59 protein-coding genes and 1 pseudogene (2 of these 60 running past the window's edge) are annotated in these 55,005 nt (G+C 63.5%); 29 read left to right on the top strand and 31 right to left on the bottom strand.

All coding sequences use genetic code 11. The features are described 5' to 3' along the window. The 3 genes from copD to cueR all read left to right on the top strand — a co-directional run. Window positions 1-441 carry the 3' end of a copper homeostasis membrane protein CopD gene (gene copD / locus B2V90_RS18595; protein WP_007683373.1) on the top strand. The gene continues 504 nt to the left of window position 1, outside the view, so only the last 441 of its 945 coding nucleotides appear in the window; its start codon lies off the left edge, out of view; its stop codon occupies window positions 439-441. Window positions 442-835: 394 nt separating this feature from the next. Beyond that, window positions 836-3,193 carry a heavy metal translocating P-type ATPase gene (locus B2V90_RS18590; RefSeq protein WP_007683374.1) on the top strand — a complete coding sequence of 786 codons (2,358 nt, stop codon included), beginning with the start codon at window positions 836-838 and terminating at the stop codon, window positions 3,191-3,193. Beyond that, window positions 3,190-3,588, top strand: a complete 399-nt coding sequence (gene cueR / locus B2V90_RS18585) for a Cu(I)-responsive transcriptional regulator (protein WP_004212744.1) — start codon at window positions 3,190-3,192, stop codon at window positions 3,586-3,588. Before B2V90_RS18590 ends, cueR begins: the two co-directional genes overlap by 4 nt. Window positions 3,589-3,614: 26 nt before the next feature. Here the strand turns inward: cueR and B2V90_RS18580 are convergent, their stop codons facing one another. The 4 genes from B2V90_RS18580 to B2V90_RS18560 all read right to left on the bottom strand — a co-directional run bounded on the left by B2V90_RS18580 (window position 3,615) and on the right by B2V90_RS18560 (window position 8,701). Then, window positions 3,615-4,250 carry a response regulator transcription factor gene (locus B2V90_RS18580; RefSeq protein ID WP_007683376.1) on the bottom strand — a complete coding sequence of 212 codons (636 nt, stop codon included), beginning with the start codon at window positions 4,248-4,250 and terminating at the stop codon, window positions 3,615-3,617. 562 nt (window positions 4,251-4,812) lie between these two features. Beyond that, the gene (locus B2V90_RS18570; protein WP_009823969.1) at window positions 4,813-5,721 is read right to left on the bottom strand and encodes a ribose-phosphate pyrophosphokinase; all 909 of its coding nucleotides are present in this window, start codon (window positions 5,719-5,721) and stop codon (window positions 4,813-4,815) included. Beyond that, window positions 5,718-7,256 carry a thymidine phosphorylase family protein gene (locus tag B2V90_RS18565; protein ID WP_007683378.1) on the bottom strand — a complete coding sequence of 513 codons (1,539 nt, stop codon included), beginning with the start codon at window positions 7,254-7,256 and terminating at the stop codon, window positions 5,718-5,720. The genes B2V90_RS18570 and B2V90_RS18565 overlap by 4 nt, the downstream gene beginning before the upstream one ends. Continuing rightward, window positions 7,253-8,701 (bottom strand): MBL fold/beta-CASP domain-containing RNA metallo-hydrolase, encoded by a 1,449-nt coding sequence (locus B2V90_RS18560; protein ID WP_013849921.1) that lies wholly within the window; start codon window positions 8,699-8,701, stop codon window positions 7,253-7,255. Before B2V90_RS18560 ends, B2V90_RS18565 begins: the two co-directional genes overlap by 4 nt. 252 nt (window positions 8,702-8,953) lie before the next feature. On the opposite strand from B2V90_RS18560, the gene B2V90_RS18555 reads away from it, so the two are divergent. Together B2V90_RS18555 and B2V90_RS18550 are read left to right on the top strand one after the other, a co-directional pair. Further along, on the top strand, window positions 8,954-9,217 hold the full coding sequence (locus tag B2V90_RS18555; RefSeq protein WP_007683380.1) for a DUF2933 domain-containing protein: 264 nt from the start codon (window positions 8,954-8,956) through the stop codon (window positions 9,215-9,217). Continuing rightward, window positions 9,214-9,885 (top strand): annotated as a pseudogene (locus B2V90_RS18550) (methyltransferase family protein); the annotation flags it as partial. The gene B2V90_RS18555 and the pseudogene B2V90_RS18550, both read left to right, overlap by 4 nt. Window positions 9,886-10,002: 117 nt before the next feature. Here B2V90_RS18550 and B2V90_RS18545 read toward each other — a convergent pair. Continuing rightward, entirely contained in the window at window positions 10,003-10,572 is a 570-nt protein-coding gene (locus B2V90_RS18545) for a hypothetical protein (protein WP_013039076.1), read from the bottom strand. A gap of 221 nt (window positions 10,573-10,793) precedes the next feature. On the opposite strand from B2V90_RS18545, the gene B2V90_RS18540 reads away from it, so the two are divergent. The 18 genes from B2V90_RS18540 to B2V90_RS18455 all read left to right on the top strand — a co-directional run bounded on the left by B2V90_RS18540 (window position 10,794) and on the right by B2V90_RS18455 (window position 26,937). Further along, a complete protein-coding gene (locus B2V90_RS18540; protein WP_007683383.1) occupies window positions 10,794-11,555 on the top strand; it encodes a helix-turn-helix transcriptional regulator in 762 nt (253 codons plus the stop codon). Between the two features lie 82 nt (window positions 11,556-11,637). Next, a complete protein-coding gene (locus tag B2V90_RS18535; RefSeq protein ID WP_229742691.1) occupies window positions 11,638-12,315 on the top strand; it encodes a LuxR family transcriptional regulator in 678 nt (225 codons plus the stop codon). 74 nt (window positions 12,316-12,389) lie between these two features. After that, a complete protein-coding gene (locus B2V90_RS18530) occupies window positions 12,390-13,001 on the top strand; it encodes an acyl-homoserine-lactone synthase (RefSeq protein WP_086491656.1) in 612 nt (203 codons plus the stop codon). Window positions 13,002-13,012: 11 nt separating this feature from the next. Continuing rightward, the gene (locus B2V90_RS18525; protein ID WP_007683389.1) at window positions 13,013-13,945 is read left to right on the top strand and encodes a phytanoyl-CoA dioxygenase family protein; all 933 of its coding nucleotides are present in this window, start codon (window positions 13,013-13,015) and stop codon (window positions 13,943-13,945) included. A 63-nt stretch (window positions 13,946-14,008) separates the two neighbouring features. Beyond that, window positions 14,009-14,347 carry a hypothetical protein gene (locus B2V90_RS18520; RefSeq protein ID WP_009823965.1) on the top strand — a complete coding sequence of 113 codons (339 nt, stop codon included), beginning with the start codon at window positions 14,009-14,011 and terminating at the stop codon, window positions 14,345-14,347. Then, window positions 14,344-15,009 carry a lytic transglycosylase domain-containing protein gene (locus B2V90_RS18515; RefSeq protein ID WP_007683393.1) on the top strand — a complete coding sequence of 222 codons (666 nt, stop codon included), beginning with the start codon at window positions 14,344-14,346 and terminating at the stop codon, window positions 15,007-15,009. Before B2V90_RS18520 ends, B2V90_RS18515 begins: the two co-directional genes overlap by 4 nt. Continuing rightward, the gene (locus tag B2V90_RS18510) at window positions 15,006-15,344 is read left to right on the top strand and encodes a TrbC/VirB2 family protein (protein ID WP_007683396.1); all 339 of its coding nucleotides are present in this window, start codon (window positions 15,006-15,008) and stop codon (window positions 15,342-15,344) included. The genes B2V90_RS18515 and B2V90_RS18510 overlap by 4 nt, the downstream gene beginning before the upstream one ends. Beyond that, window positions 15,341-15,691, top strand: a complete 351-nt coding sequence (locus B2V90_RS18505) for a type IV secretion system protein VirB3 (protein WP_007683398.1) — start codon at window positions 15,341-15,343, stop codon at window positions 15,689-15,691. Before B2V90_RS18510 ends, B2V90_RS18505 begins: the two co-directional genes overlap by 4 nt. Then, entirely contained in the window at window positions 15,684-18,095 is a 2,412-nt protein-coding gene (locus B2V90_RS18500) for a VirB4 family type IV secretion/conjugal transfer ATPase (RefSeq protein ID WP_414711622.1), read from the top strand. The genes B2V90_RS18505 and B2V90_RS18500 overlap by 8 nt, the downstream gene beginning before the upstream one ends. Before the next feature lie 3 nt (window positions 18,096-18,098). Beyond that, window positions 18,099-18,818 carry a type IV secretion system protein gene (locus B2V90_RS18495; protein ID WP_086491654.1) on the top strand — a complete coding sequence of 240 codons (720 nt, stop codon included), beginning with the start codon at window positions 18,099-18,101 and terminating at the stop codon, window positions 18,816-18,818. Continuing rightward, window positions 18,815-19,030 carry an EexN family lipoprotein gene (locus B2V90_RS18490; RefSeq protein ID WP_086491653.1) on the top strand — a complete coding sequence of 72 codons (216 nt, stop codon included), beginning with the start codon at window positions 18,815-18,817 and terminating at the stop codon, window positions 19,028-19,030. Before B2V90_RS18495 ends, B2V90_RS18490 begins: the two co-directional genes overlap by 4 nt. 18 nt (window positions 19,031-19,048) lie before the next feature. Then, complete coding sequence (locus B2V90_RS18485; protein WP_086491652.1) at window positions 19,049-19,993, top strand: type IV secretion system protein; 945 nt, start codon at window positions 19,049-19,051, stop codon at window positions 19,991-19,993. A 340-nt stretch (window positions 19,994-20,333) separates the two neighbouring features. Beyond that, entirely contained in the window at window positions 20,334-21,032 is a 699-nt protein-coding gene (locus B2V90_RS18480; RefSeq protein WP_086491650.1) for a virB8 family protein, read from the top strand. Beyond that, complete coding sequence (virB9, locus tag B2V90_RS18475) at window positions 21,029-21,886, top strand: P-type conjugative transfer protein VirB9 (protein ID WP_086491649.1); 858 nt, start codon at window positions 21,029-21,031, stop codon at window positions 21,884-21,886. Before B2V90_RS18480 ends, virB9 begins: the two co-directional genes overlap by 4 nt. A 3-nt stretch (window positions 21,887-21,889) precedes the next feature. Continuing rightward, window positions 21,890-23,119 carry a type IV secretion system protein VirB10 gene (virB10, locus tag B2V90_RS18470; RefSeq protein ID WP_086491648.1) on the top strand — a complete coding sequence of 410 codons (1,230 nt, stop codon included), beginning with the start codon at window positions 21,890-21,892 and terminating at the stop codon, window positions 23,117-23,119. A 3-nt stretch (window positions 23,120-23,122) separates the two neighbouring features. Then, window positions 23,123-24,127 (top strand): P-type DNA transfer ATPase VirB11, encoded by a 1,005-nt coding sequence (virB11, locus tag B2V90_RS18465; RefSeq protein ID WP_086491647.1) that lies wholly within the window; start codon window positions 23,123-23,125, stop codon window positions 24,125-24,127. Continuing rightward, complete coding sequence (locus tag B2V90_RS18460) at window positions 24,111-26,063, top strand: type IV secretory system conjugative DNA transfer family protein (protein ID WP_086491646.1); 1,953 nt, start codon at window positions 24,111-24,113, stop codon at window positions 26,061-26,063. The genes virB11 and B2V90_RS18460 overlap by 17 nt, the downstream gene beginning before the upstream one ends. Next, window positions 26,053-26,937, top strand: coding sequence for an LPD7 domain-containing protein (locus B2V90_RS18455; protein ID WP_086491645.1), 885 nt, complete (start codon window positions 26,053-26,055; stop codon window positions 26,935-26,937). The genes B2V90_RS18460 and B2V90_RS18455 overlap by 11 nt, the downstream gene beginning before the upstream one ends. 269 nt (window positions 26,938-27,206) lie before the next feature. Here B2V90_RS18455 and B2V90_RS18450 read toward each other — a convergent pair whose 3' ends face one another. The 3 genes from B2V90_RS18450 to B2V90_RS18440 form a co-directional block, all read right to left on the bottom strand. After that, complete coding sequence (locus tag B2V90_RS18450) at window positions 27,207-27,713, bottom strand: hypothetical protein (protein ID WP_086491644.1); 507 nt, start codon at window positions 27,711-27,713, stop codon at window positions 27,207-27,209. A gap of 10 nt (window positions 27,714-27,723) precedes the next feature. After that, entirely contained in the window at window positions 27,724-28,113 is a 390-nt protein-coding gene (locus B2V90_RS18445) for a helix-turn-helix domain-containing protein (protein WP_293922709.1), read from the bottom strand. Window positions 28,114-28,220: 107 nt separating this feature from the next. Next, the gene (locus B2V90_RS18440) at window positions 28,221-28,559 is read right to left on the bottom strand and encodes a hypothetical protein (protein ID WP_293922708.1); all 339 of its coding nucleotides are present in this window, start codon (window positions 28,557-28,559) and stop codon (window positions 28,221-28,223) included. A 241-nt stretch (window positions 28,560-28,800) separates the two neighbouring features. Between B2V90_RS18440 and B2V90_RS18435 the strand changes: the two genes are divergently transcribed. The 4 genes from B2V90_RS18435 to B2V90_RS18420 all read left to right on the top strand — a co-directional run bounded on the left by B2V90_RS18435 (window position 28,801) and on the right by B2V90_RS18420 (window position 34,075). After that, a complete protein-coding gene (locus tag B2V90_RS18435) occupies window positions 28,801-29,949 on the top strand; it encodes a metallohydrolase (protein WP_086491641.1) in 1,149 nt (382 codons plus the stop codon). After that, a complete protein-coding gene (locus B2V90_RS18430; protein WP_167381849.1) occupies window positions 29,946-32,270 on the top strand; it encodes a Mov34/MPN/PAD-1 family protein in 2,325 nt (774 codons plus the stop codon). The genes B2V90_RS18435 and B2V90_RS18430 overlap by 4 nt, the downstream gene beginning before the upstream one ends. Further along, window positions 32,260-33,024, top strand: coding sequence for a hypothetical protein (locus tag B2V90_RS18425; RefSeq protein ID WP_222886772.1), 765 nt, complete (start codon window positions 32,260-32,262; stop codon window positions 33,022-33,024). Before B2V90_RS18430 ends, B2V90_RS18425 begins: the two co-directional genes overlap by 11 nt. A gap of 133 nt (window positions 33,025-33,157) precedes the next feature. Then, window positions 33,158-34,075 (top strand): ComEC/Rec2 family competence protein, encoded by a 918-nt coding sequence (locus B2V90_RS18420; protein ID WP_143840425.1) that lies wholly within the window; start codon window positions 33,158-33,160, stop codon window positions 34,073-34,075. A gap of 154 nt (window positions 34,076-34,229) precedes the next feature. On the opposite strand, the gene B2V90_RS18415 is transcribed toward B2V90_RS18420, so the two are convergent. The 12 genes from B2V90_RS18415 to B2V90_RS18360 all read right to left on the bottom strand — a co-directional run bounded on the left by B2V90_RS18415 (window position 34,230) and on the right by B2V90_RS18360 (window position 46,060). Next, a complete protein-coding gene (locus B2V90_RS18415) occupies window positions 34,230-36,419 on the bottom strand; it encodes an N-6 DNA methylase (RefSeq protein WP_206046217.1) in 2,190 nt (729 codons plus the stop codon). Next, a complete protein-coding gene (gene hsdR, locus B2V90_RS18410; protein ID WP_030540901.1) occupies window positions 36,406-38,775 on the bottom strand; it encodes an EcoAI/FtnUII family type I restriction enzme subunit R in 2,370 nt (789 codons plus the stop codon). Before hsdR ends, B2V90_RS18415 begins: the two co-directional genes overlap by 14 nt. After that, window positions 38,765-38,971 (bottom strand): hypothetical protein, encoded by a 207-nt coding sequence (locus tag B2V90_RS18405; RefSeq protein ID WP_062734569.1) that lies wholly within the window; start codon window positions 38,969-38,971, stop codon window positions 38,765-38,767. Before B2V90_RS18405 ends, hsdR begins: the two co-directional genes overlap by 11 nt. 219 nt (window positions 38,972-39,190) lie before the next feature. Next, window positions 39,191-39,394, bottom strand: coding sequence for a hypothetical protein (locus tag B2V90_RS18400; RefSeq protein ID WP_030540902.1), 204 nt, complete (start codon window positions 39,392-39,394; stop codon window positions 39,191-39,193). Between the two features lie 281 nt (window positions 39,395-39,675). Next, entirely contained in the window at window positions 39,676-40,851 is a 1,176-nt protein-coding gene (locus B2V90_RS18395) for an AAA family ATPase (protein WP_030540903.1), read from the bottom strand. Between the two features lie 82 nt (window positions 40,852-40,933). Next, a complete protein-coding gene (locus tag B2V90_RS18390; protein ID WP_030540904.1) occupies window positions 40,934-41,542 on the bottom strand; it encodes a DUF6088 family protein in 609 nt (202 codons plus the stop codon). A 155-nt stretch (window positions 41,543-41,697) separates the two neighbouring features. Continuing rightward, on the bottom strand, window positions 41,698-42,819 hold the full coding sequence (locus tag B2V90_RS18385) for a relaxase/mobilization nuclease domain-containing protein (protein WP_030540905.1): 1,122 nt from the start codon (window positions 42,817-42,819) through the stop codon (window positions 41,698-41,700). Further along, entirely contained in the window at window positions 42,812-43,372 is a 561-nt protein-coding gene (locus B2V90_RS18380) for a plasmid mobilization protein (protein ID WP_037471456.1), read from the bottom strand. The genes B2V90_RS18385 and B2V90_RS18380 overlap by 8 nt, the downstream gene beginning before the upstream one ends. A gap of 206 nt (window positions 43,373-43,578) precedes the next feature. Beyond that, window positions 43,579-44,523: a ParB/RepB/Spo0J family partition protein gene (locus tag B2V90_RS18375; protein WP_030540907.1), complete on the bottom strand. Its 945-nt coding sequence runs from the start codon at window positions 44,521-44,523 to the stop codon at window positions 43,579-43,581. Next, window positions 44,523-45,287: a ParA family protein gene (locus B2V90_RS18370; RefSeq protein ID WP_030540908.1), complete on the bottom strand. Its 765-nt coding sequence runs from the start codon at window positions 45,285-45,287 to the stop codon at window positions 44,523-44,525. The genes B2V90_RS18375 and B2V90_RS18370 overlap by 1 nt, the downstream gene beginning before the upstream one ends. 12 nt (window positions 45,288-45,299) lie before the next feature. Beyond that, on the bottom strand, window positions 45,300-45,476 hold the full coding sequence (locus B2V90_RS18365) for a hypothetical protein (RefSeq protein ID WP_013039042.1): 177 nt from the start codon (window positions 45,474-45,476) through the stop codon (window positions 45,300-45,302). 191 nt (window positions 45,477-45,667) lie between these two features. Then, window positions 45,668-46,060 carry a DUF3768 domain-containing protein gene (locus tag B2V90_RS18360; protein WP_206046215.1) on the bottom strand — a complete coding sequence of 131 codons (393 nt, stop codon included), beginning with the start codon at window positions 46,058-46,060 and terminating at the stop codon, window positions 45,668-45,670. A gap of 259 nt (window positions 46,061-46,319) precedes the next feature. Between B2V90_RS18360 and B2V90_RS18355 the strand changes: the two genes are divergently transcribed. Next, window positions 46,320-46,670 (top strand): hypothetical protein, encoded by a 351-nt coding sequence (locus B2V90_RS18355; RefSeq protein WP_030540260.1) that lies wholly within the window; start codon window positions 46,320-46,322, stop codon window positions 46,668-46,670. Window positions 46,671-47,205: 535 nt separating this feature from the next. On the opposite strand, the gene B2V90_RS18350 is transcribed toward B2V90_RS18355, so the two are convergent. Then, on the bottom strand, window positions 47,206-47,370 hold the full coding sequence (locus tag B2V90_RS18350) for a hypothetical protein (protein ID WP_007688065.1): 165 nt from the start codon (window positions 47,368-47,370) through the stop codon (window positions 47,206-47,208). Window positions 47,371-47,676: 306 nt separating this feature from the next. Here B2V90_RS18350 and B2V90_RS18345 point away from each other — a divergent pair, with 306 nt between their 5' ends. Then, entirely contained in the window at window positions 47,677-48,111 is a 435-nt protein-coding gene (locus tag B2V90_RS18345) for a thermonuclease family protein (RefSeq protein WP_030540259.1), read from the top strand. Window positions 48,112-48,186: 75 nt separating this feature from the next. Here B2V90_RS18345 and B2V90_RS18340 read toward each other — a convergent pair whose 3' ends face one another. From B2V90_RS18340 to B2V90_RS18295, 10 genes are all read right to left on the bottom strand, one after another. Then, complete coding sequence (locus B2V90_RS18340; protein WP_007688067.1) at window positions 48,187-48,594, bottom strand: single-stranded DNA-binding protein; 408 nt, start codon at window positions 48,592-48,594, stop codon at window positions 48,187-48,189. A 407-nt stretch (window positions 48,595-49,001) separates the two neighbouring features. Further along, the gene (locus tag B2V90_RS18335) at window positions 49,002-49,670 is read right to left on the bottom strand and encodes a hypothetical protein (protein WP_030540258.1); all 669 of its coding nucleotides are present in this window, start codon (window positions 49,668-49,670) and stop codon (window positions 49,002-49,004) included. Window positions 49,671-49,782: 112 nt separating this feature from the next. Next, window positions 49,783-50,724 (bottom strand): DUF2493 domain-containing protein, encoded by a 942-nt coding sequence (locus tag B2V90_RS18330; protein WP_030540257.1) that lies wholly within the window; start codon window positions 50,722-50,724, stop codon window positions 49,783-49,785. 347 nt (window positions 50,725-51,071) lie between these two features. Next, entirely contained in the window at window positions 51,072-51,812 is a 741-nt protein-coding gene (gene arsH, locus B2V90_RS18325) for an arsenical resistance protein ArsH (protein WP_030540256.1), read from the bottom strand. Then, on the bottom strand, window positions 51,812-52,243 hold the full coding sequence (gene arsN2 / locus B2V90_RS18320) for an arsenic resistance N-acetyltransferase ArsN2 (protein ID WP_030540255.1): 432 nt from the start codon (window positions 52,241-52,243) through the stop codon (window positions 51,812-51,814). The genes arsH and arsN2 overlap by 1 nt, the downstream gene beginning before the upstream one ends. Beyond that, on the bottom strand, window positions 52,240-53,307 hold the full coding sequence (arsB, locus tag B2V90_RS18315; protein WP_030540254.1) for an ACR3 family arsenite efflux transporter: 1,068 nt from the start codon (window positions 53,305-53,307) through the stop codon (window positions 52,240-52,242). Before arsB ends, arsN2 begins: the two co-directional genes overlap by 4 nt. Then, window positions 53,304-53,744: an arsenate reductase (glutaredoxin) gene (gene arsC, locus B2V90_RS18310; protein ID WP_007688073.1), complete on the bottom strand. Its 441-nt coding sequence runs from the start codon at window positions 53,742-53,744 to the stop codon at window positions 53,304-53,306. Before arsC ends, arsB begins: the two co-directional genes overlap by 4 nt. Beyond that, window positions 53,741-54,277, bottom strand: coding sequence for an arsenate reductase ArsC (locus B2V90_RS18305; protein WP_062069247.1), 537 nt, complete (start codon window positions 54,275-54,277; stop codon window positions 53,741-53,743). The genes arsC and B2V90_RS18305 overlap by 4 nt, the downstream gene beginning before the upstream one ends. Window positions 54,278-54,289: 12 nt before the next feature. After that, window positions 54,290-54,628, bottom strand: a complete 339-nt coding sequence (locus B2V90_RS18300; RefSeq protein WP_013849891.1) for an ArsR/SmtB family transcription factor — start codon at window positions 54,626-54,628, stop codon at window positions 54,290-54,292. A gap of 52 nt (window positions 54,629-54,680) precedes the next feature. Next, a protein-coding gene (locus B2V90_RS18295) for an ArdC family protein (RefSeq protein ID WP_086491633.1) crosses the window boundary here: on the bottom strand, window positions 54,681-55,005 show its 3' portion. It continues 599 nt past the right edge of the window; 325 of the gene's 924 nt are visible here — the last part of the coding sequence; its start codon lies off the right edge, out of view — the gene reads right to left on this strand; it ends in the stop codon at window positions 54,681-54,683.

Genomic DNA, 55,005 nt, shown 5'->3' with positions numbered 1-55,005 from the left:
CTTGCCGCATTCCTTGCGCTGGTTCTTACCAGGCTCGCAACCGATGATCTCGCCACTGAAGACATGGACCGGGTCATGCTCGCCGAGGAAGCGCTGCGGGGCTTCTCCTTCGTCGGCACGATCATCGTCGCCCTGCTGATCCTGACCGGGACGGTGAACGGCTGGTTCCTGGTCGGCCCGGGCAACATCGCGTCTCTCGGGCAGTCGACCTACGGCCTGCTGCTCATCGCCAAGCTGCTGCTCTTCGCCGGCATGCTGGGCCTGGCCGCGCTCAACCGTTATCGCCTGACCCCGGCACTTGCGCAGGCGATCGAGGAAGAGGACGCGCCACGGGCGCAGGCGCTGCTGCGCGCGAGCCTCGTCGTCGAAGGCGGTCTTGCGATCGTCATTCTCGGGCTGGTCGCCTGGCTGGGGACACTGTCGCCACCCATGTCGATGTAGTTTATCGTTTCGAACGCCTCGCGTTGGGAGAAGCCAATGCAATCGTACACCCCGCCGCGCGGGACTGGATCGACGAAAGACTATGATCGCGCGATCCGCCTGTGGGCGCGGGAGAAGCGGTGGCGTGCCGCCATGCTTGCCATGCTGCGCCCGGATTGGCGCCTGGTAATCGCCGATTATGGCCGCCAGCACGGGTCTCATGCGGCTCGCCTTCCGCCTGACCGTGCAGCGGCTCGATGGCATCGACGATACCCAGCCCAATGCCGACGGCGTGCTCCCCGGCCTGATGGCGGCCAAGCGAACGGGCCCGCCGATTTGGCCACTTAGGCGATTACGTATTGACCCTGACACGGTGTCAGACCCTAGATCGTCAGGCGTCGAAAGGAGCGAGGCGATGAACGAGACACATGGAGCGGCGCATGGCGGCGGTTGCTGCGGCGGCCACGGCACCGCTAAAGCGGCGACCGGCGTCAAGGACCCGGTCTGCGGCATGACCGTCGACCCGGCGACCACGGCGCATCACGCCGAGCATAGCGGTGAAAGCTATCATTTCTGCAGCGCGGGCTGCCGGACCAAATTCATCGCCGATCCCGAGCGCTATCTCGGCCCGCCGACGCCGCCGGTCGCGGCGCCCGAAGGCACGATCTGGACCTGCCCGATGCATCCCGAGATCCGCCAGGACCATCCCGGGTCCTGTCCGATCTGCGGCATGGCGCTCGAACCCGCGACCGTGACCGCCGACAGCGGCCCCAGCCACGAGCTAGTCGATTTCACGCGGCGCTTCTGGGTCGGCCTCGTGCTGGCTCTCCCGGTGCTGATCCTCGAGATGGGCGCGCATGTCTTTCCCGCGATCCATCGCCTCGTGCCGATGTCTATCTCGGTATGGATCCAGTTCGTGCTGGCGACACCCGTCGTGCTGTGGGCGGGCTGGCCGTTCTTCGAGCGTGGCTGGGCCTCGCTCAAGACCCGCAACTTCAACATGTTCACCCTGATCGCGATGGGGACCGGGGTCGCCTGGATCTACAGCGTCATCGCGACGCTCGCGCCTCAGCTGTTCCCGCCGGCCTTCCGCGGCGAGGACGGCATGGTTGCCGTCTATTTCGAGGCGGCCGCGGTGATCACCGTCCTCGTGCTGCTCGGCCAGATGCTCGAACTGCGCGCGCGGGAACGCACCTCGGGCGCGATCAAGGCGCTGCTCAACCTTGCACCAAAGACCGCGCGCCGGATCGGTTCTGATGGGAACGAAGAGGAAATCAGCCTTGATCTGGTTGCGGTGGGCGACCGCCTGCGGGTGCGGCCGGGCGAGAAGGTGCCGGTCGACGGCGTAGTCGAGGACGGCCGCTCCTCGCTCGACGAGTCGATGGTCACCGGCGAATCCATGCCCGTCACCAAGGCAAAGGCCGACACAGTGATCGGCGGCACGCTCAACCAGACCGGTGCGCTGGTGATCGTCGCCGACAAGGTCGGCCGCGATACCATGCTCGCACGCATCGTCCAGATGGTCGCTGAGGCGCAGCGCTCGCGCGCGCCGATCCAGCGCATGGCCGATCAGGTGTCGGGCTGGTTTGTGCCCGTGGTCATCGCGGTCGCGGCCGTCGCGTTCATCGCCTGGGGCATCTGGGGTCCCGAGCCGCGCTTCGCCTATGGGCTGGTGGCGGCGGTCGCCGTGCTGATCATCGCCTGTCCCTGCGCACTGGGGCTGGCAACGCCGATGTCGATCATGGTCGGGGTCGGCCGCGGCGCCGGGCTCGGTGTCCTCATCAAAAATGCCGAAGCACTCGAGCATATGGAGAAGGTCGACACTCTCGTCGTCGACAAGACAGGCACGCTGACCGAAGGCCGGCCTGCCGTCACCCAGGTCGTGCCGGCGCCCGGCTTCGACGAAGCCGAGCTGCTGCGTCTTGCCGCCTCGGTCGAGCGGGCGTCCGAGCATCCGCTCGCGTTGGCAATCGTCGAGGCCGCGAAGGATCGCGGCATCGTCACGAGCGACGTCATCGACTTCGACTCGCCGACCGGGCGCGGCGCGCTCGGCACGGTCGAAGGGCGGCGCATCGTCCTCGGCAATGCGCAGTTCCTTGCCGACGAAGGGGTTGCGACCGATGCGCTCGCCAGCCAGGCCGACGCGCTGCGCCGGGATGGCGCCACCGCGATCTTCATCGGGGTCGACGGCACAGTCGGCGGCGCCTTCGCGATCGCCGATCCGGTGAAGGCCACGACACCAGAAGCGCTCGCCGCGCTCAAGGCGGAGGGCATTCGCGTGGTCATGCTGACCGGCGACAACCGCACGACCGCGGAAGCGGTCGCCCGACGCCTGGGCATCGACGAGGTCGAAGCCGAGGTGCTGCCCGATCAGAAGAGCGCCGTGGTCGCCAGGTTCAAGCGCGAGGGGCGGGTCGTCGCCATGGCCGGCGACGGTGTCAACGACGCCCCCGCGTTGGCCGCCGCCGACGTCGGCATCGCCATGGGTTCCGGCACCGACGTCGCGATCGAGAGCGCTGGCGTCACGCTGCTCAAGGGCGACCTGACTGGCATCGTCCGGGCGCGGCGGCTCAGCCAAGCGACCATGTCGAACATCCGCCAGAATCTCGTCTTCGCCTTCATCTACAATGTCGCGGGCGTGCCCGTAGCGGCGGGTGCGCTCTATCCGCTGTTCGGTATTCTGCTCTCGCCCATTATCGCGGCGGCGGCGATGGCGCTCTCTTCGGTGAGCGTGGTCACCAACGCGCTGCGCCTCAACCGGAAAGCACTGTGAACATCGGCGAGACGTCACGGCAGAGCGGCGTCTCTGAGCGGATGATCCGCCATTATGAAAAGATCGGCCTCATCCCGGCGCCGGCGCGTCGGGGTGCTGGCTATCGTGACTATGGCGAGCGCGACCTCCATCGCCTCCGGTTTATCGCCAATGCCCGCGATCTCGGCTTCCCGATCGAGGAGATCCGCACGTTGCTCAGCCTTTGGGCCAATACCGGCCGTGCCAGCGCGGAGGTGAAGCGGCTTGCCCTTGCCCGCGCCGATGAGTTTCAGCGCAAAGCCGAGGCGTTGACGGCGCTGCGCGACACGCTAATCGACCTGGCTGAGCGCTGCCAAGGCGACGAGCGGCCGGATTGTCCGATCATCGCCGAACTGGCCGCGGCCCGATCCGCATAGCATCCGGCATCGCACGGCCGAGAATTTTAGGGGTGCCCGTTTTCGGTCGATTCGTGCAGGTCGACGGCGAAAGCGATCCGCAACAGGTCGGGCAGGCTTTGCGCGTTGAGTTTGATCATCAGACTGGCCCGATGCAGCTCGACCGTGCGCGACGTGACGCCGAGTTCATCTGCGATAAGGCTATTTGGATAGCCTCGCGAAATTCCTCTCAGAACGGCCCGTTCGCGCTGCGTCAGTCTCGCGGCTTTCGAAAGAGCGTCGGCCTGTTCGGAGGCACGACGGGCTATACTCTCAAGCCAGCTGAAGCCGCGGTCGATCGCGCCGAGCAATGCGGCCTTCTCGACCGGTTTGGCGAGAAAGTCGGCAGCGCCCGCCTTCATCGCCTGTACGGCGAGCGTAGGATCGCCATTGCCCGTCAGCACCACGACGGGCATGTCGATACCGCGTCGCGTCAGCTCCGCCTGAACCTGCAGGCCGTCCATGTCGGGCATGTGCATGTCGAGAACCACGCAGCCTTTCTCGGCGTCCTCTGCGCTCAACAGAAACTCCGGCCCCGAAGCGTAGGCTTCTACGGCAAACCCTGCGGTCCGCAACGTGAAACTTAGTGCTTTTCGTATTGTCTCTTCGTCATCGACGATATGCACGACGCGCTTGTTCCCCATAGCCCCCGAGATCGATCAATACGCAGTGCCGCGAGGGCAGCGCTTCAAGGGATACTTCTCTGCACGTTGGACTATGGTCCCAGGTCAAGAGTAAAAATTTGGCGAGGCAAAACGGCGAAGGACAGCGAAACTGTGAGGGTTCGGCTACTCCGCTCACACCAATGCCGCGGTCGCTGCGGCTCATTGCCGGGTCTCTGCTCCGGACGATGCATGCGAGTTGCCCGCGCCGCCCTCGGCGCGATCGAGCCATCGCTACGCTTCCATCACATCGTCGACCGGCAGCGGGTTACTGGCGCCCGGCGGGCGAGGGGGGCGGGTTGGCCCTTGACGGCTGCGCGATCGGACGCCCAGGATAGCAGGGTGGCGCGCTTTACTTCGGGCTCAAGCTTCAGGTGCCCAGCAACGTCGAGGGGATCGATGAACGAGCGTGTGTGCGACACGACATATCCTCCTTCCCTGCCGCGATTTTCTCCGAAAGGGAGATCTCAGGAGATTGGTTCGGACTCGTTTAGGGTCAATGGATGAGGACGCGCACAGCGTTTGCCGGGCGTTCATTTCCGTCTTAGAACTGACGCGCAGCACGCCATTCAATCCGGTGGCGAACGGCCTCCGCGATCGCTGGCATGACGTCTATATCATTCGACGCATGTGCAACCGCGTTCGTGCTGACGATCCTTTCGACAAGCCCACCCAGAACCTGCGCTGCATCGCCGGCAAAAAGCGGATGCACGACCACGCAATCCGGTCGCGCGAACCCCATGCCGACCAGTTGGCGCGCCGCCTCGGTGAGGGTCCGACCGGATGAGGCGATATCGTCGACCAGCACCGGCTGGCGATCGAGAAACGCTGGGGCATTCGGAATCGAGATGGTGACGTGACGGTCGCCGGATCGGATTTTCTCGCACACGAGAAACGGAGCATCGGCATCGGCCGCCACCTGCGAGACCCACTGTTCGCTTTCCAGGTCCGGACCGATGATCAGCGGGCGAGCGACATTGCGCTTGATCCACGAGGCCAAAAACGGCGCGGCATGAACAACCTGGGTTGGGATGCGGTAGATTTCCGACAATTCATGGTAGCGATGGAGATGCGGATCGACCGTCACCAGCCAGTCGAGATGGCGAGACAGGATCGCAGCAAAGGTTCGCGACGTCACCGCCTCGCCGGCATGGAAGCGTATGTCCTGGCGCATGTAAGCGAGGTAAGGGGCGACGAGCCCGATCCTGCGAGCGCCAAGATCGCGCGCGGTGTCGGCTGCGAACAGCAGCGGCAACAGCTTGGCGTCCGGATGATCGAGACTGGACAGCAGGATGACCTCGCGGTCGCTGACGTCGTTTCCGACCCTGAGATAGGTTTCCCCGTCAGGAAACTGACGATGCTCGATCGTGCCGACCTCTGCATCGAGCGCGGCGGATAGCGGCTGTGCCAGGGCCTCGCTGCCAGACAGCGCGAACAGCACGGGACGGTTCATAGCGCTTCAATCCCGAAGATCGGCCCGTCGCTCACCGCATAGGCCGCCGCATAGTCGAGCTCGCCCGGGCTCTCGGCATGAATGCTACACAAGGGAGCCCCGGCATCCACCATCTGGTTCAGCCGACACTGCAGCGCGACGCCGGCGGCCTTGGCCATCGGCGCGCCGGCAAGCTTCGCGACCGTCGCGAGCTTGCGATTGTCGATACTCACCAGGCGGCCGCTATAGGGAGCGATCATATCCTGTTGGAACCGGGCGACCGGTGGAGCCCGCATGCCGCCCTGCGCTTCGCAGATACGTTGGAACTTGGCCCAGGCCCGGCCGCTTTCGAGGCACGCCCGCGCACGCGCATAACCTTCGCGGGCCGGGGCTGCGTCCGCGAGCTCAAGCAGTCCTCCCGCCAGCTCGCAGGCCCGGTGGGCGAGATCCTCGGCGCCCGGCTGCCCCTGGAGCACGGCAAGGATATCCTGCGCCTCGAGCGCCGGACCGATGCCCCGTCCGATCGGCTCGGCGCCGGGGCCGCGCATCACGCGCGTGCGAAGCCCGAAGGCTTGGGCGACAGAGCTCAGCGCCCGCTCGAGCGTGTCGGCGGCATCGGCGCCGCGTACCTTGGCGGTCGGCCCGACCGGGATGTCGATGACCAGATGGGTCGCACCGGCCGCGATTTTCTTGGACAGCACCGAGGCGACCATCTGCCCGACGGCATCGATATCGAGCACCCGTTCCACGCCGATGATCACATCGTCGGCAGGGCTGAGGTTGACGGCGCCGCCCCAGGCGATGCAGCCGCCTTCGCGCTCGACCACCTTGCGGATTGCGGAAACGTCGAGGTCGACAGGTGCCAGCACCTCCATCGTGTCCGCCGTGCCGGCCGGTGAGGTGATCGCCCGCGACGATGTCTTGGGCATGATCAGGCCCTCCGCGGCCATGATCGAGACGATGATCGGCGTGGTGCGATTGCCCGGCAAGCCACCGACGCTATGCTTGTCGACGATGACCGTTCCGGGCCACTGCAATCGCTCGCCGACATCGACCATCGCCCTGGTCAGGCTGATCGTTTCGTCCGTATCGAGCGGGACCGCTGAGCAGGCCGTGACGAACGCCGAGAGATGGACATCGCTATAGCGTCGCTCGGCGATGTCGGTGATGATCGCTGAAAAAGCCCCGTCACTGAGACGATTGCCATAGATGCGCCGACGCACTTCGGCGAGCGAGGCGAGAGGCTGGGCGTGCGCGATCTCGACCGGATCGCCATCGCTGACGCCGAGCCGCTGCCATGCGGATTCGGAGAGGCCGATCTCGCCGGGCGCTGGAGTCTCCGCGGAGCTGTGCAGCAGCGAGACGACGATTTCCCGCCCGCCGGCGCGCAGCGCGACCTGCGCGCGGGACGCAAGACCTTCCGAGCGGCAGACGGGACAGTCGTGGCGCATGACCGCGATCAGATCGCTTCCGGCAGCCGACAGGCCGATGCGGCGTGCCCGCAGCGTCGTCGCGACAGGCTCTGCTTCGGCGTCCTCGATGATCCCGGGCTTCACGCGAGCATGCCCCAGCTACCCAGCGCCGGTACGCTGCATGCCCAACCCAGTTCCTCCGAGACACGCTTCGCCAGGACCTGGGCGCCGGTCGGCTCGCCATGGGTGACATAGACGTGGCGCGGGGCCTCGTGCAGCGACCCGAGCCAGCGCATGAGTTCGTCGCTGTCGGCATGCGCCGAGAGCATCGTCAGGTTGGCGACCTCGGCTTCGACCGGGATATACTCGCCGTGGATCTTGATCGTCCGGGCGCCGCCGATCATGGCGGCGCCGCGGGTGCCCGCCGCCTGGAAGCCCGAGAAGAGGATGAGGTTCTTCCCATCCGGCGCGAAGCGCTTGAGATGGTGGAGCACGCGGCCGCCCGTTGCCATTCCACTGGCCGAGATGATGACCTTGGGGGTGGGGTTGGCGGTGAGTTCCTTGGATTCCTCCACTTCGCGCACATAGTGCGCGACGCTGCACGCCGCTTCGCACTCGGCGCGAGCCAGGCGATGCTCGTCCATGAAATCGCACATCAGCCCGCTCGCGTTGATCGCCATCGGGCTGTCGAGGAAGATCGGGATGTCGCGGAGGCGTCCCTGCGCGCGCAGACGCGAGAAATGATAGAGAAGCGACTGAACCCGTCCCACGGCGAAGGCCGGGATCACCACCGTCCCGCCTCTCTCGACGCATCGCTCGACATGATCTCCAAGCGTCTTTGTCGGATCGACCTGCTCGTGGCGCCGATCGCCATAGGTCGATTCCACCAGGACATAGTCGGCGCGCGCGGGCGGCTCGGGATCCTTCATCACCGCATCGCCGTAACGGCCGATATCGCCTGAGAAGAGGATTGTCCGCCCCTTCCAGTCGATCTCGATCGACGCCGCGCCGAGGATGTGGCCGGCGCGATGGTAGCGCACCCTGATGCCGTCCGTGACTGCATGCCACGCTCCGAACTCGATCGGGCGGAAGAGCTGCAATGCCAGACGCGCGTCGGCCTGGGTGTAGAGGGGCAGCGCCGGCTGGTGCCTGGAGAAGCCGTGCTGGTTGGCGAACTCCGCATCCTTTTCCTGCAGATGGCCGCTGTCGGGAAGAAGGAGCTCGCACAGGGCCGCGGTCGCCCGCGTGGCAAGGACGGTCCCGTCCCAGCCCAGGCGCGCCATGCGCGGTAGTGCGCCCGAGTGATCGAGATGGGCGTGGGTCAGCAGCACCTGGCCGACATCCGCGACTTCGGGTGGGATCGATGCCCAATTAAGGCGGCGCAGATCCCTGGGTCCCTGAAACAGGCCGGAATCGACCACGATCTGAGTTTCACCATCGTCCACCAGATAACGCGACCCTGTGACCGTTCCCGATGCGCCGAGAAAGGCAACGCCGAGACCATCGGCCGGGCGCTTGGCCAGATCGATCCTTGCTTCACGCTCGAAGATGGTCACGCGGGAATGGTGCCGTTTCTTTCTCTTTTGCATGGACGCGGGCCTGCCTCTCACGATTATGTTCGTGAGCGCAGCATTGGTTCGCGGACGCCGCACGCCTATACGCAAAATCCGCAGCACGACTGCTGCTCCCCGACAGCTGCGTCGCCCGAACGCCGATGGCCGATCCCATCGATCGCCTTACCCATGCCTGCGCGATGCCCGGGGGACTTCGGTCTCTACTTATACCTTGCTCCTTGGACTCGAGCCTATGCTGCCCGGACGTTGACCAGAAGAGGACGGCATATGGGCGAACATGACCATCGCATGCGCAAGCGCGGCAAGATCGTTCTGATCGGCTTCCTGCTCGTCGCTAGCTTCTTCCTCCTCACCGAGCATACCGCGCACTTCCTGGGTGTGCTGCCCTATCTCATCCTGCTCGCCTGCCCGCTCATGCACCTGTTCATGCACCGCGGCCATGGTGGGCATCAGCATGGCCATGAGCCCGGTCAGGCACCCGCCGGCTTACCGGCCAATCCCAACGGCCGCATCGAAGGAGAGTCGCGATGACGCACGCCGACTATGGCTATGGTCTGTGGGGGCTCGCGCTGGTTAACGCCGCCGTTTTCATCCTCTTTGCGTTCAGCTTCTTCAAGCCGGCAACTAAACGAGACTGGCGCAGTTTGGGGGCGTTCAGCGCTTTCATCATAGCGCTCTTCGCGGAAATGTATGGCTTCCCGCTCACGATCTTCGTGCTTTCGGGGTGGCTCCAGTCGTATTTCCCCGCTGTCGACTGGTGGAGCCACGATGCTGGACATCTCCTGGAGATGATGTTCGGCTGGCGAGTTAATCCCCATTACGGTCCATTCCACATCGCCAGCTTTGTGCTGATCGGCGTGGGTTACTGGCTGATCTCGGTTGCATGGACGGCCCTTCACTTGAGTCAGCGCAAACACCAATTGGCCCTTACTGGGATTTATGCCCGGATCCGGCACCCGCAATATGTCGGCTTCATTCTCGTCATGCTCGGCTTTTTGCTACAATGGCCGACCCTTTTGACCCTTGCTATGTTTCCGGTGCTCGTCGTGATGTATATTCGGCTGGCTCGGCATGAGGAAAAGGAGGCGCTAGCCAACTTCGGCGAGGTTTACCGCGATTATATGGCTCGCGTGCCCGGCTTCATTCCGAATCTGACAATCCATTCGCGTCGAAGAAGGCCATGGCGATCCTTGACGGGAATGGCTGATGTAATTGCCGGCAAGGTCAATGCTGACGTTCTGACTGGCCTTATTATTCGGACATCGTTACCCGACCTCACAGCACACTACTGCAGCAATCCCGGTTCGACTGCGCAATCATCTTGGGAGGGCAAGTTCGCCTTGCACGGGCAGATTCGGTGTGGAGCTGATGCCCGGCACTAGACGCAGAGCATCGCCGATCAAGGTATAGACGGCGTGGCGCTGGCCGCCACGGTTCCGATGGTCGACGCGATAGCCCTGATAATGTCGGCGGAGCAGGCCTGCATTCACCAGTTCGGAAACGGCGCGACTGAGATTACTCTTGCCGGCTGTGCGAATGCGTGCCCGCATTTCCTCCGCGATCACGCCGCGCCTTTTCTCCGGATCGCCGGGGAGCAGTCCGTTTCTAGCGAGGTCGCTCTCGACCCGCTCGGCCAGCGTAATGCTGCGCGGACCACGCTGGGCCATCGGGGTCAATGCGTCGCATAGCCAATCGCGCAGGGAAACGAGCCCATCGTTCCGCCTGACCCAGGGACCGGCGCTTCCATCTGGCCCCGCCACCTGGGCGATCAGGTTGAGCAGCATGAAGGCATAACGGGGCCGGCTCGATACGGTCGCCAGCGTCTCGAGCACGGCCGCGACATCACAGCCAATGGAGGGTTCAAGAGGCTTGCCTGCATGAAACATAACATGATGGAATCAAGCACAAAGCAGGATCAATGTGAATCCCAAATCGGCGGCCACAGACGGGTTGTCAGCTATGACACTTTGCCGGCGGATAAAGTGTCATAGGCGATCCATTCTAATCGTAGATTGTTGCGAATCGTTCTCAACTCATCCTGATAATCATGGCGCTCGCCGCTTAGGTGTGGACGAGCCGTCTCCTCGCGAACGAGCTTCCGTCGCCTATGGCGAACAGGATAAAAGACTGCGGCCGCCTTGATGATCTCACGCGCTTTGCGACGGACTGTCAGCGTGCTGAAACCCTTGGCGATCTGCATGGCACGATCGATGCCGCCGTGCGCGATCTTGGCTTCCGCTGGTTCACGCTGCTTCACAATATCGACCTTCGGCGCGGCGACGAGCAAAGCCTGTTCCTCACAACCTATCCGTCGGCCTGGCTCGAGGAAGTGCTCGAAGAGCGCCATTATCTCGAAGATCCCATCCATGCGGCCTGCGCACGTACGCCCTCTGGACTGGCCTGGGACCGTGTCGGCGACGTGCTGGAGCTCACGCCGCGCCAGCGAGGCATCCTTGACCGCGCCCGGGATCATGACCTTGCATCGGGCTACAGTTTGCCGATCCGGACCCCGGGCGAGCCCGAGGCGATCTTCACTGCGGCCCGATCACGCGACGAGCCGCTGAGTGCAGAAGAGGTTCTGACCGCCCGTCTGCTCGGCTCGGTCGCTTATGATCGGGCGCGCGAGCTGCTTGGCGAAAGGGCAGGGCCATTGGCCTGCGTCCCTCTCAGTCCTCGCCAGGTCGAATGCATCGCGCTCGTCGCGCAAGGCAAAAGCGACTGGGAGATCGGCCAGATCCTCGGCCTCAGCCGCGATACCGTGCACGAATATGTTGAATCGGCCCGCAGGCGTTATGGCGTGCGACGACGCACGCAGCTGGTGCTGCGCGCGGTTCGCGATGGTCATCTCAACATGGAAGCGCTGCTCTGATCTCGCCGGCCATATGATGATCGGGCTTGGGCAAGTTCAGGATTTCTGCGCTGTCGCTGGCGCGATCAAGGACGCTACGGCCTTGTCTGACCTGATGGCCGAAATCACGAAGGCCATGGGCTTTCGGCACTATGCCCTGGTCCATCATGTCGACCTGAAGCCTGCGGTTCGCTCGGTCCACATCGTCGACTATCCGCAAGACTGGGTGGAGCGCTTCCAGGCGAGACGCCTCTATGCGAGCGACCCGATCCACCGCGCCAGCCATCGCACCAATGTGGGCTTTGCCTGGTCGGCGGTTCAGTCGATCATCTCTCTGACGGCCGCCGATCGCTCGATCCTGGCAGAAGCCTACGAGGCCGGGCTGGGCGACGGCTTCACCGTTCCGGCCCATATTCCTGGCGAGCTCAATGGATCCTGTTCCTTCGCGATGGCGGCGGGCGAGATGCTCGACCATCGGCAGCTGCCGTTCGTGCAGCTCGTCGGCAGCTTCGCGTTCGAAGCGGCACGCAAGATTTCCCGGATCCACGCGCCGCAATCCGAATGCCCGAGCCTGACCGAAAGGCAGGCCGAATGCGTGGCGCTGGTCGCGCGGGGCAAGACCGATTGGGAGATCAGCCAGATCCTCGGCATCGGCCAGGAAACGGTGATCCAGCATGTGAAGGATGCGCGCGACCGCTATGGCGTCACCAAGCGCACCCTCCTCGCCATTCGCGCCTTGTTCGAAGGGCAAATCAGCTTTGCCGATGTGTTCGGCCGATGATCTCCCCAGAACTGGGGATAACGCAAAAAAGCCGCCTCTGATCGACTGACAGGCCTCACCAAAAGGAGGCTGTCATGCACATCGGGACCGGCTTTTCGCAAGCCATGGAACACCGCCTGTTTCGCTCCATGTTCGAGGAGCGCAAGCGGGTCTTCGTCGATCTTCTTCGCTGGGACGTTCCGGTCATCGCCGGTCGCTACGAGATCGATCAGTTCGACAATGATCGCGCCGTCTACATCGTTGTTACCGGGGACGACGGGGAACACCGGGCCTCCGCACGGCTTCTGCCGACCACGCACGAGCATATTCTCGGCACGATCTTCCCGGATCTTTGCGAGGAAGCGCCGCCGCGCGGCAGTGCTATCCTGGAAATCACCCGCTTTTGCCTTGCGCGAAAATTGCGCGCCCGGGAGCGTCTCGAGCTGCGCAATCAGCTGGTCACCGCGCTCGTCGAATATGCCCTCGCCAACCAGATCCACAGCTTCACCGGGGTCGCCGAGTGGCCGTGGTTCCAGCAGATCCTGGGTTTCGGCTGGACTTGCCGACCATTGGGTCTTCCCACGTCCGAGCAAGGGCGAAGTCTCGTCGCCTTGCAAATCGATGTGGACGACCGAACGCGCGAGCAGCTGCGCGCGAGCGGCATTTTCCGCCCCATCGGCCTTGCCGATCTTCCCGCCGCAGCATGAGGAGGGCGATCATGGCCACGATCGCACGGCGCGGCGTCTCCGCCGCGACCAAAGCCGACGAAAATCTGCGGCAGCACGGCTTCTGCATCCTGCGGGATGTCGAGTCTCGGTCACGCATCGAGGAGATCAATCGATCCCTCCATCCGCGTTTTGCCGCCACGCCTTTCTGCCAGGGCGGATTCTACGGCCCTCGGACAAAACGCTTCGGTGGCCTGCTGAAGCGCGCGCCGACGGTTGAAAGTCTTGTCCAAAACCCTGCCGTCATGCGCCTCGTCCACGCTATCCTCGAGCCCTGGTGCGACACGGTCCAGCTCAACCTCACGCAAGCGCTCGAGCTGCACCCGGGGGCGCCAGCGCAATTTCCGCACCGGGATCAGGACATGTGGCGCGGTCCGACCGGCGAGCTCGAATATCTCGTCAACGTCATGTGGCCGATTTCGCCGTTCAAGGCCGAAAATGGGGCGACGCTGGTCTGGCCGGGGAGCCACAATGGCGGGCAGGGCGACGACGGCGCGGAGCCGGTCGCCATCGAAGCGGATCCGGGATCGGCGATCATATTCCTGGGATCGACCCTCCATGGCGCCGGCGCGAATCGTTCAAACGCGGTGCGCCGAGGCATCATCGTCAGCTACTGCCTCGGCTGGCTGAAGCCCTATGAGAACCAGTGGCTGACCTATCCGCCCGAGGTGGCCAGCGCATTCTATCCCGAGCTTGCCGCGCTGGTCGGCTACCAGCAGCACCGCCCCAATCTCGGCAATTATGACGGGCAGTGCCCGTCCATCCTGCTCGGCGGCGATCCGCCAGACCATCTCGCCGCAATCGATGCTCTCCGGCCCGACCAGGAAGGCGCTCTGTCCGAATTCCTGCGGCAGCAAACCGATCAACTCCCCCCCCGGCTAGGGGGATTGCCGAAATCGAGCGCGGTCGGAACAAAAGAGAGGTGAAATCCAACGGATAGCTGACGGCATTTCCCGACGCGGGAGCTGTCTCTCGCGGGGGAAGACCCGATGCAACGTGCAATATTCGGCATGGCGATGCTCGCCCTCGCCACAGCCCTTCCAAGCGCACCGGCAGCGGCGAATGACCTGGGCTGCCAGGTTCTCCTGTGTCTTTCCAATCCCGGTGGCGCGACCCAATACGCGCAATGCGTGTCGCCGATGACCAAGCTATGGCAACGCTTGGCCACCGGCGGCGCCTTTCCCGGCTGTAGCGGCGGCGTCGCCCGCACGAAGGTCTATGATCGCGATTCCACAACTCGCCGCCGGGTGGTCATCACGTTCAACGACGGCCGCAGCCAGACCTTCTCGCTGGCCGGCATCGAGCGTTTGGACGGCGGCCGCCGATGATCCTCGATGTCGCCACCCTTCTTTCGCTTGCAGGAGCTTGCGCACCGACGGTGGCGCCTGAGACGCTCATTTCGATCGTCCACACGGAGAGCCGGTTCAACAGTCTCGCAATCGGGGTCAATAGTCCCGGCGTGCGCGCGCCAAAGCCCGCGACCAAGGCGCAGGCAATCGCTGCGGCGCGCAGCCTGATTGGTCGAGGCTACAACATCGATCTCGGCCTGGGACAGATTAACAGCGCCAATCTCGGCTGGCTGGGGCTTTCGGTCGAAAATGCGTTCGAACCCTGCTCCAATCTGGCCGCCGCCGCGCGTGTCCTCGCGACCAACTACCAGGCGGTCGCGCGCCTTGCCCCGAGCCGGGATCATGCGATCGCGACCGCCCTGTCGATGTACAATACCGGCGACCGGCAGCGCGGCTTTCGCAATGGCTATGTCGCCAGGGTCTATGCCAGCGCGTCGGCCGTCATTCCGCTGATCCGTGGCACGGCGCCGGTGGCTGCCGCACCAGCGATTCCTCAATCTCTGCCCACCTTCGCTCCGCCACCCGACACCCCTGTTTCGCCACCGGCCGCAGCTGGGTGGAATACAGCGGCGAGGGCGAGCCAGGCCTCGCTCATGGTGTTCGGCGACGGGGCCGCATCTCAGAAAGGACAGCATCCATGACAGCAATCACCGCCCACCCGGGCGGACGGCCCCAATGGGCGCGACTTCTGCTGCGCGTCATCGGCGTGATGGCATTGGCGCTGCTTGTCTCGATGCTGCTGAGCGATCCTGCACACGCGCAAGGTGCCGACGGCATCACGTCCATGGCGGAGAACATCAAGACCTGGCTCACCGGGACCTTCGCCAAGACCATCGCGGTGATCGCGGTCGTGATCGTTGGGTTCATGTTTTTCACCGGGCGCGCCAGCCTCGGCCTTCTGGTGACGGTCATCGTTGGCATCTTCATCGTCTTCAGTGCGCAGTGGATCGTCGACACCATCACAGGTGGTGCGTGAAGGAGAGCGCCGCCCTGGACGAGCGGCTGCGCGAGGAGACGCTGTTCCTGGCGGTCACGCGGCCGACGATGTGGCTCGGCGTGCCGCTCGAAGCCTCGTTGCCGATCGCGCTTGCCGCCTGTCTCACTTTGATCGTCAGCGGCAACCCGCTCTATGCCGGCGCCATCGGAGGCGCCTGTCTTGCCGTGGCGCGGCTCATCGTGCGGCACGATGCCAATGCCTTCCGGCTGCTGTGGCTGTGGACCATGACCAAGGCGCGCAGCCGGAACCGCGCCTGGTGGGGCGGCAGTTCCTATTCGCCGCTCCCGGTTGCCGGGCTGAAACGCAAGGGCTTTGCGCGTGGCTAGCGCGGCTGCCCAGCTTCCGCCGCGCAAGACGCCGTGGCGCATATTGCGGCAAGAGGCCGAGCCGGGTCGCTATCTGCCCTACGTGCGCCACGTGACATCGGAGGTGATCGCGCTCGATAGCGGCGACCTCATGATGATGTTCCGCCTTGAAGGGCTTGCGTTCGAGACCGCGGATCCGATCCACCTCAATGACTGGCACGAGAAGCTCAACGGCACCTGGCGCAACATTGCCGACGATCGGCTCGCGCTCTGGACGCACATCGTTCGCCGCCCGGTCGATGACTATCCCGAAGGCCAATTCCGCTCGGACTTCGCGGCCGATCTGGACGAAAAATATCGCGCGCGGGTGACTGCCAAGCGCATGTTCGTCAACGAGCATTATCTGACGCTGATCATGCGGCCGGCGGTCGGCTCGGCCGATCGGACCGGGCTTCTCCTCAAGCGCATCGCCAAGGCCAGGGCGGCCGATGAGGAAGTCGACCCCGACGAGTTGGCCCGCTTCGAGGAGAAGGCGCGCGATATCGAAAAGCTGCTTCGGCGGTGCAGCCCCGCGCGGCTCGCTCTTTATGAGCAGAATGGCCTCCTATTCTCCAGGCCGCTCGAAGTGCTCGAGCAAGTCATGATGGGCGCAAAGGCCAAGGTCCCGCTGGTCCGAGGCCATCTTGGATCAGCCCTCTACGGCGAGCGGGTGATCTTCGGACGCGAGACGGTCGAGATCCGCGCCCATGATGCGAGCCGCTGGTTGGGCATTTTCGGCATCCGGGAATATCCCGCGCTCACCCGTCCCGGTCAGATGAACGCTCTGCTCGGCCAGGATTTCGCGTTCGTCGTCTCGCAGTCCTTCACCTTCATGGGGAAGGCGCGCGCAGCCGAAAGGCTGCGCCGGCGACAGAACCAGATGGCTTCGACCGAGGACGCGGCAGCAAGCCAGGCGCTCGATCTCGAGGACGCCGCAGACGATCTTCAGAGCAATCGGTTCGTGCTGGGCGAACATCACTTCTCGCTTGGGGTGTTTGCCGAGAGCCCGAGGCGGCTCGCCGATAATTTGTCGGCCGCGCGGGCGGCGCTCGCGGACGCTGGCCTGGTATCAGCGAGGGAAGCGCCGGCGCTCGAAGCAGCCTTCTGGGCCCAGCTTCCCGGTAACTTCGCGTGGCGGGCGCGGCCGGCGGCAATCACATCGCGGAATTTCGCCGCATTGGCACCTTTTCATACCTACCCCGCAGGCCGGCCGAGCGGAAATCATTGGGGTCCGGCGATCGCGCTGATGAAGACGGCCGCGCAATCGCCCTACTATTTCAACTTCCATGTCGGGGATCTCGGTCACACGCTCATCATCGGTCCCTCGGGCGCGGGCAAAACGGTCGTTCAGAACTTCCTGATGGCGCAGCTCGAGAAAACGGGCGCGCAGCAGATTTTCATCGACAAGGATCGCGGCGCCGAGATCTACGTGCGGTCTGCTGGCGGGATCTATCTGACGCTGAAGAACGGGGAGCCAACCGGCTTCGCGCCGCTGCGGGCGCTCGAATATGGACCGCGCAACCTCGTCTTTCTCGGTCGTCTGATCCGGCAGCTGGTGACACCGCCCGGCGGCACGCTGGGCGTCACCCAGGAGCGCATGATCGACGAAGGCTTGGCGTCGCTCGGGCGGCTCTCGCCGGAGAACCGATCCATTCTGGCCCTGCGCCAGCTGCTCGGCCAGCGCGATCCGGAAGGCATCGGCGCTCGGCTTGAGAAATGGTCGCGAGGCGGATCGCTGGGTTGGGTGTTCGACAACGAGATCGATGCTTTGTCGCTCGATGCGCCGTTCCTCGGCTTCGACATGACTGACTTCCTCGACAATCCGGAAGTTCGCACGCCGATCATGATGTACATGTTCCATCGCATCGACGGCCTTCTGGATGGCCGCCGACTGGTGATCGACATCGATGAGTTCTGGAAGGCGCTGGGTGATGACGCTTTCCGCGCCTTTGCCCAGGATGGCCTGAAGACCTACCGCAAGCAGAACGCCTTCCTGGTTTTCGGCACGCAGAGCCCGGCCGATGCGCTGCGCTCGGATATCTCGCACAGTATCATGGAGCAGGTCGCGACCAAGATCCTGCTGCCCAACCCCTATGGGCGTGAAACGGATTATATCGACGGGCTGGGCCTGACCCAGGCGGAATTCAAGCTCGTCCGTCACGACCTGAACCCGGAATCTCGCCGCTTCCTCATCAAGCAGGGTCATGACTCGATCGTGGTGGAACTGGACCTGGGCGGCCTCTCCGACGAGCTCGCGGTGCTCTCGGGCACCACGGAAACCGTGACGCTCCTCGATGCCATTCGCGCTGATGTCGGCGACGACTCGGCGAAATGGCTGCCTCTTTTTCACCAGCAGCGTCGGTCTGCATCGATCAGGAAAGGATGAGCTATGGGTAAGGGCATATACGCAGCACTTGGCACCATCGCCCTAGGAATGGCGGGGCCTGCAGTCGCGCAAGGTATCCCCGTCTACGACAGCTCCGGTTATCTGCAGGCGCTGGCCACGGTGAAGAACACCCTGTCGATGATCGATCAGGGGAAGGAGCAGATCGCAGAAGCGAAGCAGCTCTATGGCAGCTTCAACCAGGTCACCGACGTCAACGGCATCGCATCATCTCTTTCCACCGATGCCATGCGCCACCTTCTGCCGCGGGAAGCCCGTGACATCAGTCGGCTGATGTCGTCGGACAATGCCAGCCTGGGTTCGCTCGGGAGCTCCGCGACCCGTATCCGGGACGCCAACCGTATCGCTTTGCCGGAATTGCGGCCGGGTGCGTCGGCGTATGAGCGCGCTTCCCGCGACAACCTCTTGCGGAACGGCGACCTCGCAGCGCGCGACGCCGCGATCGCGGAGGCGGCCTATGGCGTGTCGGCTCAGCGCACCGCCGGGCTCGAAGAACTGAGAACCTCGCTGGATACGGCTTCGGACGCCAAGCAGGTCATGGATATCCAGGCGAGGGTAGGGGTCGAAAATGCCCATATCCAGAACGATGCTCTGCAATTGCAGGCGCTGCGGATGAGGCAGGATGCGGAGGATCGTCTTCGGTCGCAACGCCAGGGCGAGAAGTCCCTCGCGAAGCTCGAACAATCTCTTGGTGATACCCAATGACAAGGCAGTCTGTAGCCTTCGCTCTTCTAGCGGCCCTACCACTTTGCGCCTGCCACGAAACCAAAGGGAAGGACGAACTCGCCAACTCACCCCAAGAGAGGTCGAGCATTTTGGAGGCTTGTACCAATGGTACGCATGGCGACCCGCAGGAATGCAGCAACGCCAAGAGCGTGGAGAACGCTAAAAAACTTGAACAGTCTCTGGGCCGCTGAAGGTCACGGAGCCACCATATGTCCTCGACGATATTTTCGACGATCTACGACAATGTTGACGGCAAGCTCGACCTTTTTCTCAATGAGCGGCTGTCAAACGTTGTCGACGTAATTCGCGGACCGTTAGCTGCGGGCCTCGTGATCTACATTGTATTGTTCGGCTTCATGGTGATGCGAGGCATCATCAGCGAACCTTGGGGCGAGTTATTCGCGCGCATGGTCAAACTTTGTCTCTTATACATGGCCGCCACCACAGTCGCCTATTCCGAATGGATTACCGAACCCCTTTTTCACGGGATGCCTGACGCGATAGCTCAAGCCCTAGCCGGGAAGACGATCGGCACCGCTGGCGCAGTTTTCGACCAATACTTCAGTCAAGTTGATGACGTGATCCGGCTGATCAGGGCGGAAGCGGAGACCTATCTCGATATCAACCCGTGGAAGCTTGTGCTTCTGACGTTGGCGATAGTGATCTACGCGGTGGCTGGCCTTTCGGCAGCGATTGGCTTCGCGATCACGATCTTCGCAAAGGTCGCCCTTGCAATCATTATCGCTTTGGGACCGATTTTTATCGCGTTGGCGTTGTTTGAGCCAACGCGACGCTTCTTCCATGGATGGCTGGGCCAGGCGTTCAACTACATCGTCCTTATGGCCGTAATTATTGCGATCACAACACTAGTATCTGATCTTGGTGCATCGGCATTGGCTGAAGCGGAAACCAACTCAGATGTTACGATCGCTGCCGTAATCTTCGCGGTTTATCTCTTTCTAGGGACTATTTTCTTCTTCCAGGCTCCGGCCATCGCGACGGGAATAGCCGGGGGTGCCGCTGCCGGCGTGGGTGCCTTCGCCGGAACGGCTTGGGGGACGATGGCATCTCCCTTCCGACAGCGTCGCGTCATGCGCAACAGTCGCAACTTGGAGCGCGCCGCTCGTCGCGGCGGCACCATCGAAGCGGCGTAGTGAGGCATCATCATGACTTTCCTTTTTCCGCGAATTTCCGCCTCGAGCTTCCGCCGCAGCGTCGCTTGCCTGGTCGGTGGCTTAGCTGTGCTCGGCGTCGCGGGCTGTGCTTCCGGGCCCAAGAAGCTCGCGGTTTGCAATGGCCGTCACCTGCGAGACGTGAACATCTACGGAAGCGTCCTGCCTGGCTCGCCAGTGCCTGCCACCACGGCACCAAGAGCTGCGCCGCCCATACCACCCCTGTCCCACCCACGAGACGGCGATCCGCCCCCGCCGCCCGCCGTGCCGTCGCCGTCTACCTCGGACGACAAGATCTCGTTTGCACCAAGGGGACCGCACTATGCGAGTTGCTGATGACCGTTCGGAGGCGGTGCCGGCGTCGGGGCTGCAGCGCTATTTCCGGGACGCACGAAGCTGGGATCAGGACAGGATCCGGAACGCGCTGCGCTCGACCCGCATCGCTTGGAGCATCGCGGCCATCGCCTCACTCCTGGCCGCAGCATCGATCTTCGCAGTTGCGGCTCTGACGCCTCTCAAGACTGTCGTGCCCTATGTTATTCGCGTCAACCAGACCACCGGCGCGGTAGATGTCCAGACCGCGCTCACCCAGCGGCCGATGCGCTACGATGAGGCGGTCACCAAATACTTCCTCGCCCAGTATGTGAGAACCCGCGAAAGCTGGATCCCGGCAGCGGCCGAAGAAAATTTTCGGTTCGTGACGATCCTTTCGCAACCGACCGAACAGCAGCGCTGGGCACGCTTCTACAGCAGCAATAATGGTGCGAGTCCCCAGAATGTCTGGGGCAAGAATGCGGTCGTGCAGGCGCGTGTGCGCAACATCGCCTTCATCAACGATCGCGTCGCCAATGTGCGGTTCACGCGGACAGTCCAGACCGAGACCGACACTCAGAACAGCGATTGGATCGCCACGATCACGTTCGCCTACGCCAACGCGCCCATGGCGGAAGGCGATCGCTACCGGAACCCGCTGGGATTCCAGGTCGAAAACTATCGTGCCGATCCGGAGGTGATCCGATGAGGGCGCTCTCCGCCGCCATCATTTGCGCGCTGGTGCCTGTGTCGGCGGCGCACGCTGTCGAAGTTCCGCGAGGTGGTCCGTCCGACCCGCGCGTCAAGTTCGTCGAATATGAAGAGGCCGAGGTCTATCGGATCGTCGGCACGTTCCGGACCGCAACACAGATTGTCCTGAGCGACGATGAGACGATCCAGCACGTCGCGCTGGGCGACACCATATCTTGGGAGGTCGCCGTCGCCGGGCACATCCTGTTCCTCAAGCCGCGGGAGCGTGCCGGACCGACCAATCTCATCGTCACCACGTCGCGCGGAGGCGAATTGCGCAGCTATGCGTTCGAGTTGACCGCTCGCAGCGGTCCGATCACGGGCCGCAACGGCCAAGCCTATTTTCAGGTGCGGTTCCGATATCCCAGGGACGACGCCGACCGCGCCGAGCGTCTCAGGGCTGCACAGATTGCCATGCAGGCAGCGGCCTTGGAGGGCCGGGCCGTTCGCGGCGCCCTCGATCATGCGGTCGTCGAGGGGCCTCGCAACATGAACTACAAGGTGCAGGGCTCCGGCGACCTTCAGCCGTCGGAGGTCTCCGACAACGGTCAGTTCACGGTGCTGCGGTTCCCGGCAAACCGCGAGGTCCCGGCCATTTATCTCGTGCGACCGGACGGGTCTGAGACGCTGGTCCCCTTCGACGTCCGCGACGAATTCGTCGTCGTCCATCTCGTGGCGCGTCAGCTCCGCCTTCGGCGAGGCGGCGAGGTGCTGTGCATCTATAATCAGGCGCCAGAACCCTATGGGGTCGATCATTGGACGAACACCGGGTCGCCCCATGTCGAGCGCACCATCACACATCCGCAGGAATGAGCCATGGTCGAAGATCCATCCTCCGTTTCGCGCCCTCTGCCGAGCGCCGATCTCACGCCGGAAAAAGACGAAATCCTTCACGAGCGGGGAATCGAGCCGATCGGGGGGATGACGCCTTCCAAGCGCAATACCGCCCTCATCTTTGCCGGCACGGCGATGGTACTCGGCATCCTGTGGGTTAATTCCGGAACGAGCCAACAGGCCTCCAATCGTGACCTCACTGCACCGGGCGGGGCGGCCCAAGAGCGGCGCGATATCGTGGCGCGGGAAACCGTCGATTACGCGGCGGTCGCGCCGCAGCCGAGACCGCTGGGCGCTGCGGGGAACGACCCCAACGCACCGGTGCTCAATCCTGCAGCAGGGGTTCCTGGCCCCGACGGTCAGATCGTCCCTGCCATGCAGCCCGGTGCGGCGCCAGGACCGACAGGAGGGACGGGCGCCCGGCCGAACCTGGCCGACCAGGCGCGACGATCGACACTCATCGCCTATGGCGGGCGCGATCTCGGTGGGGAGACCTCGCAAGGTCCGGCGGCGGCGGCCTCGGGCGCGCAACCGACCGAAAATTCAGGAACGCTAGGGAGCGCTGAGGGCGGTGCGCCCAATGCGCTGGATTTGCTGCGACAAAGCTCAGCCGTAGGCGAAGCGCGAGCCTCGATGCTCCCCAATCGCAATTTTCTGATCACCGCAGGGACATTGATCCCCTGTACCCTTCAGACGGCCATCAATTCCGCGCAGCCTGGATACACGTCCTGCCTGATTCCACGGGACGTGTACTCCGAGAATGGCCGGGTCGTGCTCATGGAAAAGGGCACGCGCGTGCTCGGCGAGTATCGCGGGGGCATCCAACAGGGGCAGAACCGCCTCTTTGTGCTTTGGACCCGGGCGGTGACGCCACAAGGCGTCCGCATCGACCTTGCCTCGCCTGGGTCAGACGCGCTCGGCCGCGCCGGGCTCGCCGGAGCGGTCGACAGCTTCTTCTGGGCACGGTTCGGCGGCGCGCTCCTGCTCTCGCTCGTCGATGACGCCGCCTATATTGCCGGGCAGGCCGCATCGAGCGGCAACGGCAATTTCAACAATGTCACGCGCGCGCCGAGCGAAGGGGCCGCGATCGCGCTCCAGAACAACATCAACATCCGGCCGGTGCTGAAAAAGAACCAGGGCGAGGAGGTCGGTATCTTCGTCGCAAAGGACTTCAACTTCGCCGATGTCTACAATCTGGAGCTGCGGCGGTAAGCCATGCGCGATACCGCCGTCCTTCGCCATTATCTTGAACCGCTTCTTCCGTTGCTGGAGCCGGATGATGTGACCGAGCTCGTCATCAACCGCCCGGGCGAGGCGGGGGTCGAGGACCGGCAGGGGTGGCGATGGCATGAGCTGTCCGAACTCGACAGCGAGTGGCTTGGAACGCTCGCCGTGGCCGCGGCAAGCTTCACGCACCAGGACATCGATGGGCAGACGCCGATCTGTTCGACCGTCCTTCCAGGCGGCGAGCGCTGCCAGATCGTGATCCCGTCGGTGACGCCGAGCGGCTGCCCGTCCTTTACGATACGCAAGCCCTCGACCGTAACCCTGCCGATCGACCAGCTCGCGCGCGCTGGCCTCTTTGACACGACGCGCGCGAGCGCCCGGGGCCTTACCGAAACCGACACTGAGTTGGTGGCACTTCGCGACGCGGGCGACTGGCCGGCCTTCTTCAAGGTCGCGGTCGCCGCGCGCAAGAATATCCTGGTCAGCGGCGCAACCGGGTCCGGCAAGACGACCTTGGCGAAAGCACTCATCCAGCTCATCCCGCCCGACGAGCGGCTGCTTACGATCGAGGACACGCGCGAACTCATCGTGCCCCATCGCAATGTCGTTCACATGGTCTATTCGAGCGAAGGGCAGGGCCTTGCAAAGGTCGGTCCCAAGCAGCTGCTCGAGAGCGCGCTGCGCATGCGCCCCGACCGCATCCTGTTACAGGAGCTGCGCGACGGCACCGCCTTCTTCTACCTGCGCAACGTCAACTCGGGGCACCCTGGTTCGATCACCACGGTGCACGCCGGTTCGGCCGCGGGCGCCTTCGAGCAGCTGACATTGCTCGTCAAGGAATCCGAGGGCGGCCGCGATCTCGCGCGCGATGATATCCGCGGACTTTTGCGCATGCTCATCGATGTGGTCGTCCAGACCCGGCGCCATGGCGGCCGCTTCGAGGTCGAAGAGGTCTACTTCCACCCGAAGGTGGGCGATGCCGGTGCAGCGTAACTTCTGGATCATCGGCCTGTCCGTTGCCGGCGGCATCTTATTGTGCTGCGCCATCGCCGTGCTGGTTGCCCTCTTTGGGATGGGCCAGCTCGGCCCCAACACCGACATCACGGCCTTGCCCGCGTGGTTGTGGTACTATCGGGCGGACCCGCTGCTTATTCTTTGGTTAAAGCGCGGGGCGCTGGCGGGCGCTGTTGTGGTCGGGCTCCTCGCAATCGGGATTCTGCGCCGCGGGCCGGCATTGCACGGCACCGCGCGGTTTGCGCGCGAAGGCGAGATCCGGCGGGAGGGCCTTCGCGCCGCTGCCGGCATCGTTGTCGGCCGCAAGGCTGGACGTTTCCTGATATTCGGCGGGAGCGAACATGTTCTGCTCGAGGCGCCCACACGCGCGGGCAAGGGCGTGGGCGTCGTCATTCCCAATCTGCTGACCTGGCCAGATTCGGTGGTCGTGCTCGACGTGAAACGGGAGAACTGGGGCGCAAGCGCGGGGTATCGTGCGCGTGCCGGCCAGGCCGTGCATCTGTTCGATCCGCTCGACGCGGAGGGCCGGACGGCGCGGTACAACCCCTTGGCGCACATCAGGCGGACTGATGACATCGAGGTCGTCAACGAGCTGCAGAAGATCGCGGGCATGCTTTTCCCCGCGCCGGAGCGATCCGATCCCTTCTGGGCGGAAGCTGCGCGAGCGGCCTTTGTCGGCGTCGGCGCCCTGGTCGCATCCAACCCGGGCCTGCCCTTCACCATCGGCGAGATATACCGCCGCCTCACGACTGGCGATCCCAAGAGCGATCTTCCCGCAGCGCTTCAGGAAGCCCGCAGGGTGGGCCAGCGCCTCAGCCAAGCTTGCGTGTCCGCGATCCAGGATTTCACCTCGGCCTCGGACAACACCTTTTCCGGGATCAAGCAGACCATCACCGCACGGCTCAATCTCTGGCTCAACCCCATGGTCGATACCGCCACCTCGGAGAGCGACTTCGACCTGCGCGAGGTGCGGCGTCGGCGCATGTCGATTTACCTTGGCGTGTCGCCTGACAATATCGACCGCATCGCGCCGATCTACAGTCTGTTCCTGCAGCAACTCGTGGATCTCAACACCCGCGACCTTCCTGAGGACGCGAGCAATGTCCCGGTCCTGGTCCTGCTCGACGAGTTCGCCAGGCTCGGAAAAGCCTCGGTGATTGCGAGCGGCTTCTCCTACGTCGCCGGCTATGGCCTGCGCCTGGTTCCGGTCATTCAGAGCCGATCCCAGCTTCGCGCAATCTACGGTCCCGATGTCACCGACGAGATTATCGCCAATTGCGGCCTTGAGGTTGTCTTCACGCCCAAGGAGCTAAAGGTCGCGAACGAACTTTCCGAACGGCTCGGCTTTTTCACGATGAACGTGAAATCCCGCAGCCGTACCATCCACGGGCTACTGGCGAACCGGAGCATCTCGGAATCTGATCAGCGCCGCGCGCTCCTACTGCCGCAAGAGCTCATGCAGCTGCCGAAGAACGAGCTCCTGCTCCTTCGCGCCGGCATCCCCCCAATTCGAGGGCGCAAGATCGCCTATTACCGGATGCCGCGCTTCACGCGGCGGGTGGTTGCTCCGCCTGTGCCGTCCGCCCGTCCAATCGCGGCAATGCTTTCCCCACCTGCGCGGCAGGGCGCTGGCACACCCGGTCTGAGCGGGGTCTCACAGCAGCCGGCGACAAGCTCGGGCGGGACCATACAGGAGGAAATTGTGATGCGGGAAATGACCGACGCCGAGCTGGCAGGTGCGGCCGAAATCACGGATGACATGCTGGTTCTGGGCGACCTGGCCGAACTGCCGCCCCCGGGCGACGAGGCCGCCGCGATCGCCTTCGTGTCGGCGATGGTCGAGCGGGCACTTTTGCCACCGGTCGGGCAGCCATCCACATCCATTATCCAGGAAAGGACAGCTCATGTCCGCTGAGAAGCCCGAGAATTCGCGGGGCGCCAGGAAGCGCGCCAATGCCATTTCGATTGGTGAAGGTCAGTCCGTACCGCGTTCTGGGAAAGACACGCGTGACGACATTCCCAAGGATCCCGGCACCTCTGACAAAGGCAAGGAGCGGGCGGGGGTTCAGCCCCGATCAATTTCTGCCGGCGACATACCGGAGCCCCTGCAAAAGCGCTACTTTTCGTCGACCGGCAAATGGTCGGGCGAACCGGCCTACTTCACGACGGCCCAGGCGAAGGAGCCTGCATTTCGGGACCAAGGACGGCGTCTTGTCACCTCGAGCGAGAGTGAGGAGGTCGTGCGTGATCTCGTCGCCATCGCCCGGCATCGCGGGTGGTCAAATGTTCATGTCACTGGCAGCGAAGCCTTTCGCCGGGCAGCGTGGCTCGAGGCCAGTCGCCAAGGCTTGGAAGTACGAGGATATCGGCCGAACGAACGCGATCTACAAGAATTGGATCGACTTCGGCGAGACAAGAGCCGCAACAGTATCGCGCCGGCTGCTGTTCCATCAATCAGCCTGGAGTCCGGCCGAGATCAGTCACAGGCTCGCGAGCGACCGGCGCGATCCCGACCTGCGGCGTCCGGAGACAGAAACGAGCGAGCCGCGCAAAGTCAGCTGCGGATCATCGAGGCGGTCGTGCGAACCGCATTGTTCGACAATCCCGAAGCGATCTCGCGTGTTATGAAGGTCGCGACCACGAAACTGCAAAACCACGTCGACCGAGGTGATCAAATTCGCCCTGCCATGGTCAGGGAAATGCGTGACCGAAAGCCCATTGACATCGTGTCCACCCGACAGGAATCGTCGAAGGTTCACCCACCTATCCAGCGGTCTCGCACCCGATAGGCGCCTTCGCCTCGTTCCAAGCCATATTCAGTAGCTGACAAACGCTCCGTCAAGCATTTCGGCGTTTGCCGCGTTCGTCGGTCTTGTTGGACCTTTGGGACCTTTGGGAATTAGGAGGTTGGTTTCGGTAAGGTGCTGTAGAGCCCGTAGCAGGCCCTGCAGCAGCTTCGCGCTCACGTACGAGCAGCACGTCTTCAGCAATTGCGAACAAACGGTGATACTCGTCTTCTAGGCGTGTGGCTCGACGATACGGCTGTCCGTGAGCTGGCTCAACTTTTCGGTAAGGCGGGTTTTCGCGTTCGTATGTCATCCATGATGCTTGCGCCCTCAATGCTTCGCGGCGCAACTCCCATGATTGGCAAGGGCTGCATGAGCAGCCCGGCCTGCGAGGTCAGGGTCGCGACAAGCGTCCGGAAATAGGGATAGGTGGCGATCTTCCCGACACGCTCGAGAAAGAGCTCGCACGTCTTATCGTCGCAATCTCCTTCTACTCGGTAGTTGGTCAGATAGGTCGCATTAATGCCGAGCACGCGCTTTCGCCCCTGACGGCAGACTACGTCGAACACAAATATGCCGTAAAGTGATCCCGACTCCGCTTCGAGGAAGCTTTGCGCCAAGGCAGCGCTGATTCCGTTGCGCCAGCCATCAGGATCGAGCCCGAGGGCCTCGGGCTTAAGTTCGAACTTGCTGGTGGTCAGTCGGATCGTCCGGAGATGCGCGCGCGAAACCAGATTATTGTAGACGGTGGCATCGGCTGCGTGAGGATCTTGAGCCAAGTCGCGCTCCTCAAGCGGCCGCGGCGGCGGTGCGCCGGGGTAGCGCTGCTTCCGCGCGCAGCCAGCGCTCGAAAGAACGGTTCGATGCTGATACGTCGGCGGCCGTTGGCGCATCGGCGAGCGCGACGTCGCCCGCCATCTGGAATTTATCCGACTCGAGCCCGACAACCGTCCACCGGTGCGCATTGTCGTCGGTGTGCGCGCCCCGCGCTTCTGCGAGCTGCCGTTCAAACTCCTCGAGTGTCGTCAAATAGGCTGTCTCGCCCAGGTGATGGAACACGCGGGCGACTGTCTTGATCGTCAGGTTGGTGGCCGTGTCTCCGAACATCTGGCTGATGCGGGCTTCGGTGACCCCCATCCGCCGCGACAGGTCGCGATAGCGCAGGCCCTTGCGGTTCATGATCTTTTGCATCTCGGTCTGCGCAAGTAGGATGAACGCGGCCTCCGCCGCTTTCGCGGCATAAGCATCGGCATCGCATTGGCTAATGCTGTTTGCCTTGTCTGATTTCATCGTTCTGCTCCTCTCGAATGGGTGTGATGGAACGGCAGGTCGCCCTGAACCGCCTGCGGCGTTGCCGCCGGCGCGGGTTCGCTGGCCGACGAGCGCACTTCCGTTACAAAGAATGTTCGGATTGGATCTTCGGTGGCGCGTCGACCGATCACATGGACGCCGAACGCGACAAACTCCTCCAGCCTCGCGGATTGCGCGCCGGGGACGGGGTGAAAAAGCTGCTCGGGCAGATTGTCGCCGCCATGTGCGCAAAAATGGTCGAGAGCGCTGCGCAAGCGAAAATGGGCATCGGCCGGAATGGCGGTGTTGAGATGGTCCCAGTCGGATTTCCGCATGGCGATACGCCAGCGGCGGCCAGACAACCGGACCTCATATAGTTCACCAGCAATGCGCTCTTCCGCATCCAATCGTCACCTCGGAGCACTTAATGTATAACTTAAGGCCATCAGGGTCCAGCGCAATCCATCATGCTAGATTTTCTGGTTAACATTAGGTATATATAATGTTGAGACGACGCTCCCGCGGCAGGGAGACGGGGCGCCGCCGAAGCGCAAGCGATTGAAAGGGAATATAGAAATGGCGGCAACCACCACCCACTTCCGAGTCGGCAACGGCGACATGACCCTCGTCGAACTGGAAAGCGGACGCACGATCCTGATCGACATACGCATCCGCGCCGATGCGGATGATCCCGATGGCGAGGCGGCCGATGTCGCGGCGCAGCTGCGCAGCAGGCTCAAGACAGATGCGGCCGGTCGCCTCTATGTCGACGCCTTCCTGCTGACACATCCCGATGCCGACCACGTCACCGGTCTGCGCAACCATTTCCACCTCGGGACGCCAGAAAGCTGGTCGAAATCCAACGACAAGATACTCATCCGCGAAATGTGGTCCTCGCCGATCATCTTTCGCCGCGCGAACCGCAAGTCGCATGTGCTGTGCGATGACGCCGCCGCGTGGGCGACGGAAGCACGGCGCCGGGTCGCCTATTTCAAGCACTGGGGGTTCGCGAATGCTGGCGACCGGATAAAGATCCTGGGCGAGGATATCGACGGCAAGACGGATGCTCTTGGTGCGATCCTGATCAACGTCGACGAGACCTTCTCGACGATCGACGGCGTCTATGACAGCAGCTTTTCGGCGCGGCTTTTGGGGCCGCTCCCGCCGGCGGACGATGCCGAGGAAGAGGTGCTATCGAAGAATGATTCGAGCGTCATCGTACAGCTGACGCTCGCGTCCGGCACCCAGCCGCAGGCCGCGCGCTATCTCGTCGGCGGCGACGCCGAGGTAGCGATCTGGGAGAGGTTGTGGGCGAAGCATAAGTGGACTCCCGACGTGCTGGCCTACGACATCCTTATCGCGCCGCACCATTGCTCGTGGCATAGCCTGTCGTGGGACAGCTGGTCCAAGAAAAGAGAGGAGGCGAAGGTGTCGCCCGACGCACGGTCCGCGTTGGGACAGGCCCGTCCGGGCGCGATCGTGATCGCCAGCTCCTGCCCCATCAAGGATGACGACAATGATCCGCCGTGCATCCGCGCGAAGCGCGAATATGTCGCGATGGTGAAACCGGTAGGGGGCGAGTTTCGTTGTGTTTCGGATGGCAGCGGCGATGAGCCGTTGGTGATCGAGACCAATTGGGCCGGCCCCAAGCTCAAGCGCGCCAGCCTGATCGCCGCCGGGCTGTATGCGACCGGGGTTGGCTCCGAGGCGCTGGCGCACGGGTGACCGCTTCGAGCGCAGCGCCCACGGCGCCGATCCCCATCCCGGTCGCCCGCGCGCTGCGCCAGGCCAGCGTGCATCCATCGGTCGTTCGCATAAATATCGACGCCTGTGCAGGCGGCGAGATCGCCTGCGCGATCGACATTCGCACCGAGATGCCGGCAACGTGGCGCGCGGTCGGCCAGAGCCCTGCCGGGGTCAGGGTGGTCGAAACGGTGATACTGAAGTTCCCATCGCTCTATCCCTTGTCGGCGCCGGCCGTCGAACTGCGGGCCGATTTCGATCGGTCACATCCGCACCTCAACCCAGCGCGCGCCGGTGCGGCGCCGGTCCCCTGCCTCGTCGCAGGAAGTCCGCGCGAACTGATCCAGACGCGCGGGTTCATCGGGTTGATCGATCAGCTGGTCGAGTGGCTGGAAAAGGCTTCCGCGCTTGAGCTCAACAACCCCGCGGCGGGCTGGGAGGCGGTCCGGCGCGACCATATCCACGACGTCGCGGTCGTCGATTCAGCAGCCTTGCATGCTTTGGTCGAGCGCAAGGGCGGCGCCGCCTATATGATGAGCGCGTACATCTACACCCGCGGAGAGATCGGCCATTATCGGCTGCATATTCCGGTCGAACCGCGCCCGTTCGGCCCGAACGACACCCGGTTATTTGCGCGGCGAGGTTTCAGGCCCAACGAGGACAGCGGCATGGGCCTTGCGATTGCGGCCTGGGCTGGCAGGGCACCTGACGGTCAGCTGCAGGTGGCCGATCGCTATCGGCCCGAGGACGTCGCAACGCTGGCCGATCTGCGGGCGCGTGCCGCAGATTATGGGTGCCTGGAGTTTCTCGATGCGAAGCTCAACCATGTCGCATCGCGCCTCACCGCGCAGCCGATCGACATCATTGTCCCGGTCGTGATGTTGCTGTTGCCGCGTCGGCCCTATCCCGTGGTCGGGACGGGAAGCATCATCGAGACCTGCGGCTATCTGGTTGAAGTCGGCAAGGGCGGCGACCTCCTCAATCCGCAAACCGCGGTTCGCCTATTGGGCCATCGTGATACCCCATCGGCTGCGGTGCTGCGGCGTACCTCGGGGGACGATCCTGCGGCACCCATTCTGCCATGGACGTTGATCGGTTGCGGCAGCGTGGGGTCGAAGCTCGCGCTCCACCTGACGCGAACCGGCCGCCCGCCGGGCGTCCTGGTTGATCGTGATCTCCTCGAGCCGCACAATTTCGCGCGGCATGCCGCGCTGCCCTTCGATGGCGAGCGGCATTCGCTATATATGATTTCGAAGACTTACAGCGTCGCAGAGATGGTGGCCAGTCTCGGCCCCGAACCAACGCGGCTCGACGTGGACGCGCTTGCACTGCCGCTCCACGCGGACGGCCGCACCGCGCTTTCGCCCACGGGGACGACCATGATCGTCAACACCACGGGTTCGGCGGTGGTCCGGGAAGCCTATGCGCATACGGATTGGGTTGACCGGCCGCGCCTCGTCGAGGCCTGCCTGCTGGGCGCGGGCAGAGCCGCGTTCCTGGGGATCGAAGGGCCGGGCGCAAATCCCAACGCCAGCGACCTGATGGCCGAGGCGTACAACGTCATCCGGGAGGACAACGAGCTTGCAGAGGTCATCTTCAGTGCCGAGGCGGAAGCGATCCAGATCGGTCAGGGTTGTTCGACGCTGTCCTTTAAGCTGTCAGACGCACAACTTTCGGCATGTACCGCATCCATGGCGATGGCGATCGCCGAGATCCAGCGTAACGCCTTACCGTTGTGCGGCGAGGTCCGCCTGGGGCGGCTGGGCGATGACGGAATGAGTCAGCACTGGTCACGGATTGCGATAGCGCCGTGGATCGTGGTGGAGCGAGCAACCCCTGATCAGCCAGCGATCCGGATTCATCCCCGGGTCGACGCCGCGATCGAGGCGGACATCAAGCGCTGGCAGAGCGTAGAGACCGGCGGTGTCTTGATCGGGCGCTATTCGCAGATCGGCAATTGCTTTCAGATTGTCGACGTCCTGCCGGCGCCGGAGGACAGCACACGGTCTCCGGCCGAATTTGTGCTCGGAACGCGCGGGCTCAAGGCGTTGATCGATGCAGTGGTTCAATCGAGCCGCGGAACGCTGCAGGTTGTCGGGACCTGGCACAGTCATCTGCAACCGGGTGGTCCATCCGGAACCGATGTCGCGACGGGCGCCATACTGGCAATGGCCCAGTTGGGTCCGCTGCTGATGTTGATTCATACACCCACCGGTTACACAGCATTGACGGCCGAAGCCGTGGGGGGGGCCGAAATACTGTCAATTGCGGCGGCGAATGGGAGGGATGGCGATGGCGATTGAAGCAATTATGAAGGAGCTTAATTTCGATCGCTATGATCGCAATGCGCGGTTGAGGCCGGCGCTGTTCACGATCCTCCCGATGTTGGTTTTGGTCGCGATCTGGTATCCGAAGATCTGGAGCCTGTTCGGCGCCTTGGCATCGCTGCTTGTTACCTGTGGCGTGACCTTTCTGTTGGCGCAGCTTGCGCGTCAACGTGGTCGCCGGCTTGAAGATCGCTGGAAGTCGGCGATTGGTCGATCGCATAGCGCTAAGCTCCTCAGCTACGACGATCCAACCCTGCCGGCGGCGACGAAGGCCCGTTACCATGCCTATCTCTCCAGCCACGGCGTTGTTCTGCCGACAGTGCAGCAGGAACGACGCGACGCCGCAAAAGCGCATGATCAATATTTGTCGGCGGTTATCTGGCTGCTCGAACATACGCGGCAGAATGCGAGCAAGTCGCTGCTGCTCGACGAGAACATAGCTTATGGTTTCCGGCGAAATCTGAGGGGTCTCAAGCCGTTCGCGCTCATCATCTTGGCCGTCGCGCTCGCTGCCGATGTTGCACTCGTCTGGTGGGGTGGATGGACATCGCCAAAGCTCGAGACGGGGGTCGTGCTCGGCGGAGGGCTGGCATTGGTGGCGCTGATCTGGATATTCTATATCACCAAGCCATTCGTCGAGGATGCCTCACTCGCTTACGGTCAGCGGCTGCTGGCACAATGCGAGCTTACCGGTGCCACTGCTTACGCGCAGGTGCTGTCGGGCAGCTAGTGCAGATCAGCGGCAAATCACGCGAACGGAAGACTCAATGGACAATACAGGAACAGAACTTGTGAGACGGCTTGAATGCCGAGAGAGTCAACCAAGTTGAACGGAACATGCTGAAGGGCGATCGGGGGCCATAATGCGTATCGATATTCATGACGTGGGCCACGGCGGCTGCACGGTGATTTCCGGGCCTCAAGGTCATCGTCTGATGCTTGATTGCGGCCTCAGCGTCGAACGGGCCTGGTTTCCATCAGTAGCCTATCATGGCAAGCGCATCGACACGCTGGTGCTAATGAACCTCGACGAAGATCATTGCGAGGATCTGCCCTATGTATGGCGAAACTGTCCGCTCGGTGCAATTGTCAGCAATTCAACGGTCAGCGCCGGCGCGCTCCGATCAATGAAGGCCGAGTGCGGGATGCGCGATGGCGTTAACGCGGCGACCGCCATCCTCCAGCATTTCGGGGACGGTATGATCGGCGACTGGTCGCATAACCTCGGCGGCGTGCAGTGGCACGCCTTCTGGAACTGCTATGGCATCGACTTCGACGACACCAACAATCTCAGCCTCGCCGTATTCGTATGCTTCGGCGGTTTCACCATATTGTTCGGCGGGGATCTCGAACGTGCCGGCTGGCGTAAGCTGCTTGAACGCCCTGCCTTCCGCGCGATGCTACCGACCGTCAACGTCTATGTCGCTTCGCACCACGGCCGCGAGAATGGCTGCTGTGATGAACTCTTCCGGCTCTGCCGGCCGCAACTCGTCATCTTCTCCGATGGTCCCAAGCAATATGGCACCCAAGAAACCCTCGGCTGGTATGCGAACCGGGCGATCGGAATCCCCGACTGGTCGAAGCCCGCAGAATCGCTCCGGCAGCCGCTTCGCCGCGTTATGACCACGCGGCGCGACGGAACGCTCACCATCGATGTCACGGCCGAGGGCAACTATCTCGTCACGCCCTCGAAGCGCCTGCTCGCGCCCCAGCCGGCGGCGCTTGGCCAGGTCTTCGGACTGCCCGCGCCGAACACGCTCGCCGGTTTCGTCGGGCGCTAGCCGGGCGGATACGGTAAAGGGGTTCGATCCTTCCGAGATCATCGGCATCATCGCGCCGGGAACGTTGTTCCGCTGCTGCTCGCGCACCCGGCACGCCCATCTCCGTGCGAGCTCACGCAAATGGCGGCGTGTTCTCCCGACTGTCGGCTCCCCGTCACGCTGCCTCCTCGTGGACATCGGCGTCATCTGACGCTTCCCTTTCGGCCAATTGCGCTAGAAGGTTCTGGTCGGAATTGTGTGGAAGAAAAGCCGCACGAGTCGCGGCATTGAGGCAGTCGCCGACCGAGCCCTCCGATGAGGAGACCATGCGTCTGAGGCCTTCGAGCCTGTTGCAGGCATTCACAAAACGCTGCTGAATCGCAACGTCAGTGGGCACGGGGATCGATATCTGCGCGAGCTGCTCGTAATAGAGCCTGAAGCGGACAGAACCCTTCGTTTTGAGGTTGATCTCGTGCCTTCCAGCCTCGCTGCGTAGGTAATGATAGACGTACTCCGGCAGAAGATCGGGACTGCAGTAAAAAACAACATAATCGGGACTGGTGATGCCTTCCTGCGATGAATCCCGGACAACGCCGATCGAGCCGATGTTGATGCGCATGGGGTTGTAGGCAAGGTAACCGGTTCTCAAAACCTTGTAACGTCCGGGCGATTTGCCAATCGCCGTCTTAGGACTCGTCAGGCCCTCTTCGGCGGAAACGCCGACGAGGGTGAGTTCGTCGCTGTAATCACTGCCAATGCGTTCATCGGAATCAGCTGTATATTTGCCAATCAACTCAAGGGGAGCTTCGCTTAAGAGCTTGAGCGTCTCGTCAAGGTCTGCATGGATTGAGTCGGCTTCGTCCGCGAATGACCGCAGTTGCGCGGCGAGCACCGAAAGATCGCCGCGATCCTCCAGTGACACGAGCTGGCGCCGCGGATTCTTGATGTCGAGATTGAGGTTCGCGTCCAGCTCCGAGCGTTTGACCGACCACGAGCTTTCCGTTTCCTTGCGGGTTTCGATCAACTCCTTGAGCGGCTCCATCCACTCGTAGAGCAGCGGCTTTGTCTTGCTGAGTGTGTAGCCAAGGGGTAGCGAAGGCTCGCAATAGAAAATCTCGTCGGCGGGCTCGCCCCGCTCGAAGATGATGATGTTCGACTTGATGTCCGTGTAAGGCGCAAAGACGTTGTGCGGCAGCCGAACGATTACCTTGATCCTGAAATCCGCAAGCAGGTTTTCCCGGATGCGAGTGGCAACACCGGGAGCTGACAGGGTGCCATTGGGCACGACAACCGCCGCCCGCGCGGGCCGCCCCGCGATCGTAAGCTGGCGCCTCAGCTTGCGCATGATGAGCTGAAGAAAGAGCAGCGTCGTCTCCGCGGTCTTGCGATCGTCGGGGAAATTTCCCTGAATCCCTTTTTCCTCCTCGCCGCCGAAGGGCGGATTGGTGAGGATCACATCGACCCGATCCTTTTCGCCTATCTCGGAGAGCTTGAAGCGGAGCGCGTTACCGGGATCGATCTGCGGCGCGTCGAGGCCGTGCAGAAGCAAGTTCATCTGGCAAAGCAAGTAGGGCAGCGATTTTGGCTCGCAGCCCACGATGGTCTCAGATTGCAGGCGATTACGATCAGCGACGGTCTTCACCTGTTTTTCAAGGTGAGTGTAGGCCTCGACCAGGAAGCCGCCCGTGCCGCTCGCAGGATCGAGGACGATCTCGCCAAGACGCGGATCGATGACATCGATCATGAAGCGGACGACGGCGCGTGGTGTGTAGAACTCGCCCGAATCTCCCGCCGCATCGCGCATCTCGCGGAGCATCGACTCATAGAGCGCGCCCAGCGTGTGCAACTCCTCTGACGATGTAAAATGTATTGCGCCGATCTTGTTGATTACGTCACGGAGCAGGTAGCCGCTTCTCATGCGGTTATCGACGCCTCTAAAGACGGTCGCGATGACGTCACGGCGATTGTCGCCATTTGTACTGGAGAGCGAGCGCAGATAGGCGAATAGGCCCGGCCCCCGCGTTCCGTCGGGTCGGATAGCTTCATCGTTGTTGATGAAAGCGAGCAGCTCTTCACCGGTGATACCCTGGGGATGCGCAGCCCAGTCCCGCCATCGGTATGGCGGTTCGATCGCGGCTTTGAACTTCTTGTCTCCGAGGAGCGCCTCGTCCTCGCGCTGCTGCTCAAGATCATCGAGGAACTTGAGAAACATGATCCAGGTGAGCAGGGGCAACCGGTCAAGATCGCCGTTAAGCCCCTTGTCCTTGCGCATTATATCGCGCGCGGATTTGAGCAGACTTCCCAGCATCTGCGCCGTCGTCATCGGCGCGCCGTTCTTGCCGGCTTTCTTCTTACGCGTGGCCATAAAGCAATTCCTGAAGGTCATTCACGGCTGTGCGGAGCTGATCGGCACCGCCGAACAGCCTGATAATTTCCGCGGGTTGGCCGTGGGTGGAAATGGGAGGGACGCGCAGAACGTCCGGCAACACGAATTGCGCATCACCATGATCCGCGTATTTCTCGAGCAGCTCATCAAGAATTTCGCGGGCTTCTGGCGAAAACCGCTCAAAGAAATCCTTCCGCTCCATCTTCACGCGCTGCGCGCGCTCCCGTCGGGTTCGCAACGGCGCGTTAAAGGCAAGATGGCAAAGGAGGTCGAACGGGTCAGCGTCCGGCTGGCCTGATTGTTCGATCAGCTCGCCGAAGTCGATCCCGCGCTCGGCGAGCGCCTCAATGATGTCACGGCGCTTGTCCGCGTCGGCCCAGCGCGAGCGCAGCTCCGCCGTTGATGTTGCGATCGACCGGACGCTTTCGGCGGCATAGTCGGTGTACTTGACGACCCTGAGCTGCTTGCCGTTGGGATCAAGCTCATGGACAAGGTGTGCCACCACTTCAACATGTCCGCCGTCGAAGTAAAACTTGCGGGGTTCGGTTGTGGAAGGCTCAATGATGCCAGGTTCCCCGTCCACCGGCACGTCAGTATCGCCCCCGGGCGGGGATTCCGTCTCCGTAACCGAAGTCGTCTCACCATCTTCGGTGATCTCTTCCTCTGTGATGCGCGCCGGATCGCCGTCAAACACCGGATCAGCGAACATCCGGGTCGCCGTCCCGGTGTAATCGATAATGTTGAACCACAGCTTGCCGTAATCATCGCGCAGCCGGGTGCCGCGTCCGATGATCTGCTTGAACTCACTCATTGATCCGACGACGCGGGCCAGCACGACATTCTTGCACGTCGGCGCGTCAACTCCCGTCGTCAGCAACTGCGATGAGGTCAGGATGACCGGCGTTTCCTTTTCAACGTCCTGAAAGCGCGAGAGGTGCCCTCGTCCGATGGCGCCTTCGTCGGCCGTCACACGGACCACGTAGTCGGGATATTGCGCGACCAGATCCGAGTTGAGGTTCACAAGGGCTTCGCGCATCTCGGCCGCGTGCTCCTGATCCACGCAGAAGACGATGGTTTTAGCGAAGCGATCCGTCTTTTTGAGGAAATCCGTGAGATGGCGCGCGATAGCCTCGGTGCGCGCGCGCAGTGCAACCACACGCTCAAAGTCCTTGGTCTGATACTCATCGTCAGGGATCGATCTGCCGTAGCGGTCAAGCTCCTCGTTGCTGGGGCGCCACCCGGCGGCATCCCACGCCGTCACAACCCGGTGCACACGATAGGGGGCGAGGAAGCCATCATCGATTCCCTGACGCAGACTGTACTCGTAAATGGGGTTTCCGAAGTAGAGATAGGTGTCGCGGTTATCATCGCGCAGCGGCGTCGCCGTCATGCCCAGCTGAAAGGCCGGCTTGAAATGCTCAAGGATCGCGCGCCAGGAACTGTCATTACGCGCGCTGCCACGATGGCATTCGTCCACGATGATAAGGTCAAAGAAGTCCGACGGGTAATCTCGGAACAGGCCTTCACGGCGCTCATCCTCGGCGAGCGCCTGATAGATGGCAAAATACATCTCGCGGCTGAAGACGATTTCGCCGGAGGCGATCTTGTGGCGCGCATCGCCGAACGGCGCGAACGTCTTGTCCTTGGGATCGTCGATCAGAATATTCCGGTCGGCAAGGAAGAGAATTCGCGGCTTACGGTGCTCGCCTGTCCGGTTCCAGCGGCTTGACCAGAGTTTCCAGCATAACTGGAACGCAACGACGGTTTTCCCGGTGCCTGTCGCCATGGTGAGGAGCACGCGTTTCTTGCCGCCTAGGATTGCCTCAATGGTACGGTTGATGGCGATCTGCTGATAGTAGCGCGGCGCCTTACCCCCGTCGTGATTGTAGGGCGCAAGAAGCTGGGAGACCTGCGATATGCCCGTGATGCCCGATCCGGTCTGATAGCGCTGCCACAACTCGTCCGGAGTAGGATAGGCCGAGATCCGGTTTTCACGCCCAGTAAAATAATCGATCTCGATGATGTCCGCGCCGTTGGTCGCATACGCGAACTTCAGACCGAGCATCTCAGCATATTCGCGCGCCTGCTGCACGGCGTCGAAGGCGGTTCTGTAACTCGCTTTCGCTTCGACAACGGCTATCGGAAAGTCGCGCGTGTGACGCAGAAGGTAGTCCACGCGCTTTGGAGGTTTTCGGATAAAGCCCTTGCCCATGGGAATGACGCGGCCATCCGTAATGCTGCGCTGTTCCGCAATTGAATGCGGGTCGTTATCCCACCCGGCCGCCTGGAGCTTGGGAACGACATGCTTGCGGCAGGTGTCAGCCTCATTGCCCATGTGCCGTCCCCTTGCCATGCGACGGCCTAGGCCCCTTATGTTTGCTCGAAAGCGGCTCGTGGGCGCTTACGTACTCTCTCATGAACTCCCGCAGAACTTGGGCTGCAGGCCTGTCTTGGCCGCGACACGCCTCCACAAACGCCTCGCGGAGTTCGCGGTCAATCCGGATTCTCAGCCCTGCATCCTTGGTCTTCATGGGATCCGGTGTAACCAAAGGATACACAAATGGGTAGCGAGAAATCTAATTAGTCGAAGCCTATGACGTTGCGATTGATCATAACGAAGGTCGGCCATCAGGCCTGAATTTCAGGCGCGAACGACTGAGATTTTGGCGGTTGTCGACATTTGTAAATGCAGAGGCAGAAGACGCCCACCGTCATATGGGAGCTAACCCAGTCCTTAGTATTGCCCCATATCACACGGGTGGGTTGATGTCGGCCCAATAGGTGACTTCTTCCAGGATATGCATGCTTTCGGGATCTTCCCAGCCTTCGCGGTCGCTATCCCATCGCCCGATCACAGGGAGGTCAACCTCCCAGAGCAGCAAGCGACGGCCGTCTTTCCGGTCTTCCGGCAAAGTGCCGATCGGCTCCCAAGGGATGTGCTTGGCGGTGATCATGCAAGTTCCCTCGCTCGATTCCATTGGTCCCGCATTTAGCCCATCTTTGTGCAGGCACGAAACCCAGCTGGTTGCCAACCTGTCGGGTTTCGGCAGCCCGCCTGAGAACAGCAGCTTTTCGGTGCGTTCGGCTTTTGACGCCAGACTTCTGTGCGTGAGCGGCCACTCGCTTGTGGATGCTGGCACTGATTTAACATAATACAAATTATCAGATTTTTATCGTTGTATAACAATCACTTATGGCCGCACCTCCACAAGCAGGCAGCCATCATCTGCCAAGACTAAGCTTCAGGCATCACTCTTTTCATATAGGTATCGAATAACGGCACTGTGAACGCCGTGTCCCCATGAGCAGGACTATAGAGCATACCCTTTGCAATCAGACTGTTGCGGGTCGGTGCGACGCTCGAGACTTTCACCCCCATAGCTTCAGCGACATCGCCTGATCGATGCGGACCAGGACCCAAGCTTGCCATTGCGCGGAGATATCGCTTTTCTGCCGGCGTCAGCCTGTCAAAACGCACACGGAAGAAGCTCGCATCCAGTTCGGCCAGTGCGCTTTTTGTAGCAACTGCGATATCGGCGGCGGTGATCGGTGAAGCATCAGCAACATCCCACCCATGCTTTCCCCACTCCTGAAGGAAATACGGATACCCCTGGGTTTGCGCCAAAATTGCATCCAAAGCCGCATTTTCGATGGACTCCTTTTCGCGCGCGATTGGCAGACGGATGGCGTCCCGCGCCGCCTCGTCATCCAGCGGACCTACGGCGATGAATTCAAACAGACGCTCTGCATAGGATTTTGCTCGCCCCATTTGCCCCAGAAGCTGAGGCAAACCAGCTGCCAGCATGGTTACCGGTAGCTGTCTCTGACTGGCTCGATGGAGCGCGCTAATCAATGCCGCGAGCTGTTCCTCTGGCACATATTGCAGTTCGTCGATCACCAGGACGACCGCAGTTTTTCGTTCCTGGGCGGCCTCTCCCACGGCGACAATCAGATCGGCCAGGTCGGTCTCGAGGTCGCCACTGTCCGCAAGGCCCGGCTCGGGTTCGAAATCCAGCGCGACCTCAAGATCATCATATTTGACCTTGAGCTTCGCGAATCCCGCCAGCGCTTGCAGAGCGCGCTTCACGCCGGCCGAAGCTTGTTTTAACCGATCGAGACGCAGCAGTGCCGCCCGTAACGCAGGAACCAATATCCCCGGCAACGATCGGTTTTCAGGAGCTTCTATCGCGACTACGGCCATCCCTTCGCGCTCCGCAGCATCCCGCATGGTGGCGAGAAGAACGGTTTTTCCTACCCCTCGCAAACCGTACAGGATGCTCGGTCGGGCTGCTCGCGCCATGCGGATCCGGTCAAGAGCTACGGCGTTGCGTTCCAGCAATGCACCGCGTCCCGCGAGTTCAGGCGGCGGTGTACCTGCGCCGGGCGCAAAGGGGTTTCTACGAGCATCCATAGCGAGGTTATGGCAGTTTATATTTTTTCTGTAAACTTACTAATCTCTCTTGATATCTGCCTCGGCCGGTCTGCGAGCGAACTCATCCATTACGGGCGGCGCCGATCTTTAAGACGAGGTCGCCCATCCATCCGGGCATCTCGGCCCTGGCCTGGGCAAGCATCCGCATGTCGCGATCATCGAGGCGGGCGGCGAAGTGCCGGATCTTGTCGCTGTCGATATTGTCCTTCCCCAGATGCGCGAGCGCCTGCACGACCGCGTTGACCGAGTCAGGCGCATTGTCGATCACCGGTGCGCGGCTGTGCTTGAGCGTCAGGCTGCGCCCGCCCGCTTGCCTGACCCGGGTCCGCCCGGTCGTGGCATAGCTGGCCCGGGCGGGAACCTGGGTCGATAGCCCGAGCCTGTTCGCCGCCGCCGCGCCCGACGGCGCGAGCTTGTCCCCGCTCTGCGTCGAGAGGGCCTTGGCGACATTGGCGGGATCGGGACTGAGCGCACCGAGCTTGTCATGCTTGCGCGGATAGTCATAAAGACCCCGGCCGATGCGCCGGATGTCGCCGGATGTCGCGAGGCGCGACAGCGCCATGTCGACCGACCCACGCGTCCCGAAGTCGACGAAGCTCTTGGGCGTGAACACCCAGCCACGGCCCTTGCCCCGCACGCGCTTCATGATCCGATCGGCTACCGCAGACATTGACTGTGCTCCTACCCGTTAGATAATAGCACGCTTTTTTCTAACAAGCCAGAAGCGCGTATCAGCGCCTAAATCAGCTATTTTCCGAGATATTTTGACATTGTATCCAAATAGGATGCCCAGGTCACACAGGCAAGGTCCGGCAGCGCCGGCCATCATCGTTCCCGATCCCGGTGAAGCGGTGGCCGCCCCTCGTCCGCACCTGTGGGCGGCGAAACGCCCTCCGGCTCGTTTCGGCGCTCCTGCGGCGGCCGCTCGGATTGCAGTATCTCCCGCGCGCGCGCGAGCCGCCGCGACACCGCCGGCGGCATCGCCGCCAGAAAGCCGGCGATTTCCTGCCCCAAGGCACGATCTTCCGGTTTCCCGGTGCCGGCGAGCGCGACCGCTGCCTCGGCATAGGCGCCGCGGATCTGCTTCTGGCGCGAAAGCGCCATGACATCTTCTGCCCGGCGCTCCTGGTCGACCGCACGCACGAAGCTTTGCGCCCGCAGTTCGTTGAGCTGCGCGAGATTGAGCCTGCGCCCCTCGCCCCCAAGCCGGGCATCGAGATGGAGCGCGGACGAACGGACCCGCTTCTGGACATGGCCGCGCGCGCGCCGGGGGGTGGCTTCGGCCGCGACACCGCGCGCGCGCAGCTCATGCGCGAAGGTCTCACGCATATGATGGAGATCCGCCTTGCGCGGATTGAAGCGGGTTCCGTCCGCCCCTTCGGTCGCCACCGTCAGATGGACGTGGGGATGATCGGTGTCGGTATGGAGCGCCAGCATATAGGCATGGTTCGCCTCGAACAGGATCCGCGCGAATGCCTGCGCCGCGTCATGAAGCGTCTCGGCGTCGGTCGATCCCCCGGGCATCGAGAGCACCAGCGACATCGACGTCGGCCGCTCCCGGCCATGTTCGTTCATGGCCTCGTCGAGCATCGCCCAGTCCTGAGCGATCGCCTTGAGCCGATCCGGCTCGGTGATAATCTCGCCCTCGCTCGATCGGACGGCGAGCTTCCCGTGGCGCGCCACATAGCCGAAATGCTCGGCGACATGATGAGCGCCATATTGCTTGCCGGAGACCTTCACCATCACCTCGGGCGCCTTGCGCACGATCCGCTCGAGCTTGGCGCGCGCCTCGGCCTGGCTCATCGACATCGGCCGGGCGGCCCCGCCCCCGCTTCCGCCCGGTTTGATCCGAACATAAGCGCCGCGCAGGGTCCGCTTGCCGCCTGTCGGCGGCCGCCAGGCCTCCATCAGGCTGGGAAGCGGGAGAACCCCCTCCTCCTCACGCATCGGCCGTGTCCCAGTAGCGAAGATCGCCCTTGAGCGCGGCCCCGAGACCGGCAAGCGCATCGACGATCTCGGACCGGAAACTTGCGACCCTGGCCGCTTCCCGCGCGACGTCGAGGCCGGATTCGACCATCACCGAGGCGTTGAGCGCGCGGGTCGCCTGGTTGAGGTTGATCCCGATCCGATTGAGCTCGCGCCACGCCTGCGCGACGGCCGCTCGCTCCTCGCGCGGCAAGGGCGCGTTTGCGCGCAAGCGCCGCGCCAACAGCGTGGTGATCCAGTCGGTACGCTTCATCCCCAGCACATCCGCCGCGCGGTCGAGCGCGGCGATTTCTTCCGGGATCAGCCGAACCTCGACCCGGCAGGTTGCGCGCTGGCGGGCGCGCGGCGCCTGATGCCCCTCCCCCGCCTCCATGGCCAAGGCGTCACCGATCAAGCGGCGCAACAGCGCCGAGCGGCCGCCTGATGCCGCCGCGAGCGCGGCGAAGCGCTGGGCGACATCATCGTCGAGCCGAAAGGTGAGGACGGGCATGTCCCCAACGCTATTGTCATACATCCCCGGCGCCAAGCCTATCCGGCCCTCACCTTTACTCAACTCATCTTATAGTCTGCTTGGACAAACTATCGCTCTTCGGCCAGTGAACGCCTCTTGAACATCGATCGTCCGCAGCAAGGGGCGGCGCCTTCGGCGCCGCCCCCGCCCATCGACACGAAAAGGGCCGCACCCCGAAGGGTACGGCCCAAACCATCGTGCAAGATAAACTACGAACGCGGAGGAGGCGGGTCAGTTGTTGGCAATGCCTCGCCTCTCTCGCCGATCGGACCGATCGACGAGGCAGCGACTTCACGCTCGTGGCCATCCTCGAAAATCACCGTGACCAAAGGCGCCAGCGGGAGCCACGCAGGGAAGCCGTCGACCAAGACCGGTAGTCTAGATCGGATCGGCGCGGAGGGTTTGTCCGTGAGGCCCGATCGAACCGGATCGCGGTCGGTGGGGGCCAATGGCTGTGCCACAGGCGCCCGCGGAGGGGCCGGCGCCGGGTGCGTCTGCTTGAGTTCGGCGATGAAGCGCGATCCTGCGGCGAGCGTTGCGCCGGCGTCGCCCCAGCTGGCGACATAGGCCTCGACCTCGGCAGGGTAGTCCCGCGCAGTGCGGTGCAGATCATAGAGAAGGCGAATGGGCGCAAACGGCAGGGCCGCCTTGAGATAGGCCGGCATGTCGCCATAGGCGGCATAGAGCGAGACGAACTGCTTGGATCGGCCGAGTGCCGCCGCGATCTCGACCTGGTTCATCCCGCCCTTCAGCATCCGGGCGATCGCATGGGCGAGCTCGACCGACGACAGATCGGCGCGCTGGTCGTTCTCGACGATCTGGTCGGCCAGCAGTTGCACCCCCTCGCCGACCGGCACGACGATCGCGGGGATCGTGGCAAGGCCAGCCAGCTGCGATGCGCGGAAGCGGCGCTCGCCCAGACGTATCCGGTGCATGCCGTTCGCGTCGGGCGGCGTAACCGTGATCGGCTGCAGCACGCCGCGCGACGCGATCGAGGCGGCCAGCTCGGCGAGCGCGTCATCGTCGAAGCTGCGCCGGGGATTGCCGGGGTCGGGCAGGATGCGCGCAAGCTCGATATCCTCGACCCGGCGCGCTCGTTCATGGTCGCCGACAAGAAGTCCGAACTCCTCGATGCGCTCGTCGAACTTGCCCATCAGGCGGCCGCGACCTCCAGGCTTGTCATGCGCCGCTCGATCTCGGCGAGCACCGCGCGGATCTCCTCGGCCGCCGCCTTGGCGCCGCTGCCGGTCTCCAGCCATACCGGACGATGATTTTCCGCGGCATGCTTGTAGGTCGGCCGCGCCTTGATGAAGGCCGGGAACATGAGCTTCTCGCCGACCGCATGCGCGAGCTTAACCGCATTCTCCATCTCGCGCCGGTCGAACGGATTGACCATCGAGGGGAGGAGCCCGAGGAAAGCGATCTTGCGGCCGGCGCGCGCGGCCTCGGCTTTGCGCAGCGCGGTCAGCAGCATCTTGGCGCATTCGACCGAATCCTCAGCCACCTGCACCGGCGCGATCACGGCATCGGCGACCGCCATCGCGCTCAAGGTGAGCTCGTCCCACTTGGGACCGGTGTCGATGACGCAATAGTCGAAATGCGGGCGGAGCGCCGGGAAGCGCCCGATGAAGTCGCGCACATCCTGCGCCGCCTTGACCATCTGGAGGCGGGGATCGGCGCCGAGCACGGTCAGCCCGCCCTGCCCGTCGGCGCACAGGGTAGCGGCAGGGTCGAACAGGTCGGCGGAAAACCCGCCCTGCCGCTCGGCGCCCAGGCGCCGCGTCGAGCTGCCCTGGGGATCGAGATCGACGAAGGCGACGCGGCGCTCAGGCGGTTCGGCGAGATACCAGGCGAGATGAGTGGCGAGGAAGGTCTTGCCGACCCCGCCCTTGAGCAGGCTGACGACGATCGTCTTCATGACCGCGGCACCTCAGCAATAGTCGTCCGGACCATCGCGCAGGTTGCGCTCATAATGATCGCGCGAGGACCAGTCGCCGCCACCGCCAATGCCGGGACCGACATAGCGGAACAGATAGACGGTGAGGGCGAAGCAGCCGAACGCGAAGAGAAACGCGTGATCGGGATGCGCGGCGAAATATGCGGCCATGATAAGTCTCCTTGGAGCCAGTGAAGGGCAAGCGAACGGCGCCACTGGCGCCGGCCACGCGCAATCGCGCGGCATCTCAGGCCCGCGCCCTCCCCTCCCGCATTTGCGGACGCGGCGTCCGTTGCCCGCATAGTCTGCTCAAGCAGACTTGGGCGGGCCATCCCCCCGGTCGGGGGGATGGCTGCGCCGGATCAATATTCGTCGGCCAGCAGGATGGTGAGCACGCGCGTCGTGACCTCGGGGTTCGCGGCATCCGGCGAGCCATAGGCGAGCTCGAGATCGTAATAGTCGATCTTCCAGTAGAGGATCGCATCCTCGAACTCGAAGCGGCCGAAATCATGCTCGCCGATCGGATCGTTGTCGGGCGTGAAGCTGTCATAGTCGCGCACGATCCGGAGGATCTCCGCGCGGCGGCGAAAGCCGCGGAACAGGGCGACCTCGCCGATCAGCGCCGCAACGCCGGCGGTCATCACGATCTGGTTGCGGCCCGGGCTATGGATGGACCGGCGAAGCGCGTCATTGAGTTCGGCGACGCGGGCGATCCGCTCGGCCTGGCTCATCGCATTCGGGGAGGATTGGGACATGAGAACGCTCCTGATCTGTCCGGCCCCGCCCGCCGGGGCCTTCCGACAGGCGTGCCAAGGGCCGGCGGCAGAGCGCGGCCGAGCACCCGCAGGGTCGCAACGGCAGTGGAGAAGCGCGCGGAGCGGGCTTGCGCGGGCGCGCGCGCCGGCCAGGCGAGCCGACAGGAGGAAGGTCTTGGCGGGCGGGATCGCGAAGAGATGATCGCGGTGTCCTGATCCTCTGGCTCCGCGGAGAGCCCGGCGCTATCCTCTGCCCGTCATGACGAGCAGCGCCACTCTCTTCCGCCTTGCCCCGGCCTGGACCACGTCACTCCAGGCGATGCGGCTGCGCCAGATCCTCGTCCGATCGCAATGCCGCCGCTGCGGCGGGTTGATGCGCGAGGATGTCGATGCCCTGATCGGGCTCCATGGAGCAGGCGCCAGCCTCATCGACCGGCAGGCCCGATGCCGCATGGTCGGCTGCGACGGCGCGGCCTATTATCTCGCGGCGCGCGGCCATGACCGTCTCTGGCACATATTGCTGCACGATGAGCACCTGCGCGCGGGCCTGGCCAACTGCCCTCCAGCGCGCGGCGCGACCGGCCGGGCCATCGTTTGCGCGCAGGGTTGAAAGTGCGAGCAGCCACGGCAGGGATCGTCACCCGAATGGGCTGAGACTTGGCACAAGGCTCAGGGCGAAGCCTAGAGCCCGGTCCGGCCGCGCCGGAGCCGCCATTCTCAGCGCATAGATGCAGAGAAATCCGACTTTCAGACGGCAACCGCCCGTCGCAGATTGCCAAGAGCAGAGCACGATTTCTGCGATACCTTACGGAGCTGCTGAAGCCTCTCCGCCGCCTCGCTCTCTTCGATCACGAGCGTCGAACGATCAGCCTACCGTGCCCGGATCGCGATCACACGAAAGATGGTGGCCCATCGACTGGTCCGTTCGACTGTCAGCTTCGCCTGGCCATGGGCGAGCATCGTGGGCAGCCCTTTCTGGTGCCGAAATTCCGCCAGCAGGCTCGCGACACCCTTTCCCTCCACGGAAAAGGGGCCGCCCTCATCGATGAGTGCAGCGAGGTCATCGAGCCGTTGCCCGTCTTCGGCGCAAGCCGCGATCGAAGCGAGGGGAATAACCGGGAGCCGAGCGGCTCCCGGACGAGCCGTCAGGCAAAGGGATCGAATTCGGTGACGATGGCGACGCTGCCGTCGGCGTCTTCGGCGGTGATGACCCCGTAATGCTGCCCGATCGCGATGACGAAGGTGACCATCATGAGGCTGCGCGAGAGGCTGAAAGCGTGGCGGCGAGCGATTGCGATGTCGGTGAACATGTCGAGGCTCCTTTGCGCGCCGGCGGGTTCGTCCCGCTCGACAGGCGCCCGATGTGTCCGGCCGGTGGCCGCGATCACTTTTTTGGCTGGAGGCCCAAAAAGCCGTAGCGAAGCGACCGGACCCCTTGCGGGTTGATCGCAAAAGGTCACCGGGTGGACCAAGGATCGCGCCGATTGAGAGCGGGCGAACCCGCCGGCCAGGAGGCCAGGTCCCCGCCGATGTCGCGCCCCGCCCCTTGCCCTGCCTGCCGCCCCATCCAGCGGGGTCCGGATGACAGGCGGCCGCTTGTCGGTTAGCCCCGCCGGATGCTGTTCCCGCTCCTGCTCGCCGCCGCCGTGGTCCCCAATGGTCAGACTTTCGCCTGCACACCGACGCGCGTCTGGGATGGCGATGGCCCGATCTGGTGCCGCGAGGGCGCCCATGTGCGGCTCGCCGGCATTGCCGCGCGCGAGATCGACAACAGCTGCCGCCCCGGCCAGCCCTGTCCAAGAGCAAGTGGCCCGGCCGCCCGCGATGCGTTGGTGCGCCTGCTTGGCGGACCGCGCGGCCAGACATCCACCGGGCATATTCGCGTGGCTGGCTCCACCATGCGCTGCGTCTCGACCGGCGAAGCCAAGGGCAACCGGACCGGCGCCTGGTGCAACGCGCCCGGCATCGGCGATCTCAGCTGCGCGATGATCGCTACCGGCACCGTGCTGCGCTGGGAGCGCTATGCCAAGGGGCGATGCCGATCCCGCTGATCCGCTTGGGACCATGCCGCGCCTGAACAGGATAAGAGGCCCGGCGGCGATGCCGCCGGGCCGCCCTGTCCGACCTCAGAACGGGATTTCATCGTCCTCGGGCTCGTTGCCGCCGCCGCTATTCTCGTTCGACTTGGCGCGGGTGAGGAAGGTCACCTCGTCGGCGATGATCTCGACGCCGTAGCGTTCGATATTCTCGCTGTCGGTCCAGCGGGTGTAGTGGATACGGCCCCGGACCATGACCTTCATGCCCTTGTCGACATATTGCTCGACCGTCTTGCCGACGCCGTTGAAGCAGGTGATCCGGTGCCATTCGGTGTCCTCGAGGCGGCGATTGTTGTCGTCGCGCAGGATCTTGCCGTTGCTGTCGCGCTTCGGGCGCGAGGTGGCGAGGCTGAAATGGGTGATGCGGGTGCCGCCCTGGGTGGTGCGGGTTTCCGGCGTGCCACCGACATTGCCGGCGAGGATGACGAGGTTCTGCATGGCTTGGGTTCCTTCGATATGGGTCCAAGGGACCGTCCCTTCGACTGATCCCCGGCCAAGGCGGACAGGACGGCCAATCCACCGACAGCGCAGCGCCGGGGAACCCCGGGACAAGGGGTGGTGCGGGCAGCCGTGGCACACGGCAACTCGGCCCGATGGCTCGCGGGTTGGATGGGTCGGACGGCCGGCTTAGGGGTCAGATGAGGAGAAGGACGGTGCGTCGCTTGGGCCATGACCGGAGCCCACCCATCGAAACCGCCGATATTGCCGGCTTTGCTGAGCTCGCCGGTCCGGCATCTCGCGGACCTTACGCGCGCGCCTTATCTGCCCGTCCCTTGAGCCGCAGGACGGGATTGTAGATCCTTCGCATGGCCACTCGCGGGCTCGACACGACGTCCGTTGCACGATCACGCGGAGGGGGAAGAGGAGGTGGGCAAGGTGGCGGCGCCTGGCATGGCTGGGCTCAGGCAGGCCGCCACGGCATCGAGGAGCTGCGTGGTCTCGCCAAGCACGGCGCCGATGTCGCAGGCATAGCCACCTGCCACCAGCGCGTCGATCCGATGCACGGCATAGGCCGGGCCGAGGCTCTTGATGAAATCGGCCAGGGGACGACCGGGCGCCGGCAGGCCTAGCTGCCACGCCTCGTCGAGGGCGCGGACAAGGTCATGACGGAGATCGCGGGCCAGCGCATCGTCCGTCCAGCCATGACCCAAAAGATGCGCCTTCAAACCCAGTTCGCAGGAGATCGCGAGCAAGTGCAGTGCCGGCGCGGGCGCAATAGGCGCGCCAATCTGCGCGCCGCGATGAAATTCGCGCGCACGATCGAGAAAAACCGCTGCAAGCACCGGGTCGCCGGGCGCCGCCAATCTTTCGACCGCGCGCCAGCGGCGCGGCGTCAGCTGGCGGAGCCAGGAAGGACCGGCCTGGTTGCGCAGATGTCGTAAGTAAGCGCCATCGGCTTCGTCCACATCGCGGCCCGTCGACCATAACGACAGGAGCTTCGCCTTCCAGTGGCGGCCATGCACAGCGCGGAATGCAAGGAGCACGCACGCACTGGCGCGATCGGGCATGAACATGATGCGGAACCTCCGAAGGGAACAAGGGACGCATCCGCCCCGCCCCCTCCCCTCCGGCACCGGAATCCGCGAGATTGAGAAAAGCCGGCCGCCGAAGCGGCCGGCACGGCGGTCAGCCGCGGGATAACGCCGCCGGCGGCGTTCCGAGCGGTCCGCGGCGATCGACGACATGGATGCCGCGCGCCTTGGCCTCGATCACCAGTCTTTCGGTGACGCCGTTGCCCTGGAAGGCGATGACGTAGCGCGGCTTGACCGAGAGCATCTGCTCGTTGCGCCGGAAGCCGGCACGATCGCCAAGCTTGCGATCAAGGCCGAACCGCAGCTGCTGGATGCCGTTCTGCTCGGCCCAGGATGCTGCAAGACGCTCGATGCCCTTCATGTCGCCGCCATGGACGAGATACATGTCGCCCACACGTTCGCGCACGGCCTTGAGGGTCCGCAGCAGATTGTCGGCAAACTGCTTGGCCTCGTCGTCGCTGGCGAAGCGAAGGCGCCCGCCGGCGAAGACCACGGGCGTGCCATGGACCATATTGGCATCGCGCACCCGCTCGCGCCGCGCCTGCAAATAGGCCCGGCCATCGACGATCGCAGCGGTCGTGCCGAGCGAGATGCGGTTGCCGGTCGCGGGCACCCAGGAGCGGCCGGTCTCGTGCAGATAGTGGCGCGCCGCGGTGTCGCGCATCCCCTCATAGGCCTGGGCGGACTGCTCGACCTTGCGGGCGAGATCGATCTTGTCCTCGAGGTCGGCGGTCGCGATCTCCGACCCGTCCTGCTCGGCGAGCAGGAGCCGGATCTCGTCGGTCAGGCGGTCGATCAGCTGATGCTTCTTGGCGGCCGCGCGGTGGAAGAGATTGACGAAACCCCAGCCCAGATCCTCGATGTCGCGTTCGAGCGCGGTGAAGGGGAAGAGCGCGAAGAGATCGCTCCAGATGGCGCTGACGGTCTGTTCGAGCGCCTCTGCCGGCGGCGGCGCTTCTATCGAGCGTTGGTCGCCCGCCAGGTCGAGATGGCCGAGTTCGAGTGCTTGGAGCACTGCTGAAAGGGAGCTGGTCATGAGGGATTGCCTTTCCGTGTCGCAGGGCCGGCGGCCTTCCCGCCGGATGCGCACCCTCCGGGCCATCGAAAAAGCGGCGGCGGCACCGCCGGGCAACGCCCAAGGGGAACCCGATAAGGTCCGGGTGGTGCGGGCAGGCGCGCCTCGGCGCGCCAACACGGCCGGAGCGTTCGGGTTGCCGCCGCCAGCGCGGTGGCCCATGTGCCGCATCCTCTGGCGAAAGGCGCGAAGGCCCTGTCGCGTCAGGCATTCATGGCGCGGAGGACCTTAAGAAGGGCACCCGCAACCCGATCTCCCGATACGCACAGGACGGCATGAAAGCGCGTCGCATCGCAAGCGCCGGGCCGTCAGGCCGTCGACCGTGAGGCCAGATCTTGGGCCGCGTCGCGCTTGGCGGCTGCCGCCTTGCGTTCCGAATAGCGGTCCACGAGTTGATCGGCATGGCTACGTGTCAGCACCGTGAAGCGCACCAGCTCCTCCATGACGTCGACGATCCGGTCATAATAGCTTGAGGCTCTGAGACGGCCGTCCTCGTCGAACTCCTTGAACGCCATCGCGATGCTCGACTGGTTGGGGATGGTGAACATGCGCATCCACCGCCCGAGCAGCCGCAACGTGTTGACCGCGTTGAACGACTGCGATCCGCCCGAAACCTGCATGACGGCCAGGGTCCGGCCCTGGGTCGGACGCATGCCGCCGAATTCGAGCGGCAAATGGTCGATCTGCGCTTTCATGATGCCGGTGATCTGGCCGTGCCGTTCGGGGCTGCACCAGACCATGCCTTCGGACCAGAGCGCATGCTCGCGAAGCTCATGCACCGCCGGGTGATCATCGTCCTTGATCTGGTCGGGGAGCGGGAGATCGGCCGGATCGAAGATCCGCACTTCGGCGCCGAAGAGGATGAGCAGCCGGGCCGCTTCCTCGACCGCGAAACGACTGAACGACCGCTCGCGCAGCGAGCCGTAGAGGAGGAGGATGCGAGGTTTCGGCTCGAGCGCGCCGAGCCCGGCGGCGAGATCGAGCCGGATCATTGCACGGTCCAGCGCGGGCATGTGATCGGGTTCGGGAAGGATACGAAGACGCGACATCAGGCAATCCATTTATACAAAAGGGCGGCGCTCGCCGGGCATAGCGATCGGAACTCGGCCGATCGCGCGATGACGGCAGGAACGTCGGTCCGTTCGGCTGTTTCATAGCCGTGACGGCGAAAGAAAGGCTCGGCGGTCGTGGTGAGCAGGTACAGGCTAGTCGCGCCCTCATCAGCTGCAACGCATTCGACCGAAGTGAGAATGGCACCGCCCAATCCGCATCCGCGCCGATCGGCCTTCACGACCAGCGAGCGCAGCAGGCGGTCGGAGCCGTCGCCTTCGATCCCGCCATAACCGACAATGCCAACATCATCCTCGAACCGAAAGAAGCGGCGTCCCGCCTCGGCGAGATCACTGGCAGGCAGACCCGCCGCGCTCAGCTCCGCCATCAGGTCGGAAAGCGACCTGGGATCCAGCAGTGTAGCGATCATGCAGGAACACGTTGCTCGTACCAGGGCCGCGTCTTCTTCACGATGCTGACGACAGACAGCATTACCGGCACCTCGACCAGAACGCCCACGACAGTCGCGAGCGCGGCCCCGGAATTGAGGCCGAACAGGCTGATGGCGGCTGCAACCGCAAGCTCGAAGAAATTGGACGCGCCGATCAGCGCGGCCGGAGCGGCGACGCACCAGGCCACGCCGAAGCGCCGGCTGAGCCAATAAGCCAGGCCCGCATTGAAGTAGACCTGGATGAGGATGGGAATGGCAATCAGTGCGATGACCAGCGGATGAGCCAGGATCGCCGGGCCTTGGAAGCCGAACAGGAGGACGAGCGTCGTCAGCAGCGCAACCAGCGACAGCGGCCCGAGCGTCGCCAGCAGCCGATCGAGCGCCGGTTGCCCGCCTGACGATAGCAGCGCCCGACGGATGACCTGCGCGACGATGACGGGCACGACGATATAGAGCAGGACCGAGATGAGCAGCGTGGCCCAGGGCACCGTGATCGAGGCGACCCCGAGCAGCAGTCCGACCAGCGGCGCGAAGGCGAAGACCATGATCACGTCGTTGAGCGCCACCTGGCTCAGCGTATAGGTCGGCTCGCCGTCGCACAGGTTCGACCAGACGAACACCATCGCCGTGCAGGGGGCCGCGGCGAGCAGGATGAGCCCGGCGATATAGGCGTTGATCTCGCCCTGCGGCAGCAACGGGCGGAAGAGCCATCCCAGGAACAGCGTGCCGAGCAGCGCCATTGAAAAGGGCTTCACCGCCCAGTTGATGAAGAGGGTGACGCCGACGCCCTTCCAGTGTTGGCGAACCGACCCCAACGCGCCGAGGTCGATCTTGAGCAGCATGGGGACGATCATCAGCCAGATCAGCACAGCCACGACCAGGTTCACGCGCGCGATCTCGGCCGATGCGATGGCTGCGAACAGATTCGGCAGCGAATAGCCAAGCGCGATGCCGACAGCGATGCAGAGCGCCACCCAGACGCTCAAATAGCGTTCGAAGCTGTTGATCGCCGGCTTGGGTCGCGCCGCGACGGTCGCGTTCACGCCCCGATCCTCTTGCCGGCGGCGTCGATGACCTGCTCGCCATCTTCCTTGGTGAAAGCCCCGCGCTGGGCGGACGGGAGAAGATCGAGCACCTCTTCCGATGGACGGCAGAGTTTCACGCCGAGCGGCGACACAACGATTGGCCGGTTGATGAGGATCGGATGCTCGATCATCGCATCAATGAGCTGGTCATCGCTGAGCGTCGGATCGGCAAGACCCAGCTCGGCGAAGGGCGTGCCCTTCTCGCGGAGCAACTGGCGTGCGCTGATGCCCATGCGGGCGATGAGCGAAACCAGGCGCGGGCGGTTGGGCGGCGTCTTGAGATATTCGATCACATGCGGCTCGATCCCGGCGTTGCGGATCATCGCCAGCGTGTTGCGCGACGTCCCACACTCGGGATTGTGATAGATGACGATATCGATTGCGGCATTGCTCATGCACCCGGCACCTTTTCGCTTGGGAGGTCGGCGCGGCCCTGTTCCTTGCCGATCCGGTTCAGCCGGTTCTGTAGACTCATCTTGTCGAGGCCTTCGAACGGCAGGTTGGTGAACAGCGAGATGCGATTGAACAGCATCCTGTAAGTATCGAAGAAGGCCGCGTGCTGCACCGTTTCGCTGTCCTCGATAGCGGCCGGATCGGGCACCCCCCAATTGGCGGTCAGCGGCTGCCCCGGCCAAACCGGGCAAAGCTCGTTGGCGGCATTGTCGCAGACCGTAAACACGAAATCCAAGGACGGCGCATCGGGGCCGGAAAACTCTTCCCAACTCTTCGAGCGGAACCGGCTTGCGTCGTAGTTCAGCTTCTCCAAGAGATGAATGGTGAACGGATGGACCTCGCCCTTGGGCTGGCTGCCGGCGCTGAACGATTTGAAACGGCCTAGCCCTTCACGGCTGAGGATCGCCTCGGCCATGATGGAACGGGCGGAATTGCCCGTGCAAAGAAACAGTACGTTCAACAGGCGATCCGTCATGTTGATGTCCTTTCAGGCAGCACGACAGGCAAGCAGTTCATCCGCAAGTGGATGGCAGAGCTCGGCCCGGCCACCACAGCAGTCCTTGACGAGGAACAGCATCACGGAGCGGAGCGCATCGAGATCGGCGCGGTAGTTGATGATCCGGCTACGCCGCTCGGATGTGACCAGGCCGGCACGCGCCAGGGTCGCCAAATGCACCGACATCGTGTTCTGCGGGACATCCAGCGCCTTGGCGACCTCGCCGGCGGGAAGGCCTTCGGGTTCGTGACGCACCAGAAGGCGGAAGGCGTCGAGGCGCGTGGCTTGGGCAAGCGCGCCCAACGCGACGATGACAGATTCGTTATCCATATATCCACGATAGCGGATATATGGATATGGTGCAATCGGCGACATGGAGAGATCAAGCAGCCGCCTGCTCGTCCAGATCATCCTCGCAAGCGAGATCGGTTGCCCGCAGCAGAAATCCGGCGGCTTCCTCCGCTCGCGCAGCCGCCGTCAGCAATGCGCGATTATCCTTGCGCAAAATGGCGAGCCAGGATCCGATATAAGCCGCGTGATCGTCGAGATGGGCGGTTGGGAGACCCACATCGGCGCCAACCAGCGCTGCTGTCAGTTCGGCGACCAACTCCTCGAAAGCGTAAGCGTGATCGCCGAAGCGCTTCCCAAACGATCGAGCGAGACGGGTTGGATGCCCTGTCCAGTGGCCGGCCTCATGCGCGATGGTG

Source organism: Sphingobium sp. UBA5915 (assembly GCF_002431195.1).
Lineage (GTDB): Bacteria > Pseudomonadota > Alphaproteobacteria > Sphingomonadales > Sphingomonadaceae > Sphingobium > Sphingobium soli.
This window is presented reverse-complemented; position numbering and strand designations above follow the sequence as displayed.

What these genes read in the sequence shown, in the direction of transcription:
- B2V90_RS18590 (WP_007683374.1), top strand. Translation starts at nt 836, where the DNA reads ATGAACGAGACACATGGAGCGGCGCATGGCGGCGGTTGCTGCGGCGGC.
- B2V90_RS18580 (WP_007683376.1), bottom strand. Translation starts at nt 4,250, where the DNA reads ATGGGGAACAAGCGCGTCGTGCATATCGTCGATGACGAAGAGACAATA.
- B2V90_RS18570 (WP_009823969.1), bottom strand. Translation starts at nt 5,721, where the DNA reads ATGAACCGTCCCGTGCTGTTCGCGCTGTCTGGCAGCGAGGCCCTGGCA.
- B2V90_RS18560 (WP_013849921.1), bottom strand. Translation starts at nt 8,701, where the DNA reads ATGCAAAAGAGAAAGAAACGGCACCATTCCCGCGTGACCATCTTCGAG.
- B2V90_RS18555 (WP_007683380.1), top strand. Translation starts at nt 8,954, where the DNA reads ATGGGCGAACATGACCATCGCATGCGCAAGCGCGGCAAGATCGTTCTG.
- B2V90_RS18545 (WP_013039076.1), bottom strand. Translation starts at nt 10,572, where the DNA reads ATGTTTCATGCAGGCAAGCCTCTTGAACCCTCCATTGGCTGTGATGTC.
- B2V90_RS18540 (WP_007683383.1), top strand. Translation starts at nt 10,794, where the DNA reads ATGGCGAACAGGATAAAAGACTGCGGCCGCCTTGATGATCTCACGCGC.
- B2V90_RS18530 (WP_086491656.1), top strand. Translation starts at nt 12,390, where the DNA reads ATGCACATCGGGACCGGCTTTTCGCAAGCCATGGAACACCGCCTGTTT.
- B2V90_RS18525 (WP_007683389.1), top strand. Translation starts at nt 13,013, where the DNA reads ATGGCCACGATCGCACGGCGCGGCGTCTCCGCCGCGACCAAAGCCGAC.
- B2V90_RS18520 (WP_009823965.1), top strand. Translation starts at nt 14,009, where the DNA reads ATGCAACGTGCAATATTCGGCATGGCGATGCTCGCCCTCGCCACAGCC.
- B2V90_RS18515 (WP_007683393.1), top strand. Translation starts at nt 14,344, where the DNA reads ATGATCCTCGATGTCGCCACCCTTCTTTCGCTTGCAGGAGCTTGCGCA.
- B2V90_RS18510 (WP_007683396.1), top strand. Translation starts at nt 15,006, where the DNA reads ATGACAGCAATCACCGCCCACCCGGGCGGACGGCCCCAATGGGCGCGA.
- B2V90_RS18495 (WP_086491654.1), top strand. Translation starts at nt 18,099, where the DNA reads ATGGGTAAGGGCATATACGCAGCACTTGGCACCATCGCCCTAGGAATG.
- B2V90_RS18490 (WP_086491653.1), top strand. Translation starts at nt 18,815, where the DNA reads ATGACAAGGCAGTCTGTAGCCTTCGCTCTTCTAGCGGCCCTACCACTT.
- B2V90_RS18485 (WP_086491652.1), top strand. Translation starts at nt 19,049, where the DNA reads ATGTCCTCGACGATATTTTCGACGATCTACGACAATGTTGACGGCAAG.
- B2V90_RS18480 (WP_086491650.1), top strand. Translation starts at nt 20,334, where the DNA reads ATGCGAGTTGCTGATGACCGTTCGGAGGCGGTGCCGGCGTCGGGGCTG.
- virB9 (WP_086491649.1), top strand. Translation starts at nt 21,029, where the DNA reads ATGAGGGCGCTCTCCGCCGCCATCATTTGCGCGCTGGTGCCTGTGTCG.
- virB10 (WP_086491648.1), top strand. Translation starts at nt 21,890, where the DNA reads ATGGTCGAAGATCCATCCTCCGTTTCGCGCCCTCTGCCGAGCGCCGAT.
- virB11 (WP_086491647.1), top strand. Translation starts at nt 23,123, where the DNA reads ATGCGCGATACCGCCGTCCTTCGCCATTATCTTGAACCGCTTCTTCCG.
- B2V90_RS18460 (WP_086491646.1), top strand. Translation starts at nt 24,111, where the DNA reads ATGCCGGTGCAGCGTAACTTCTGGATCATCGGCCTGTCCGTTGCCGGC.
- B2V90_RS18455 (WP_086491645.1), top strand. Translation starts at nt 26,053, where the DNA reads ATGTCCGCTGAGAAGCCCGAGAATTCGCGGGGCGCCAGGAAGCGCGCC.
- B2V90_RS18445 (WP_293922709.1), bottom strand. Translation starts at nt 28,113, where the DNA reads ATGAACCGCAAGGGCCTGCGCTATCGCGACCTGTCGCGGCGGATGGGG.
- B2V90_RS18440 (WP_293922708.1), bottom strand. Translation starts at nt 28,559, where the DNA reads ATGCGGAAATCCGACTGGGACCATCTCAACACCGCCATTCCGGCCGAT.
- B2V90_RS18435 (WP_086491641.1), top strand. Translation starts at nt 28,801, where the DNA reads ATGGCGGCAACCACCACCCACTTCCGAGTCGGCAACGGCGACATGACC.
- B2V90_RS18425 (WP_222886772.1), top strand. Translation starts at nt 32,260, where the DNA reads ATGGCGATTGAAGCAATTATGAAGGAGCTTAATTTCGATCGCTATGAT.
- B2V90_RS18420 (WP_143840425.1), top strand. Translation starts at nt 33,158, where the DNA reads ATGCGTATCGATATTCATGACGTGGGCCACGGCGGCTGCACGGTGATT.
- B2V90_RS18415 (WP_206046217.1), bottom strand. Translation starts at nt 36,419, where the DNA reads ATGGCCACGCGTAAGAAGAAAGCCGGCAAGAACGGCGCGCCGATGACG.
- hsdR (WP_030540901.1), bottom strand. Translation starts at nt 38,775, where the DNA reads ATGGGCAATGAGGCTGACACCTGCCGCAAGCATGTCGTTCCCAAGCTC.
- B2V90_RS18405 (WP_062734569.1), bottom strand. Translation starts at nt 38,971, where the DNA reads ATGAAGACCAAGGATGCAGGGCTGAGAATCCGGATTGACCGCGAACTC.
- B2V90_RS18400 (WP_030540902.1), bottom strand. Translation starts at nt 39,394, where the DNA reads ATGATCACCGCCAAGCACATCCCTTGGGAGCCGATCGGCACTTTGCCG.
- B2V90_RS18395 (WP_030540903.1), bottom strand. Translation starts at nt 40,851, where the DNA reads ATGGATGCTCGTAGAAACCCCTTTGCGCCCGGCGCAGGTACACCGCCG.
- B2V90_RS18390 (WP_030540904.1), bottom strand. Translation starts at nt 41,542, where the DNA reads ATGTCTGCGGTAGCCGATCGGATCATGAAGCGCGTGCGGGGCAAGGGC.
- B2V90_RS18385 (WP_030540905.1), bottom strand. Translation starts at nt 42,819, where the DNA reads ATGCGTGAGGAGGAGGGGGTTCTCCCGCTTCCCAGCCTGATGGAGGCC.
- B2V90_RS18380 (WP_037471456.1), bottom strand. Translation starts at nt 43,372, where the DNA reads ATGTATGACAATAGCGTTGGGGACATGCCCGTCCTCACCTTTCGGCTC.
- B2V90_RS18375 (WP_030540907.1), bottom strand. Translation starts at nt 44,523, where the DNA reads ATGGGCAAGTTCGACGAGCGCATCGAGGAGTTCGGACTTCTTGTCGGC.
- B2V90_RS18370 (WP_030540908.1), bottom strand. Translation starts at nt 45,287, where the DNA reads ATGAAGACGATCGTCGTCAGCCTGCTCAAGGGCGGGGTCGGCAAGACC.
- B2V90_RS18365 (WP_013039042.1), bottom strand. Translation starts at nt 45,476, where the DNA reads ATGGCCGCATATTTCGCCGCGCATCCCGATCACGCGTTTCTCTTCGCG.
- B2V90_RS18360 (WP_206046215.1), bottom strand. Translation starts at nt 46,060, where the DNA reads ATGTCCCAATCCTCCCCGAATGCGATGAGCCAGGCCGAGCGGATCGCC.
- B2V90_RS18355 (WP_030540260.1), top strand. Translation starts at nt 46,320, where the DNA reads ATGACGAGCAGCGCCACTCTCTTCCGCCTTGCCCCGGCCTGGACCACG.
- B2V90_RS18350 (WP_007688065.1), bottom strand. Translation starts at nt 47,370, where the DNA reads ATGTTCACCGACATCGCAATCGCTCGCCGCCACGCTTTCAGCCTCTCG.
- B2V90_RS18345 (WP_030540259.1), top strand. Translation starts at nt 47,677, where the DNA reads ATGCTGTTCCCGCTCCTGCTCGCCGCCGCCGTGGTCCCCAATGGTCAG.
- B2V90_RS18340 (WP_007688067.1), bottom strand. Translation starts at nt 48,594, where the DNA reads ATGCAGAACCTCGTCATCCTCGCCGGCAATGTCGGTGGCACGCCGGAA.
- B2V90_RS18335 (WP_030540258.1), bottom strand. Translation starts at nt 49,670, where the DNA reads ATGTTCATGCCCGATCGCGCCAGTGCGTGCGTGCTCCTTGCATTCCGC.
- B2V90_RS18330 (WP_030540257.1), bottom strand. Translation starts at nt 50,724, where the DNA reads ATGACCAGCTCCCTTTCAGCAGTGCTCCAAGCACTCGAACTCGGCCAT.
- arsH (WP_030540256.1), bottom strand. Translation starts at nt 51,812, where the DNA reads ATGTCGCGTCTTCGTATCCTTCCCGAACCCGATCACATGCCCGCGCTG.
- arsN2 (WP_030540255.1), bottom strand. Translation starts at nt 52,243, where the DNA reads ATGATCGCTACACTGCTGGATCCCAGGTCGCTTTCCGACCTGATGGCG.
- arsC (WP_007688073.1), bottom strand. Translation starts at nt 53,744, where the DNA reads ATGAGCAATGCCGCAATCGATATCGTCATCTATCACAATCCCGAGTGT.
- B2V90_RS18305 (WP_062069247.1), bottom strand. Translation starts at nt 54,277, where the DNA reads ATGACGGATCGCCTGTTGAACGTACTGTTTCTTTGCACGGGCAATTCC.
- B2V90_RS18300 (WP_013849891.1), bottom strand. Translation starts at nt 54,628, where the DNA reads ATGGATAACGAATCTGTCATCGTCGCGTTGGGCGCGCTTGCCCAAGCC.